Genomic DNA, 57,671 nt, shown 5'->3' with positions numbered 1-57,671 from the left:
TCTCGCGAACAAGCCGTATTACAATCTCGGCTGCTCGCAGCAACGCAATCTCGCCGCCATGGTCGCCAATCCTTCGGACCTGGTTCAGCCGCGCGCCGAGACCCCTGTCTATGCCGGCCGACGTACCGTCGTGCTGGACAAGTATCGCAAGGGTGAGAGCACCGCGACGACCTATCCCGAAGACAAGACCAAAATCAGCAATGTGGGCCAATGATTAGCTACGCGCAGAAAACCGCAGACGAGCAGCCCTCCGCCGCAACACCCGCGGCAGAGGAGCATATTGCGCCGGCACCGCGCGTGTCGGTGCAGGCGTTCTGCGAGACAGTGGAAACCGCTGCCGCTGTGCAGGCCGCTGCCGAAGACAGGCGTTTGGGCAAGGCTCACATCAAGATCCAGATGGGCGGCATGCCTGCGGCCATCGAGGCCTATCGATCGGCACCGACGCCGAACGTCATTGTTCTCGAGACCGAGCCGCGCGGCGACATTCTCGCTGGCCTTGATCAACTGGCGACGGTTTGCGATGCCGGTACCCGCGTTGTGGTGATCGGCAAGGTCAACGATGTCACGCTCTACCGCGAGCTCGTTCGTCGCGGCGTCAGCGACTACGTGATCGCGCCTGTTGCGACGATCGACGTCGTTCGTTCGATCTGCGGACTGTTCTCGGCGCCGGAAGCCAAGGCGGTCGGCCGCATCATTGCCGTGGTCGGTGCCAAGGGCGGCGTCGGCGCGTCCACCATCGCTCACAACGTCGCCTGGGCGATCGCGCGCGATCTGGCGCTGGACTCCGTTGTCGCCGATCTCGATCTCGCTTTTGGAACTGCCGGGCTGGACTACAACCAGGACCCACCGCAGGGCATCGCCGACGCAGTGTTCTCGCCGGATCGTGTCGACACCGCCTTCATCGACCGACTGCTGTCGAAATGCACAGATCATCTCAGCCTGCTGGCTGCCCCCGCCACGCTGGACCGCGTCTACGACTTTGGCAGCGAAGCCTTCGACTCGATCTTTGACACACTGCGCTCGACGATGCCCTGCATCGTGCTCGACGTTCCGCATCAATGGTCGGGCTGGACCAAGCGGGCACTGATCGGCGCGGATGACATCCTGATCGTCGCGGCGCCGGATCTCGCCAACCTGCGCAATACCAAGAACATGTACGATCTGATCAAGGCCTCGCGCCCCAATGATCGCGCACCCCTGTACTGCCTCAATCAGGTCGGCGTTCCAAAGCGGCCCGAAATCAGCGCCAGCGAATTCGCCAAGGCCATCGAGACACCGCCGATCGTTACGATCCCGTTCGATCCGCAGATGTTCGGCTCGGCGGCCAACAATGGTCAGATGATTGCCGAAATTGCCGCCGGCCATCGCACCACCGAACTCTTTCTGCAAATTGCGCAGCGGCTGACCGGCCGCGGCGAGGCCAAGAAGCCACGAGGATCCTTCCTGGGTCCGTTCCTGGAGAAATTGCGGTCGAAGTAATTCACCGCATGGAGTGTTGTCGTGTTTGGTAAGCGTAGCGGAACAGATACCGATGTCCGGGCCGTCAAGCCCGCCGGCGCGCCGGAGCCCTCTCCCGGCGCGCTGGCTGCGTCTGCGCCACCGGCTGTGTCATCGCCGCCGCTGTCACCCGCGCGCGCCGCACCTGCGGCCCCCGTCATCGCAGAGCGCCGCTCCGAAAATTACTATCAGGTCAAAGCGACGATTTTCGGCGCCCTGATCGAGGCGATCGACCTCGCGCAGTTGGCCAAGCTCGACGGCGAATCCGCGCGCGAGGAAATCCGCGACATCGTCAACGAGATCATAGCGATCAAGAACATCGTGATGTCCATTGCCGAGCAGGAAGAACTGCTCGACGACATCTGCAACGACGTGCTCGGTTACGGGCCGCTCGAGCCGCTTCTGGCGCGCGACGACATCGCCGACATCATGGTCAACGGCGCCGGCACGGTGTTCATCGAAGTCGCCGGCAAGATCCAGAAGACCGGCATCCGTTTCCGTGACAATCAGCAGCTGCTGAATATCTGCCAGCGCATCGTCAGCCAGGTCGGCCGCCGTGTCGACGAATCTTCACCGATCTGCGACGCTCGTCTTGCCGACGGTTCACGCGTCAACGCCATCGTACCACCGCTGGCCATCGATGGTCCCGCGCTGACGATTCGTAAGTTCAAGAAGGACAAGCTGACGCTCGAGCAGCTGGTCAAATTCGGCGCGATCTCCCCGGACGGCGCCCAGATCCTCCAGATCATCGGCCGCTGCCGCGCCAACGTGCTGATCTCCGGCGGTACCGGTTCGGGCAAGACCACCCTGCTGAACTGCCTCACCAACTATATCGACGACGACGAGCGCATCATCACCTGCGAAGACGCCGCTGAACTTCAGCTGCAGCAGCCCCACGTGGTGCGGCTCGAAACCCGACCGCCGAACATCGAGGGCGAAGGCCAGGTCACGATGCGCGAACTGGTGCGCAACTGTCTGCGCATGCGTCCGGAGCGGATCATCGTCGGCGAAGTCCGCGGACCCGAGGCATTCGACCTGTTACAGGCGATGAATACCGGCCATGACGGCTCGATGGGCACCCTCCACGCCAACAATCCGCGTGAAGCGCTGTCGCGCTGCGAATCCATGATCACCATGGGCGGCTTCTCGCTACCCTCGCGCACCATTCGCGAAATGATCTGCGCGTCGATCGACGTCATCGTTCAGGCCGCCCGTCTGCGCGACGGTTCGCGCCGCATCACGCACATCACCGAGGTGATGGGCATGGAAGGCGACACCATCATTACACAGGACCTGTTCGTCTACGACATGGTCGGCGAAGACGCCAACGGCAACATCATCGGACGGCACCGCTCGACCGGCATTGGCCGCCCGCGGTTCTGGGATCGTGCCCGCTATTACGGCGAGGAGAAGCGGCTCGCGGCGGCGCTCGATGCTGCTGAAGTCATAGCGCCGAACTGAGGAGCGAATGATGAACATGCAGGCGCTCGCATTGGCATTCATGGCCAGCATCGCTGTCGGCGGTCTGGCCTGGGTTTTTCTCTATCCGCTGTTGTCCGGCGAGAAGAAGGCCGAAACCCGCCGTGCATCGGTCGCGCGGACGGAGCCCGTGGCGCGCCAGGTCGACAGAAACCAGCGCTCCCGGCGCGAGCAGGTCGAAGGATCGCTCAAGGAAGTCGAAGCACGCCTTCAGAAGGAAAAGAAGGTTCCGCTCGGAATCCGAATCGCGCAGGCCGGCCTCGACTGGAGCGACCAGAAATTCATGGTGATCTCTGGCATTCTGGGAGGCGGAAGCTTCCTGATGACCATTATATTTGGCGGTGGTCTGCTCGCGGCCGCCGGTCTCGGATTCGCCGCCGGCTTCGGCCTGCCGCGCTGGATTCTCGGCTTTCTCAAGAAGCGGCGCGAGGCGGCCTTCCTCAAAGCACTTCCAGATGCCGTCGACGTCATCGTTCGCGGTATCAAGGCCGGCCTGCCACTGTTCGATTCGATCAAGGTTGTCGCCGCCGACGCGTCGGAACCCCTACGCAGCGAATTTCTTGCCATCATCGAAACTCAGACGATCGGTATGCCGCTCGGCGAGGCCTGTGCGCGGCTCTATGAGCGCATGCCGCTTCCGGAGGCTAACTTCTTCGGCATCGTCGTCGCGATTCAGCAGAAGTCGGGTGGCAACCTCTCGGAAGCTCTCGGCAATCTCTCCAAGGTGCTGCGCGACCGCAAGAAGATGGCCGAAAAAATCCAGGCGATGTCGATGGAGGCCAAAGCGTCCGCCGGCATCATCGGCTCGCTGCCGCCGATCGTGATGTTGCTCGTCTATCTCAGCACGCCTGAGTATATTTCGCTGCTGTGGACTCATCCGACGGGCCGCCTGATGCTGGCGGCCTGCGTGGTCTGGATGTCCTGTGGCATCTTCGTCATGAAGCGCATGATCAACTTCGACTTCTGATGGTGCTGACATGATCGATATCCTGATAGCAAAGCTCCACGACGTTCGTTTCATGACGATGATGCTGGCAGCGATAGCTGTTGCGGCGACGGCTTACAGCCTGCTCACGCCGTTGTTCGCCGGCGATGGCCTCGCCAAGCGCATGAAGGCGGTCGCCAGCGAGCGGGAGCGGTTGCGGCAACGCGAGCGGGACCGCATGGCGAAAGGCGAGAGAGTGTCGCTGCGCCAGACGCCGAAGCAACTCGTCTCCAAGGTCGTGACCGACTTCAACCTCGGCAAGTGGCTGGCGCAGGAAGCCGCGCTCGACAAGCTGGTCATGGCCGGCTATCGCGGCCAGGCGCCCTATATCACCTTCCTGTTCTTCCGCGCCGTGACACCGATCGTGTTCCTGGTCTTCGCGATCCTCTACGTGTTCGTGATCTCGCGGATGGAGCAATCGATGCCCATCAAGATCGGCATGTGCCTCGGTGCCGCCTATCTTGGCCTGCAGGCGCCGATGATCTTTCTCAAGAATGCGATCTCCAAGCGCCAGCTATCGATCCGCCGCGCATTTCCGGACGCTCTCGATCTGCTGCTGATCTGTATCGAATCCGGCATGTCCATCGAAGTCGCATTTCGCCGCGTGTCCATCGAGATCGGCTCACAGTCGGTGGCGCTGGCCGAGGAATTCACGCTGACCACGGCCGAACTGTCTTACCTGCAGGATCGCAAGGTCGCATATGAGAACCTCGCAAAGCGCACCGGACTTGAAGGTGTCAAATCGGTCTGTCTGGCGCTCATGCAATCTGAACGCTACGGCACCCCGCTCGGTCAGAGCCTTCGCGTGATGGCGCAGGAAAACCGCGACATGCGAATGAACGAGGCTGAGAAGAAGGCCGCCGCGCTGCCGCCCAAACTGACCGTGCCGATGATCCTGTTCTTCCTGCCAGTTCTGTTCGTCGTCATTCTCGGCCCGACGGGCATCAAGGTCGCAGCGATGCAGTGAGGCCGGTGAGCTTGGCCTTGCTCAACGTCATTGCGAAATTTGACCTGCGAGAAATTACGACCGACGCAGTGCGTCGTCGTCCCGGGCGCCCAAACGCGGCGTGCCCTTACTGCTCAGCATCTGCTTGAGATAGGCGACATTCGCCGCTGCTTCGTCTGGCGGCAGGTCAGCCCGCACGATGGATTCCGCTTCACCGAACCGGCCCTGCAGGCCAACCACGAGACCGAGATTCTGGCGGACGCGCGGATCGACATTGCCGCGGCCCTGCGCGCGGCGCAGCGTCGCCTCGGCCTGCGGCAGATCCTTCGAGAGCATATAGGACAGACCGAGATTGGAGAGCACGGACGGCTCCTCCGGCCTGATCTTCAGAGCGCTGTCGTAATAACGGCGGGCTTCGTCATGCCTCCCCATCTGGTCAAGGACGGCGCCTTGTGCCGAGAGGATGCGCCAGTCCGGATTGGCCGGGCTATGCGCGGTGGTCAGAACGTCGAAGGCGCGCTGGAAGCTGCCGGCGTCGGCCAGCGCGCGGCCGTAGCCTGCCAGCAGCGGCCTGTTGCCGGGATTCGTCAGGGTCGCTTGTTCGAACACGGACACAGCCTGGGCGCGTTGGCCATTGGCGCGCAGCGCCTGGCCGTAGCGCAAGGCTATGTCGGCGTCCTTCGGGTTCGCCCGGTAGCGTTCGCCATAGACTTCGACGGCACGGGCGGGATCGGCATCGGCTGATGCTTCCGCCCGAGCGCCAAGGGAACCGGTGATATCGGACATGCCCGCCGTCTTGCAGCCGGCAAGGCCTGCGGCCAGGATCGCGGTCACCGCCGCGGTCGTCAAAAGCCGGGCAAGACAAGGGGGCTGACGCATGACAGGTTGACTCAACAATGGAGCGAACGGGCGGGCCGGATGCCTTCAGCAATAGAGTGTTAACCCTAATGGCTGGTTAATCGGCGCAGACTGCGCCATATCCTCCCATACCGTCGCTTGACGCCCTTTGCGCTTCGGGTGTCATTGCCGTTCAATTTCATGAGATTCTGCATATGCATTCCGCCTTCGACATGACCGCCGCCGCATCGGCTATTCCGATCACCTTCGCGAGCAAGACGACCTGGCCCGAGATCAGCGCGGCACTGCCCGGACCGGCGAAAGCTTTCGCCGCGGCCAACGGTTTTGCAGCGAAGCCCGGCGCCTGGCTGGCGTTGCCGACGGAAGATGGCGCCATCGCCCAGGTCATCTTCGGGCTGGAAGACGACGGCGCGACCTTCCGCGACCTGTTCCGCCCGGGGCAATTGCCCGGCCTGCTGCCACCGGGCACCTACCGTTTCGCCAACGCGCCACATGACGTCCGCCTCGCCGTACTGGCTTTTGCACTCGGCAGCTATCGTTTCGGCCGCTATCGCAAGAATGATGAGCCCAAGGTGAAGCTGGTGCCGCCGGATGGCATCGATGTCGCCGATATCAGCCGCATGGCCGAGGCTGCAGCACTGGCGCGCGATCTCATCAATACGCCGTCGAACGATATGGGGCCGGAAGAGCTCGCCGCGGCCGCCAAGGAACTCGCCACGCGTTTTGGTGCAGACTTCAAATGCATCGTGGGCGATGACCTCATGCAGCAGAATTTTCCATTGATCCACGCCGTGGGCATGGCCTCGACGCGCGCGCCACGGCTGATCGATTTCTCCTGGGGTGCCCCGTCGCATCCGAAGGTGACGCTGGTCGGCAAAGGCGTCTGCTTCGACACCGGCGGCCTCGACCTCAAGCCCTCAAGCGGCATGCTGATCATGAAGAAGGATATGGGCGGCGCCGCCAATGTCCTGGCGCTGGCGCTGATGGTGATGGACGCCAAGCTGAAAGTGCGGTTGCGCGTGCTGATCCCTGCGGTGGAAAACGCCGTCGCCGGCAACGCATTCCGCCCTCTCGATATTTTCAAGTCGCGCAAGGGGCCGACGGTCGAAATCGGAAACACAGACGCCGAAGGCCGGTTGGTGCTGGCCGATGCGCTGGCCTATGCCGATGAGGAGAAGCCGGACCTGCTGGTCGATCTGGGCACGCTGACCGGCGCCGCACGCGTGGCGCTCGGCCCCGATCTACCGCCCTACTACACCAATGACGAGACGCTGGCGCTCGACGTCGCGCGCTGTGCGAAGGAGCAGAACGATCCGCTGTGGCGGCTGCCGCTCTGGGCTCCCTACGATGCCTGGCTCGACTCCAAGGTGGCCAATATCAACAATGCGCCCTCCGGCGGCTTTGCCGGCTCGATCACATGCGCGCTGTTTCTGCAGCGCTTTGTCGAAGCCGCCAGGAGCTGGCTCCATGTAGATATCTATGGTTGGACGCCATCGGCGAAGCCAGCACGCCCCGAAGGCGGCGAATGCCAGGCGGCACGAGCGATCTATCAGCTATTGAGCCAGCGCTATGGATAAACGAGATCCCCGGCTCACTCCTGCGCGCCCGGACGTGGCTGCGCGATATCTTGAAGGTCAGGTCGAGGCCGCACGTTTCGTCGACGGCGAAGAATTCGAGGTTGCCGATGGCGTCACCTCCATGCGGCTCCAACCATTCTCCGGCGCCGAAATGAATACGCAGGCCTTGAAGGGCGAGCGTTTCACCATCTACGACCGCAACGAAGAAGGCTGGGCCTGGGGCCAACTCAATGGCGACGGCTATGTCGGCTGGCTCTCGGATCTCGCACTCTATCCACGCGGGCCGACACCGACACACAAAGTGACCGCGCTCCGGACGTTCCTTTTTCCTGGGCCCTCCATCAAACTGCCGCCGACAGATACGCTGCCGCTAGGCGCGCGCCTGGCCATCGTCAAGATGACCGATGCATTTGTGATGACGAATGCCGGACATTGCGTACCGAGGCGGCATGTCGCGGAGATCGATGCGTTCGAAAACGATTTCGTTGCGGTCGCCGAGCGCTTCGTCGGCACGCCCTATCTATGGGGCGGCAAGAGCAGCCTCGGTATCGATTGCTCCGGGCTGGTGCAAATCGCACTGACCGCATCAGGCACCGGCTGCCCGCGCGACAGCGACATGCAGGAGAGCGGCCTCGGCCGCGCCTTGTCCGACGCCGAGATGCAGCATCTGAAGCGCGGCGACCTGATTTTCTGGAAGGGCCACGTTGCCATCGCCCGCGATGCCGACACGATCGTGCATGCCAATGCGCATCACATGGCAACGGCCATCGAGGACACGAAAGGCGCCATCGCGCGGATCAAGGCGGCCGGCAGCGATATCACCAGCATCAGACGGCTGGATTAGGCACCGCGCGCTCGTAGTAATCCTGCAGTCGGGCACGATGCAGCGCCAGCCACTGCAGAGCACTCACCATCAGGCCGTTGTGAATTGCGCCGCTATCCAGTGCCGCGATCGCCTCGTCGATGGAGACCACGAAGGGCCGCGTATCCTCGGTCTCTCCGACGAGACCACCCCGGGTGGGTACCTTGCTGCTGTCAACGAAGCCGAGAAAGAATGTGACATACTCGTCGGTGAAGCCCGGCGTCGGCAGCACGCTATAGAGCTCGAGCAAACGCTGCAGCGTTACACCGATTTCTTCCGCACATTCTCGCGCAGCGGCAACGAGCGGCGTTTCATCCTCATCAACGCGTCCGGCGACGATCTCGACCATCTCACCACGCCCCGTGGCGAGATGCGCCGGCAAACGAAACTGGTGAATCAGCACGACTTCGCCGCGCGCAAGATCGATCGGAAGAACTGCGGCCACTTTGCTGGCACGGAGTATGTCACGCTGCTGCCGCAGTGTCTCATCGCCCGCGCGAATGATCGCGATATCGTACCGTTCGTAGGTCATGAAGCCGCGTCCGACCACCGTCGGAGCCGAGACAGCGACATCGGCAGCACGGTCCGTAATGGTGGGACGGTGATCGTTGTCTTTCGTCATCGTATCCTACTGCGCAGCATCCCCGCCCGGCGCCGTTTCGATCCTGAACGCTGCGGCAAACAGCGCGCGGGTGTAGTCGCTCTTCGGATTCTTGAACAGCTCAGCCGCCGGGCCCTCTTCGACCACCTTGCCGTGCCGCATCACGATGAGGTGGCTGGCCAGTGACGCGACCACGCGCAGGTCGTGCGAGATGAACATATAAGTGAGATCGCGCTTGCGCTGCAGCTCGCGCAGGAGGTCCACCATCTGCGCCTGGAACAGCATGTCGAGCGCGCTGGTGGGCTCGTCCAGAACGACGAAACTCGGCTCCAGCACGGCTGCGCGCGCGATGCTGATGCGCTGGCGCTGGCCGCCGGAGAACTCATGCGGATAGCGGAACCGGGTCTTGGGATCGAGGCCGACATCCTGCAGTGCCTTGACGACGCGCGTCTCACGATCCTCCGGCGAAAGAGAAGGCTGATGCACGCTCAACCCTTCGGCGACGATATCGCCGACTGACATACGCGGCGACAGCGCCCCGAACGGATCCTGAAACACGATCTGCATGTCACGCCGGATCGGCCGCATGTCCTTGAACTGCAGACCCTGGATATCCTTGCTCAGGAACACGATCGGTCCCTGCGAGGAAATTAAGCGCAGTAGCGCAAGACCGAGCGTCGTCTTGCCGGAGCCGGATTCACCGACGACGCCGAGCGTCTCGCCTTGCCGCACCTTCAGGCTGACACCGTCCACTGCCTTTACGTGGCCCACCGTCTTGCGGAGTAATCCCCGCTTGATCGGAAACCAGACCTTGAGATCGTCCGCCGACATCACCACCGGCGCTTCGGGCCGTGGGGGTGCCGGATCCGGCTTCGGCTCAGCAGCAAGCAGATCGCGTGTGTAGGGATGCCGCGGCGACGTAAACACCTGCTCCACCGGACCCTGCTCGACGATCTTGCCATTGTTCATGACGCAGACGGTGTCTGCGATGCGGCGGACGATGCCGAGATCGTGGGTAATGAAGAGCAGGCTCATGCCGAGCCGCTGACGAATATCGGCCAGCAGAGCGAGTATCTGCGCCTGCACCGTGACGTCCAGCGCGGTGGTCGGCTCATCGGCGATCAGGAGATCAGGTGCATTGGCGAGCGCCATCGCAATCATCACGCGCTGGCGCTGACCACCCGACAATTGATGCGGATAGCTGGCGAGGCGTGTTTCCGGGTCTGGAATGCCGACTTGCGTCAGCAATTCCAGCGTTCGTTCGCGCGCCTTGCTGCCGCGGATGCCGTTATGGAGTTGCAGTATCTCGCCGATCTGCGCACCGATCGTGTGCAGCGGGTTCAGCGAGGTCATCGGCTCCTGGAAGATGATGGAGATATCGTTGCCGCGGATGCCGCGGATCTCGCGCTCCGACATGCTCAGGAGCTCATGGCCCTTGAAGCGGATATGGCCGGACGGGTGCGACGCCGTCGGATATGGCAAAAGCCGCAGGATCGACATTGCGCTGACGGATTTGCCCGAGCCGGACTCGCCGACAAGCGCAACGCATTCGCCGCGCTTGATCTCGAACGATACGCGATCGACCGCGACCGATGTATTACCGCCATGGTGGAACGCGACCGAGAGATCGCGCACATCGAGCAGCGGCTGGTTGATGGCATCCATGCTGCGGCCCTACCTGAATGTCTTGCGCGGATCGAAGGCATCGCGGACGCCCTCGCCGATGAAGATCAGCAGCGACAGCATGATCGCCACCGCGAAGAAGCCGGTGAAGCCGAGCCAGGGCGCCTGCACATTGGCCTTGCCTTGCGACAGAAGTTCGCCGAGCGATGGCGAGCCCGGCGGCAGGCCGAAGCCGAGGAAATCCAGCGCAGTCAGCGTCATCACCGAGGACGAGACGATGAACGGCAGGAAGGTCATGGTGGCCACCATGGCATTCGGCAGCAGATGTCGGATCATCATCTTGGCGTTGGACACACCGAGCGCCCGCGCCGCCATGATATATTCGAAGTTTCGGCCGCGCAGGAACTCGGCGCGCACGAGACCGACCAGCGACACCCATGAGAACAGCAGCAGGATCCCAAGCAGCACGAAGAAGCCGGGCACTAGCACCGAGGACAGAATCAGCAGCAGATAGAGTGACGGGATCGCACTCCAGATCTCGATGAAGCGCTGAAAGGCGAGATCGACCCAGCCACCGAAATAGCCCTGCACACCGCCTGCGGCGATGCCTATGATTGACGAAATGATCGTTAGTGCGAGACCGAACAGCACCGAGATGCGGAAGCCGTAGATCAGCCGCGCAACAACATCGCGGCCCTGATCGTCGGTGCCGAGCCAGTTATATTCAAGGTCGCGGCAGCTCTTGAGGCCCTTCTTCTCGACCACCGGCTTGCACTGTTCTTCAGTGAGCATCCAGGTCGGCTTCGAAGGCGCAGGCGTCGGCAGATCGAGATTGTGCGTATCGTAGGAATAACGGATCAGCGGCCAAAGGATCGTGCCGTTCTTCTCGGCGATCAGTTTCTGCAGGAACGGGTCGCGATAATCGGCGGCCGTCTCGAAATCACCGCCAAAAGTCGTCTCCGAATAGGTGACGAAAGCCGGGAAATACATCTTGCCGTCGAACTTGATGAAGAACGGCCGGTCATTGGCGATCACCTCGGCGAACAGCGAGATGAAGAACAGGAACATGAAAAGCCAGAACGACCAGTAGCCACGGCGATTGGACTTGAAGTTCTGCCAGCGACGCTGGTTGAGCGGCGAGATGCCAAGCGGGTGACGCGATGGCGGCACGGCTTCGCCGAGCGGCGACAGCGTGGTGGTTTCGACGGGCACGGGCGCTGTGATCGTCATCAGACTTCTCGCGCCTCAAAGTCGATCCGCGGATCGATCCACATATAGGCCAGATCGGACAGGAGGTTCACAACGAGACCGACCAGCGAGAAGATAAACAGCGTGCCGAATACCACGGGATAATCGCGGTTGAGCACGCTCTCGAAGCCGAGCAGACCGAGGCCATCAAGCGAGAAGATCGTCTCGATCAGCAACGAGCCTGAGAAGAAGGCATGGATGAATGCGCCAGGGAAACCGGCGATGACGATCAGCATGGCATTACGGAAGATGTGATTATAGAGCACCTGCCGCTCGTTGCAGCCCTTGGCGCGCGCGGTCATCACATATTGCTTGCGGATTTCATCGAGGAACGAGTTCTTGGTCAACAATGTCATGGTGGCGAAGGCGCCGAGCACCATCGAGATCAGCGGCAGCGTCATATGCCAGAAGTAGTCAATGATCTTCCAGTACCACGGGAACTGGCTCCAGCCGTCCGAGGTCAGGCCGCGCAGCGGGAAGATGCTCCAGAACGATCCGCCGGAAAACAGGATGATCAGCAGGATCGCGAACAGGAAGCCGGGAATGGCGAAACCGACAATGATGACCGCCGAGGTCCATGTGTCGAAGCGCGAGCCGTCCTGCACCGCCTTGCGAATGCCGAGCGGGATCGAAATCAGATAGGTGATCAGCATCATCCAGATTCCGAGCGACATCGAGACCGGCAGCTTCTCCTTGATGAGCTGCAGCACCGTCGTGTCGCGGAAATAGCTCTTGCCGAAATCGAAGCGCGCGAAGTTCCACAACATCAGCGCGAAGCGTTCCGGCGCAGGCTTGTCGAAGCCGAACTGCTTTTCCAGGCTCTTGACGAAATCCGGATCGAGGCCTTGCGCTCCGCGATACTTCGAATTCACCGCGTCGCCTGCAGCGCCGGGCTGTGCCCGATTACCGAAGTCCCCACCGGACGAACCGGAGACACGCGACGCGCCGGTATCGGCGCCGCTGAGCTGCGCGATCACGCGCTCCACCGGACCACCGGGCGCGAATTGCACCACGACGAAGGACACGAACAGGATTCCCAGCAGCGTGGGAAACATCAGCAGCACGCGCCGTGCGATATATGCGCCCATGCTATTTGGCCTGCTCGCTTGAAGGTTTTGCGGACGCCCACCACAGATCGGGGGCACCGACGCCGATATATTTCGGCAGATTGGCGGGATGGCCGAACACATCCCAATAGGCCACGCGATGCGACGCCGCATACCATTGCGGCACCCAGTAGCGGCCGGCGCGGATGACACGATCCAGCGCCCGCGCCGCGAAGACCAGCTTGGGGCGCGTATCGGCGGCGATGACTTCGTTCATCAGCGCATCGACGATAGGATCGGAAATGCCGGCGAGATTATTCGAGCCCTTGGTGACTGCCGACTGCATCGAGAAGAACGAACGCAGGGAATCGCCGGGAATGGTGGAAAAGCTGAAACGTTCGATGGCTGCGTCGAAGTCGAAATCGTCGCGGCGTGCGCGGAATTGCACGGGATCGACAAGGCGCACACTGGCCTCGATGCCGAGCGTGCCGAGATTCTTGATATAGGGCATGTGATGCGCCTGGAAAGCAGGCTCATCGAGCAAAAACTCGACCTTGAACGGCTCGCCCTGCGCCGTCATGCGCTTGCCATCCTTCATTGCGCAACCTGCGTCGTTCAGGAGCTGGATGGCCTTGCGCAGCAGCGCACGGTCCTGACCTGATCCATCCGATGTCGGTGGCAGATAGGGCGCTCCAAAAACCTCGGCCGGCACCTTGTCGCGGAACGGCTCCAGCAATGCTAGCTCTTCCAGCGACGGCGCACCAGTCGCCATCAGGTCAGAGTTCTGGAACGGCGACACCGTGCGCACATAGGCGCCATACATGATCGTCTTGTTGGTCCATTCGAAATCGAATGCGTTACCGAGCGCCTCGCGCACACGCGGATCCTTGAACTTGGCGCGGCGTGTGTTGAGGAACCAGCCCTGCGCACCGGAAGGTGTGTCGTCGGGCAACATCTCCTGCTTGACCCGGCCATCCTTTACCGCCGGGAAATCGTAACGCGTGTTCCAGATGCGCGAGGTGAACTCCTCGCGATACAGATAATTGCGGCCGGTGAAACCTTCGAAGGCCACGTCGCGGTCGCGATAAAAATCGAACCGTACCGTATCGAAATTATAGCTGCCGCGATTGACGGGAAGGTCCGCGGCCCACCAGTCCTTCACGCGGTCGAATTCGATGTAGCGCCCGACCTCGAAGCGGCCGACCTTGTAGGGACCGCTGCCGAGCGGCGTCTCCAGCGACGTCTCATCGAATGCGCGCTTATCGTAATAGGCCTGCGAGAAAATCGGCATGCCGGCGACAAACAGCGGCACATCGCGGCCGCGTTTCTCGGCGAATGTCACCACCAGCGTCAGGTCGTCTACGGCCTCGGCCTTCACCATGTCGCGCATCTGCTGCGTGATGATGGGATGGCCCTTGGTCTTGAGAGCCGTCAATGAGAATGCTGCATCACGTGCAGTGAGCTTGCTGCCGTCGTGGAAGCGCGCTTCCGGCCTCAGCGTAAAACGATAAGTCAGACCATCGGCAGAGATCTGCACGGACTTCGCGACCAGCCCATACATCGCGTCTGGCTCGTCGCCCGCGCGCACCATCAGCGGGGCGAAGGTCATGCCCATGCCCTGCGCGCCGTCGCCCTTCAGAACATAGGCATTCAGCGAATTGAAGGTCTGGAACGACTGGTTGAATGCACGGCTCGACGGCACCGTCGAGAAGGCGCCGCCCTTCGGTGCATTGACGTTGACGTAGTCGAAATTCGGAAAATCGGCCGGATATTTCAGATCGCCAAAGGCGGAGATGCCGTGGGCTTCTCTCGGCGCCTCTGCCAAAGCGGGGCTGAAGCGTGACGCCGCGATAGCGCCGATCCCGAGACCCAGCACGTGCCGACGATTGAGCTGCGCCATGCGCGATGTGCTCCTCAAGAGCGCTTGCCGATCTTGGCGGCCTTGTCGGCGTCGTACCACCAGATGGCGGGGAAACCCGACTGCCCGTATTTCGGCGGCTCAGGCGGACGACCGAAGCGATCCCAGCGCGCCGTGCGGACCTTGTTGTAAGTCCATTGCGGCACCACGAAGTTGTTCCACAGCAGCACACGATCCAGCGCCTTGGTCGCAGCGACGAGATCGTTGCGGTCCTTGGTGAAGATCACGCGATCGATCAGCTTGTCGATCGCAGGATTCTTGATGCCGACGATGTTGCGCGAGCCGGCCATATCGGCAGCCTGCGAACCCCAGAATTCACGCTGTTCGTTACCAGGCGACAGCGACTCCGGCCAGGACGACACGACGATGTCAAAATCCCAGGTCCGCAGCCGGTTCTCATATTGCGTGGCATCGATGGTGCGGACCGACACGCCGATGCCGAGACGTTCCAGCGACGGCTTGAAGAACAGCATCACGCGCTCGAAAGAGGGATCCTCGCCGAGCAATTCCAGCTCAAACGGCGCACCGGTCTTGGCATTGACCAGTTTGCGATCACGGACTTCATAGCCCGCTTCCTTGAACAGTTGCAGCGCTTCGCGAAGATTGCCACGCACGTTTTCAGCACTGCCGCCGACCGGATTCGTATACGGCTTGGTGAACACTTCCGGCGGCACCTCGGCGCGCACGGTCTCCAGAATCTCCAGCTCCTTGCCTTCCGGCAGACCGGACGATGCCAGTTCGGTACCATCGAAATAGCTGGAGATGCGCTTGTACTGGCCGAAGAAGATCTGCTTGTTCATCTCCTCGAAGTCGAATGCATAGTTCAGCGCGCGGCGAACACGCGCATCCTTGAACTTGTCGCGGCGGATGTTGAGCGCGAAGCCCTGCATGATGCCCGACGAGCGATTGAGAAATTCTTCGAGGATAACGCGCTTCTCGGCAACTGCAGGAAAGTCATAGGCCGTCGCCCAGTTCTTGGCGCTGTTCTCGGTGCGCCAATCGACCTGATCGCCCTTGAAGGCTTCGAGCGCGACGGTGCCGTCACGGAAATACTCGTAGCGCAGCTCATCGAAATTATTGCGACCGACATTCACGTTGAGGTCGCGCCCCCAATAGTCCTTCACACGCTCCACCGACACCGAACGGCCTGGCACGAACTCCTTGATGCGATAGGCGGCGCTGCCGAGCGGCATCTCCAGCGTGGTGCTGCCGATGTCACGCTTAGCGCCGGAAGCGTTCGTGCCCTCCCACCAGTGCTTGGGCAGCACGGTGAGCTGGCCGACGATCTGCGGCAATTCGCGGTTGCCGGGCGCATCGAAGGTGAACTTGATCTCGCGCTCGCCGACCTTCTCGGCCTTCACCACATGGCGGTAATAGGCAGAATATTGCGGGTGATATTTCTTGAAGGACTCCAGCGAGAAGATCACATCCTCCGGGGTCACCGGCTTGCCATCATGCCACTTGGCATTCGCCCGCAGCCGGTAGGACACCCAGGAGTAATCCTCGGGATGGCTGACGGCTTCCGCGAGCAGACCATATTCGGTCGAGACCTCGTCCAGCGATCCTGTCGTAAGGGACTCGTAGATCAGCCCGACGGCGCCGGCGATGTTGCCCTTCACGCCGGCCACCGCGATGTTGAAATTGTCGAAGGTGCCGATCGCGATCTGGCGGACGGTGCCGCCCTTAGGCGCTTCCGGATTGACGTAGTCGAAGCGCTTAAAGTCCGCCGGATACTTGATCTCCCCGAACAGGGACAGCGCATGGCGCCATTCTGCACCTTTTGCCGCAGACTGGGCACTTGCTGCATCGATGACGGAGAGGCTGCCCACACCACCGATGACAGGGGCAAGTGCGGCGAAGGCGCTGGTCTGGAGAAGGCGGCGTCGGGAAATCGTCAATGTGCTGAATCCTGTGAACCGAAGCAGTCTATTAGAACGGTCATATAAGGCGAGGGTTCGACCGATTATGCCGGCTTTTCCGCAGGATACCACCCGTCACGCTGGTTGCATCCTAACGCGTTGCGGCCAAACGTCCCGCTTAAGCTTTGGTAATGCAGATACGAAAACGGCCAGGCTGAGCCTGGCCGTTTAATCGATGATAAATTACCAAGGAACAGCGTTACGACACCGTCCTCATTTCGCTGCAGTGGGCAGCGGCACCGGCTTATCGGCGAGAGTTGCCAGATAGGCGATCACGTCGGCGCGCTCGCTATCCTTTTGAATGCCGGCGAAGCCCATGGCCGTGCCTGGTACGGTGCCCTTCGGATTGGCGATGAACTTGTTCAGCTCCTCGAAGGTCCAGGTGCCGCCCTTGGCCTTCATGCCCGCCGAGAAGTTGAACCCGGCCTTGCCTTCGCCCACCTTCTCATTGACGACGCCGAACAGGTTCGGGCCAACGCGGTTCGGGCCACCCTTTTCGAACGTATGGCAGGCGGCGCACTTCTTGGCTGCGGTTGAGCCCTTCTCGACCGAAGCGGTCTGCAGCAGCTTCTCGATCGGTTCGGACGGCGCGGCAGCGGCCTTGGCACCGCCGGCAGCCTCTTCCTTCACGGCGATATCAAAGCCGGGCTTTTCCATATGCTTCGGCGAAAACACGGCCTGGGCGGTGAAATTCGTCACCATCAGGACCAGGCAGGTGCCGAGAATGGCGCCCATAATCTTGTTGAGTTCGAAGGAGTCCATAGTCGAAAAGCCCCACGCCGTTTTAGGTCATTGGAAGGCCGCTCCAACGGCCTCGACACACTCAGGAATCACGTTCCTGCGGCCCTCGGGCCTGCCGTTTTGAGATAACGGTTTGCCCATCCTCTGGCAACCCGTATAAACGCCGCGCCCTTTGATGTGCATCATACTTTTCGGGGGGAAGATCACTGGAATCCAAGCCGATTTTGCCATGACAGACAGACGCACCCTGGTGCTCATTCCCGCCCGGATGGCGGCCACCCGCCTGCCCGGCAAGCCGCTGCTCGATATTGGCGGGCTGCCGATGATCGTGCATGTGGCGCGACGCGCCAAAGAGGCCGGTCTGGGCCGTGTGGCCATCGCCACCGATACGGCCGACATCGCCAGCGCCGTGGCAGCCCACGGTTTCGAGGCGGTCATGACCTCCCCGGACCATCCATCGGGCTCCGACCGGATCTTTGAGGCCCTGTGCAAGCTCGATCCGGCTGGACACATCCAGACCATCGTCAATGTCCAGGGCGACCTGCCCACTATTCCGCCCGGCGACATAAGCGCCGCAGTGCGGCTGCTCGACGACCCCGCGGTCGACATCGCGACCCTGGCGACCGAGATCCACAAGGATGACGAACATACCAATCCGAGCGTGGTGAAGCTGATCGGATCGCGGGCCGGTCCCGACCGGCTGCGCGCACTGTATTTCACCCGCGCCACGGCGCCCTATGGCGACGGGCCCCGCTACCATCATATCGGGCTCTACGCCTATCGGCGTGGCGCGCTCGAGGCCTTCGTCAAGCTCGCCCCCTCCACGCTGGAGGTCCGCGAAAAGCTCGAACAGCTGCGCGCACTCGAAGCCGGCATGCGGATCGACGCCGCCATTGTCGATAGCGTCCCGCTCGGCGTCGATACCCCCGCGGATCTCGAAACTGCCCGCCGCCTGCTGGCAAAAACCTGAGCGACTGATACAAGGCCCGCCATGACCATTCCCAAAAATCAGATCATGAAGATCGCATTCCAGGGCGAGCCCGGCGCCAATTCCCATATCGCCATCGTCGAGGCATTTCCGAATGCCGAGCCGCTGCCCTGCGCCACCTTCGAGGATGCGCTGGCCGCGATCACCTCGGGCGAGGCCGATCTAGGCATGATCCCGATCGAGAACTCGATCGCCGGCCGCGTCGCCGACATCCATCATTTGCTGCCGCAGTCAGGCCTGCATATCGTCGGTGAGTGGTTTCTGCCCATTCACCACCAGATGATGGCGCTGCCCGGCGCGAAGCTCACCGACATCAAGACGGTGGAAAGCCATGTCCACGCGCTCGGCCAGTGCCGCCGCATCATTCGCAAGCTCGGCATCAAGGCCATTGTCGCGGCTGACACTGCGGGCTCGGCCCGCGCGATTGCCGAACGCGGCGACAAGAGCTGCGCCTCGCTGGCCTCGCGGCTCGCGGCAGATATCTACGGGCTCGAAATTCTCGCGGAGGACGTCGAGGACGAGGATCACAACACCACGCGTTTCGTCATCCTCTCCAAAGACGCCAAATGGGCGCCGCAGGGCTCCGAACCGCTCGTCACGTCTTTTGTATTCCGCGTCCGCAACCTGCCCGCTGCGCTCTACAAGGCGCTTGGCGGTTTTGCCACCAACGGCGTCAACATGACCAAGCTGGAAAGCTACATGGTCGACGGTGAATTCTTCGCCACGCAGTTCTATGCCGATGTCGACGGTCATCCGGATGACCGCAGCCTCGCTTTCGCGCTTGAAGAATTGAAGTTCTTCTCACGCGAATTCAGGATCGTCGGCGTCTATCCGGCGCATCCGTTCCGCGCGACTTTCGGCGAGCCGACGTCGTAAGCAATTTCAGGGCGACGCCGGCCTGACATGATCGGTCAGCGCATGCGTCGCCGCCATCGGCGATCCCGGCAGGAATAACTGAACCGGCCGGATCTCATAGACCGCAGTCGGATTGACGCGGCGCAGATCGCGCGCGGTCGCGATTGCGTCCTCGCGGGTGGCGCGATCGACCACATAGAAGCCGAGCAACTGCTCCTTGGTCTCCGCAAAGGGCCCGTCGATGACGACGCCTGCACCGGGTCCGCGCAGGGTGAATGCACCCTTGGTGCCGCCGAGCCGCGCAGCCGGACCCATCTGGCCATCGGCTGTCAGTTTCTCGTGAATCTCGTGAAGACCAGCCATCACGGCAGTGTCCTGATCGGCCGTCCAGGACACGACAACGTCTTCGACGTGATAGGCCAGGATTGCATAGAGCATGGGTTATCCTCTGTTTCTTGGTGGCGCCGCCTCAAGGACGTTTCCGCAGTCCCGATTCCGACATTCCTCTCGAAACCTTACGACGCCTTGCAGATCGACGCATCCACCGCAACCAGCTCGACGATATTGCCGTCCGGATCCGTGACATAAATGGAGCGCCAGCCGATCCATCGGTGTTCGTAGGTGTTCGGCTTGAGACCCGCTTTCGTCAGGGCATCGAGAGCCGGCTGATAGTCCGATAACGCAATCTCCAGCGCAAAGTGATGCAGAGTGGGCGCCCGCAAATCGGGAGCGAGCCACTCCGTGTCATCACGATTGGACGGCTGATCAGCCCGGAAAAGACCAATGATGCGGTGATGGCCTTCAAAGCCACCCTCCACTTTGAGAAATACAATCCGATCGTCGAAGGCGCGCAGCAGACTAAGGCCTAGAACATCTCGATAGAAACTGATCGCGCGCGGCATATCGCTGACACGCAAAACGACTTCGCCAAGGCCACGCGGCGTCACCAGAGGTGCCATCATCCCCTCCTATTGTCGCGGCGCTCGCTGACCTCGCTGCGCCTAGGCTGCTGCTCTCTGCAATTGAAATACATCCGCCAACAGATCATAGGACCGCTTCCGCGCCTCATGATCATACATCGCGGTGATCACCATCAACTCATCGGCCTGGCATTCGCTGATCAGCGGCTGCAGCTTTTCCATGATTGTCGATGGACTGCCGACGAACAACCGTGAGCGATTGCGCGCGATCTTCATTTTTTCGCTGTCGCTATAAGGATAGGCCAGCGCCTCTTCGATACTCGGCAGCGGCGCATATTCGCCGCGGTCGCGGCGCAGGCGATTGAGATCGGCTGACGAGGCGAGACGCTCGGCCTCGGCATCCGTCTCCGCACAAATCACTGCGACGGCGAGAATCGCATGCGGCGCCTGCCGCCAGCCGGAGGACTTGAAGCGCGCACGATAATGCACCATCGCGTCGGCCGCATCATGGGATGCGAAATGATGCGCAAAAGCGAAGCCCATGCCGACCTGCGCCGCGAGATCCGAACTGTAGTCGCTGGAGCCGAGCAGCCAGAGCGGCGGCAGCGGCACGTCATTCGGCATCGCCACGACGTTGTTATAGGGATGACCTTCCGGGAATTGCCGCGTCTCCCAGAGCACCAGCTCGCTCAGCCGTTCCAGAAAGTCATCGCCTTCGCGTCCGGCGAGACGATTGCGCAGCGCATAGGCTGTCGCACCATCGGTGCCCGGCGCACGGCCGAGACCGAGATCGATCCGGCCGGGAAACAGCGCCTCCAGCATCTTGAAGCGCTCGGCCACCATCAGCGGCGCATGGTTCGGCAGCATCACGCCGCCGGAGCCGACGCGGATATGCTGCGTTACCGCGGCGATCTGCCCGATCATGATCTCCGGCGCGGGGCTCGCCACCGAAGCGAGGTTGTGGTGCTCGGCCAGCCAGTAGCGGACATAGCCGAGGCGATCGGCATGTTCGGCCAGATCGATGCTGTTACGGAGCGCACCCGCGGGCGGCGTGCCTGACGTGACGACCGAGAGGTCGAGAATGGACAATGGGATCATGGCGCCAAGCTAGTGCCTGCGCTGGAGAGGGCAAAGAGCGTTTTGGGCGACACACCCCTCCCCTCAAGCTAGCGGCAAAAGAGGGCGCAAACCGTGGGACATACTAAGCCATAATTTCATCCCGATACTACCTGCCCACATTTAGAAAACATCCTCTAAGCAACCATCTGGAGCTAAAATAAGCAAAATATGCACGTATTTGGACGAACACGACGGCGAGTCCCCTCTGCCCACACATCGAGAAAACTTTGAGATTATCTGGGTTTGAAAACCGATGTTGGGCCAATTCCCACCCCAAAACGGCTCAGGATGGGCTATCTGAATGCCGAACCTAAACTATCTTTGTGCAGTGCGGCCAAAGTCCCCGGGCTTGGCGCTAGAGACAACCGGTACCGCTAATCATGCGGTGGAGTTCGACGCGATGACCGAGATCAACCCGGCCACCCCCACCAAGCTTCCCAATATCTCCTTCGAGTTCTTCCCGCCGAAGACCGAGGAGATGGACCGCACCCTATGGGACACCATTGAGCGCCTGGCGCCGCTGAACCCGTCCTTCGTGTCGGTGACCTATGGCGCTGGTGGGTCGACGCGCGAGCGCACCCACGCCACCATCGTCCGTCTGCTCAAGGAGACCGCCCTCACCCCGGCGGCGCATCTGACCTGCGTCGGCGCGCCGAAAAGCGAAATCGACGATGTCGTGACCCGCTATCATGAGGCCGGCGTTCGCCACATCGTGGCCCTGCGCGGCGATCCGACCACGGGCATCGGCACGGAATATATACCGCACCCCGACGGTTACAAGACCTCCGCCGACCTGGTCGCCAGTATTCGTAACCGTTATCCCGATATCGACGTCACCGTCTCCGCCTATCCGGAGAAGCATCCGGAGAGCACCGACTTCGATGCGGACATCGATACGCTGCAGGCCAAAGTCGATGCCGGCGCGACCCGCGCCATCACCCAGGTGTTCTTCGATAACGATCTCTACTTCCGCTACCTCGACAAGGTCCGCTCCCGCGGCATCGATATCCCGGTGCTGCCCGGCATCATGCCGATGCATAATTTCAAGCAGGCGAGAGCCTTCGTCACCCGCGCCGGCACCACAGTGCCCGACTGGCTCGCCGCCAAATTCGACGGCCTCGATCACGATGCCGAGACCCGCAAGCTGGTGGCTACCACCGTCGCCGCTGGCCAGGTGCAGAAACTCGCCAAGCAGGGCGTCTCCGATTTCCATTTCTACACGATGAACCGCGCCGATCTCGTTTTCGCCATTAGTCACCTGTTGGGCTTCCGGCCGAACGGCGCGCAGAAAGCTGCCTGATCTCATGACCGTACCCGTTTCGCCGAAGCGTACCGAACTGCTTGCCGCCGCTGCCGAGCGCATTCTCGTGCTCGACGGTGCTATGGGCACCATGATCCAGGGTCTGCAATTCGACGAGGCCGCATTCCGCGGTGAGCGCTACAAGAATTTCCACCGCGACCTCCGCGGCAACAACGACCTGTTGATCCTGACGCAGGCCGACGCCATCGAGGACATCCACGCGCAATATCTGCGCGCCGGTGCCGACATCGTCGCCACCAACACCTTCTCCTCGACCTCGATCGCGCAGGCCGATTACGACCTGCAGGACATCGCCTATGAGATGAGCCGCGAAGGCGCGCGGCTCGCCAAGAACGCTGCCATTACCGTCGCTGCCGAGGACGGCAAGCCACGCTTCGTCGCCGGCGCCATCGGCCCGACCAACCGCACCGCCTCGATCTCGCCTGACGTCGCCAATCCCGGCTATCGCGCGGTGACCTTCGACGATCTGCGGATCGCCTATAGCGAGCAGATCAACGGTTTGCTCGACGGTGGCGCTGACCTTTTGCTGGTCGAGACCATCTTCGACACGCTGAACGCCAAGGCCGCGCTCTATGCCATCGCCGAAATCTGCGAAGCGCGCGGCATCGACGTGCCGGTGATGATCTCCGGCACCATCACTGACAAATCCGGACGCCTGCTGTCGGGCCAGATGCCCGAAGCGTTCTGGAACTCGGTGAAGCACGCCAGGCCCGCGACCATCGGCTTCAACTGCGCCCTCGGCGCCGAAGACCTGCGCGCGCATATCGCCGACATCGGCCGCGTCGCCGACACGCTGGTCTGCGCCTATCCGAATGCCGGCCTGCCCAACGAATTCGGCCAGTATGACGAAAGCCCTGAATTCATGGCCGGGCTGATCGGCGAGTTCGCCGCCAGCGGCCTCGTCAATGTGGTCGGCGGCTGCTGCGGCACCACGCCGGACCATATCGCGGCCATCGCCAAGGCCGTCGCGCCGCACAAGCCGCGCGTTGTACCGGAGATCGCACCGCTCCTGCGCCTGTCAGGTCTCGAGCCGTTCGAACTGACCTCGGCGATTCCCTTCGTGAATGTCGGCGAGCGCACCAACGTCACCGGCTCGGCTAAATTCCGCAAGCTGATCACCGCCGGCGACTACACCGCCGCGCTGCAAGTGGCGCGCGACCAGGTCGAGAACGGCGCACAGGTCATCGACGTCAATATGGACGAAGGCCTGCTGGATTCCGAAGCGGCGATGGTCGAATTCCTCCATCTCGTCGCGTCCGAGCCGGACATCGCCCGCGTGCCGGTGATGGTCGACTCGTCGAAATTCAATGTCATCGAAGCCGGCCTGAAATGCGTTCAGGGCAAGCCGATCGTCAATTCGATCTCGATGAAGGAAGGCGTGGAGAAATTCATCCACGAAGCCAAGATCGCGCAGCGCCATGGCGCCGCCGTGGTCGTCATGGCCTTCGACGAAGTCGGCCAGGCCGACACGTTCGCGCGCAAGACCGAGATCTGCAAACGCGCTTACGACATTCTGGTGGGTGAGCTGAACTTCCCGCCGGAAGACATCATCTTCGATCCGAACATTTTCGCCATCGCGACCGGCCTCGAAGAGCACAACAATTACGGCGTCGACTTCATCGAGGCGACACGCTGGATCCGCCAGAACCTGCCGCATGCGCATATTTCCGGCGGCGTCTCCAACTTGTCCTTCTCGTTCCGCGGCAACGAGCCGGTGCGCGAAGCGATGCATTCGGTGTTCCTGTATCACGCCATCAAGGCGGGCATGGACATGGGCATCGTCAATGCCGGCCAGATGATCGTCTATGACGACATCGATCCCGAGCTGCGCCAGGTCTGCGAAGACGTCATCCTCAACCGCGATCCCGGCGCCTCCGAACGGCTGCTCGAACTGGCCGAGAAATTCCGCGGCCAGACCAAGCAGGCGAAGGAACAGGATCTCACCTGGCGCGAATGGCCGGTGGAGAAGCGGTTGAGCCACGCGCTGGTGCACGGCATTACCCAATATATCGACGAAGACACCGAAGCCGCGCGCCTGACCGTCGCGCGCCCGCTGCATGTCATCGAAGGCCCGCTGATGGCCGGCATGAACATCGTCGGCGATCTCTTCGGCGACGGCAAGATGTTCCTGCCGCAGGTGGTGAAGTCGGCCCGCGTGATGAAGCAGGCGGTGGCTTACCTGATGCCGTTCATGGAGCAGGAGAAGGCCGACAATCTCGCCGCAGGGATCACCGGCGATGGCCGCAAGAATGCCGGCAAGATCGTGCTCGCGACGGTGAAGGGCGACGTCCATGACATCGGCAAGAACATTGTCGGCATTGTGCTCCAGTGCAACAATTTCGAGGTCATCGATCTCGGCGTCATGGTGCCTGCATCGAAGATCATCGACACCGCCAAGGCCGAAGGCGCCGACATCATCGGACTTTCGGGCCTGATCACGCCGTCATTGGACGAGATGACATTTTTGGCCGGCGAGATGGAACGGCAGGGTCTGAAGATGCCGCTGCTGATCGGCGGCGCGACGACCAGCCGTGTCCATACGGCGGTGAAGATCGATCCGAACTACCGCGCCGGCGCTGTGGTGCATGTCAACGATGCCAGCCGCGCCGTCGGTGTTGCTTCGTCACTGCTGTCGCCTGAGAAGAGCGTCGCCTATGCGGCCGAGGTGCGGGCCGATTACGCGAAGATCTCGGCGGCACATTTCCGCGCCCAGCAGGACAAGAAGCGCCTCTCGCTCATCGCAGCGCGCGCCAATGCGCATGTCGCGGACTTCAGCAAGACGGTGCGCAAGCCGACCTTCCTGGGCATCCGGACTTTCAGCGATTATTCGCTCGAAGAACTTGCGGCCTATATCGACTGGACGCCGTTCTTCCAGACCTGGGAACTGTCCGGCCGCTTCCCCGGCATCCTCACCGATAGCGTCGTTGGCGAAGTCGCGACGTCGCTCTATGCCGATGCGCAGAAAATGCTCAAGCAGATCGTTGAGGAGAAGTGGTTCACGGCGAAGGCAACCATCGGCTTCTGGCCGGCCAATGCCGTGGGCGACGACATCCGCCTCTATGCGGATGATACCCGCTCAACCGAGATCGCGACGCTCTACACGTTGCGCCAGCAGCTCGAGAAGCGCGAGGGCCGCTTCAACGCAGCGCTCTCCGACTTCATCGCACCGAAGTCGTCGAACGTGCCGGACTATATCGGCGCCTTCGTCGTCACAGCGGGGATCGGCGAGGACATCATCGCCGACCGCTTCAAGAATGCGAATGACGACTATTCGTCGATCCTGTGCAAAGCACTGGCCGACCGTCTCGCCGAAGCATTTGCCGAGCGCATGCATGAGCGCGTCCGCAAGGAATTCTGGGCCTATGCGCCGGACGAGGATATCTCGACCGACGATTTGATTCTGGAAAAATACCAGGGCATCCGCCCTGCTCCCGGCTATCCCGCGCAGCCCGATCACACCGAGAAGGCGACGATCTTCAAATTGCTCGATGCCGAGAACACCGCGGGCGTAACGCTCACCGAAAGCTACGCCATGTGGCCGGGCTCGTCGGTGTCCGGGCTCTATTTCAGTCATCCGGAAAGCTATTATTTCGGCGTTGGCAAGATCGAGCGCGATCAGGTCGAGGAATATGCCGCGCGCAAGAACATGAGCGTCACCGAGGTGGAACGCTGGCTGGCGCCGGTGCTGAACTACATTCCGGGTGCCGGTGCCGAGCCTGCGCTGGTCGCCGTACCCGCACCGGCCAATGACGAACTCGCGACCCATCCGCCAGGATGTAACTGCGCGGTGCATTTGATGTATCGCGGCAAGAAGGTCGGAGCGAAGTAGATAAGTCCTGATTGAGACGCGCCACTTGGTGATGATCTGCGCTCTCTCCACACGTCATGGCCGGATGGCGCGAAGCGAGCTTCGCGATGCTCTCAGGTCTACCACCACGTCATGGCCGGGCTTGTCCCGGCCATCCACGTCTTATGTCCCTTGCGGCCAAGGCGTGGATACCCGGCATTCGCCGGGCATGACGGCGGGGTGTGGGGTGACGACGGAGCGTCACGTTGCGTCCGATTCAACTGTCATACATCCACTCCCCTTCAGACATGCGTCATCACCCCTATTGTTTGCGGCGCGGGGGCGCCGTCGTCTCTTGCATTCCCGCCCCCTTGTGAGAGGGCGTGCGGAACGCCGGGTGCCCGTTGCACCCTTGGGCCTGATGCGATGCGGTCTTCCGCAAGGGGGTAATGCATCAGGACTTTCGGAGGCGCCGAGCGAGTGCCCAGCGTTCCGCCTGCGGTGTTTTTTCGGCTTGCTTGCACTTTGCCTTGGCGAACGATCCGATCACCAAAATGATGGTCCCAGGGCGGAGGGACAGGGAGCCTCAAGCGAGTAAGCCGGACGCGTTTTGACTTGGTCGTCCGTCACACTGTCCAGGGGTTTGTCCATCCCAAGGCCAAACATCTCCTTGCCAGTGGCAGTGCTGGCGCAGATCCGTCCTGCCCGAAGACAGACGTCACCCCCAAACCGCGTAACGCCGCATCTCCGGCGTCCACCGCATCCCACCCCGCGAACGTGACGATCGCGATCGCCCCTCTCGGTGGGGCAGGACAGAGAGGATAATAATCCATAAGGGAATATTGTCAATAAAGGGGAAGGAATATTTTGCACCCTTCGTATCTCGCCGTCATCGCCTCAACGCACCGCGGTCGCTGCTGACCACCCCGTCGTAACCGTTATTTCAACCGCCTGGCAATGGAACAAAGCGGATGACCATAGCTTGTTGCCTGCGCAATGTTTGCGTTTGGAGGGTTGAAATGAAACGTACCATGATCGCGGCAGCGGCGGCGGGGCTCCTGGGTCTCGGCTTGATGCTTCCAGCGAACGCCATGCCGGTCGGTGGGCTTGCGCCTGCGAGCACCGCCAGCGACATCATCCAGGTTCGTGGTGGCCATGGCGGCGGACATCACGGCATGCATCGCGGCGGGCGTGGACATCACTACGGCTGGGGCCGCGGACGCGGCCATCACTATGGGTGGTCGCGCGGACGACACCGCGGCTGGCGCTAACGAACAACATCAGGCGCGATCAACCTGACATAAACATCATGAAGAGCCGCCTGCACGGGCGGCTCTTTCTGTTTCGCGAGCAAATTTTCAATCTTTGCCCGGATCGCTCGCCAATACGCCCTTCACCGCCTGCGCCCAGCCCTTGAGCTTGCGGGATCGTGTAGCTTCACTCATCACCGGACGGAAGCGGTGTTCGAGCCGCCAGTTGTCAGCGAATTTGGCGGGTTCGGGAAATACGCCCGCCTTGAGACCGGCGAGATAGGCAGCACCCAGTGCGGTGGTTTCCTGGATCATGGGGCGATCGACGGGGGCATTCAGCAAATCGGCGAGACGCTGCATGGTCCAGTCCGACGCCGTCATGCCGCCATCGACGCGCAGAACAACAGTAGCGGCGGAGACGTCCGGCCAGTCGGCGCGCATCGCCGCGTAGAGATCACGCGTCTGATAACAGACGCTTTCCAGCGCGGCATGGGCGAGTTCGGCCGGGCCGGTGTTGCGCGTCAATCCGAACAGCGCGCCCCGCACATCGGGATTCCAGTAGGGCGCACCGAGGCCGACAAAGGCCGGCACCAGATAGACCGACTGCAATGAATCGTTCTTGTCGGCAAGCGGCCCGCTTTCGGCGGCACTCTTGATGATGCCGAGACCATCGCGCAGCCACTGCACGGCGGAGCCGGCGACAAAGATCGAGCCTTCCAGCGCATAGGTGCGCACGCCGTTGAGTTGATAGGCAACCGTGGTGAGCAACTTGTGCTTCGACGCTACTGGAGTGGTGCCGGTGTTGAGCAATGCGAAACAGCCGGTGCCGTAGGTGGACTTGATCATGCCCGGCGCAAAACATGCCTGCCCGATGGTGGCGGCTTGTTGATCCCCCGCGATGCCGCCGATCATGATGGAGCCGCCGAACAGGTCGGTGCTGCCGAAATCGGACGACGAGTCCTGTACCTTCGGCAACATCGCCTTGGGCACGCGCAGCAGCTTCAGCAGTTCGTCATCCCATTCGCCGGTGTGGATATTGAAGAGCTGCGTGCGCGAGGCATTGGTGGCGTCGGTGGCATGCACCTTCCCCGCCGTCAGCCGCCACAGCAGATAGCAATCGACGGTGCCGAACAGCAATTCGCCGCGCTCGGCGCGGGCGCGCGCACCGGGCACGTGATCGAGAATCCAGGCCACTTTGGTACCGGAGAAATACGGATCGACGATCAGGCCGGTCTTCTGCGTGATCAACGGCTCGTGGCCGTCGGCCTTCATCTGCGCGCAGATCTCGGCCGTGCGGCGGTCCTGCCAGACGATGGCGCGGTGCACGGCCTGGCCGGTGACGCGATCCCACACCACCACCGTCTCGCGCTGATTGGTGATACCGATGGCGGCAATATCCTTCGCGGTCACGCCAGCCTTCGTCATCGCCTCGCGGCAAACGGCCAGCGTCGAGGTCCAGATATCCTCGGGCTCATGCTCGACCCAGCCGGAGGCCGGGAAATGCTGCGGGAATTCCTGCTGCGCGGAGGCCGCGATCGAGATGTCGGCGCGGAAGATCATCGCGCGCGAGGATGTGGTGCCCTGATCGATGGCCATCACGAAAGACATAGGCGTTTCTTCCCGAAAGATTGTGGTCGCGTTGTGTTGGGAGGGGCAGGCAACCGGATTAGCGCAAGCGCGTCAAGCGGCGGCGGTCAGGTCGCCGAGTCGATCATCATGACCAGAGCGGACGCGACCATCGCCAGTTCGCGCGGCAGCGTCTCGCGGGCCCGCCGCACCATGCCCTCGCCGAGCCGGCCGAAGAAACGTGCCCAGCGCTGCGCGCGCCAATACAGCGAATTCTCGACAGTGACTGAGCGCAGCTTGAACGCCTTGCCGGTGGCCCAGGCGTCGCATTCCAGCTTCAGAGGATCGGCGTAATATTGCGCGATCTTGTCGGCGCCCATGCCATCGGTCGCGAGCCAGTTCGGGATGTGCACGCTGCAAAGCTGCGCGACATCCGTGAACACCTTGTCGGTGCCGCAGCCGCTGCCGGGGCATGGCGACGCAAACGCATCGCCCACCAGCACGACACCGGGCTGGACCACATTGTCGCTCTCATAGAGATCGATGGGGCGGATCCTGATATCGCCGGATATCTTGTAATCACCGATCAGCGCACGCAGCTTCGGCAGACAGGCGTCAAGCGCCGTCTCCGGCGTCCGGCGCATCTGGCGAATCCAGGGATCGTCAGTCTCGCGATAGACGAACAGGTTGCCGCGCATCGTGTCGCCGATCGGGAACAGCGTGACATAGGCGGTGCGATGAACCGTGGTTTCGGCAAAGTAGGTCAGCGCCGGAAAGGCGAAACGTTCACGGCCGACGGGCGCGATATCGAAGCCCACCGAGATCGAATGATTGGCCGAGATGACCGGGCGACCGATATTGAGCTGATTGCGCAGGCTGACGCTGGCGCCATTGGCGAGCACAACGAGACGCGCGGAAATCTCCTCGCCATTGGAGAGGCCGATGGTCTGGCGATCATCGGATGTGGCGATCGACGTCGCCTTGGCGTGAATGGTTCCGACAGATGACGGGATCTGGCCACGCACGGTGTTGACCAGCGTGTCGTAGAGAAAGCCGTGCTGCTGGCTGGGGCGCTTGTCGATCACACGGCCGAAGCGCGCGATCCAAATCTCGTCGTCATGGGTGGCGGCACCGAGCACGGCATCGACGAGACCCGTCTTGCGCAACCGCTCGAGCTGAACGCCGCCGCTGATCTTCTCGCAGCGGAGCTCAGGCGGATGGACCTGATGCGGCTCGATCAGGATCGCGGACACACCGGCGCGACCGAGCATCGCCGCAGCCGTCGACCCGGCGAGGCCGCCACCAATGATCGCGATATCCGTCTGCCGCACGGGAACTCTCCAGCTGCGGCTATCCGTGCGCCCGAAATGTTAAAAAACGGGAAAGGATTGAGGCAGGCGGCAAGTGGCTACCGCCGGAGGTTTGTTTCGGACGGTTTCAGGCTACCGGAAGTGGAAAAGCGGGAAATTACACCGATGCGGTCGTCACGCCGCCGTCGATGACGATGGTCTGGCCGGTCATGAAGGTGGAGGAATCCGAGCCGAGATAGGCGACGGCGCCGGCGATCTCATGGGGCTCGCCGATCCGGCGCAGCGGCGTGGTCGCGGTGCGGCGCTTGAGATTGGCCTCGTCTTCCCACAGCGCTTTCGCGAAGTCGGTCTTCACCAGTCCAGGCGCGATGCAATTGACGCGCACGCCCTTGGGGCCCCATTCGCCGGCGAGACTGCGGCACAGGGAGAAGTCGGCAGCCTTGGAGATGCCGTAGGCGCCGATCACCGTGGAGCCGCGCAGGCCGCCGATGGAGGAGATGATGACGACGGAGCCCTTGCCGCGCTCGGCCATCGCCGGGATCGCCTTGGCACAGAGCCAGATGTTGCTCTTGACGTTGGAGCCCATGATCTTGTCGAAGGCTTCGTCCGCGATATCGAGCAGCGGGCCGTAATAGGGATTCACCGCGGCATTGCAGACCAGAATATCGATCGGGCCGTAGTGTTTCACGGTGCCGTCGATCAAAGCTTCGACTTCATCGCGGCGCGAGATGTTGCAGGGAATGACATGGGCATCGCCGCCATTGGCCTTGATGCCATCGACCACGGCCTGACAGGCATCGGCCTTGCGGCTGGAGACGACAACCTTGGCACCGAGGCTGGCGAGCAATTCCGCGGAGGCCTTGCCGATGCCGCGGCTGGAACCGGTGATGACGGCGACCTTGCCGGTGAGATCGAAGGGATTTTTCACGGGCGGTCTCCTGTCTGTTGATTGAAGTGGCGGCGGCGCGCGGTGCCCTCGCCCCGCTTGCGGGGAGAGGGTGGCGTGGACGAAGCCCGCGACGGGTGAGGGGGACTCTCAGCGAGCTCGGAGCGTATGGAGAGCCCCCTCACCCGTCACTCACATGCTTCGCATGTAAGTGACGACCTCTCCCCGCAAGCGGGGAGAGGTTAGCAGGCAAGCCCTACTCCGTGATCCCGCCCGCCTGCGCGACGCGGCGCAGGTGATAATCGGCATCGCCGAACTGCTGCTCGATCATGGTCAGCCGCTTGAAGTAGTGGCCGATCTTGTACTCCATGGTCACGCCGACGCCGCCATGCAGCTGCACGCCGCCCTGGCCGACGAAGCGCGCGGAGCGGCCGATCTGCACCTTGGCAGCGGCGACCGTCTTGGTGCGTTCGTCGAGATCGGTGAAGCTCGACGCCATCGAGGCCAGGAACGACATGCTGCGCGCGGTCTCCAGCGCGGTGAACATGTCGGCCGCGCGGTGCTGCAGCGCCTGGAACGAGCCGATGGCGACGCCGAACTGCTTGCGCTCCTTGATGTACTCGACGGAGATCTTCAGTGCCTCTTCCATCGCGCCGACCGCTTCGGCACACAGTGCGATGCGGGCGTCATCGACGACCTGATTGACGATCGACAGGCCATCCTCGGCATTGCCGATCGCGGCGTCAGCGCCGACCTCGACATTGTTCAGCTTGATATCGGCGGCGCGGCTGCCATCCTGCGTCTCATAGCCCTTGATGTCGACGCCCTTGGCATTGGCGGGCACCAGGAATACGCCGACGCCCTTGGCATCGCGCTGGCCACCAGCGGTGCGCGCGGTGACGATCAGCGTATCGGCAGTATCGCCGTGACCGACGACGAACTTCTCGCCGGACAACGTGTAGCCCGAACCGCTCTTCTTGGCCGACGTCACGACGTCACCGAGATCGTAGCGCGAGTCGCGTTCGACCTGCGCGAAGGCCAGCGTCTTCGAACCGTCGATCACGCCTGGCAGATGCGCGGCGCGCTGTTCGGCCGAGCCACGGCGCAGGAAGCCGCCGCCGAGCACTACCGTGTCGAGATAGGGCTCGACGACGAGATTGCGACCCAGTGCTTCCATCACGATCATGGTCTCGATCGGACCGGCGCCGAAGCCGCCGTCGTCTTCCGAGAACGGCAGACCGAGCAGACCCTGTTCGGCGAACTTGCCCCAGACATCGCGGCTCCAGCCGCCCTTCTCAGCGCGGTACTTCTTGCGAGCCTCGAATTCGTAAGACGATTTCAGCAGGCCGTCGACGCTGTCCTTGAGGAGGCGTTGCTCCTCCGACAAATCAAAATCCATGGTCTTTCTCTTTCGGATCGCGCGTAACGCGCGTGTGAATGTGTTTGAGCTCCCTGACCTCTCCCCGCTTGCGGGGAGAGGTCGAAGGCGAGCGAAGCGGGGCCTTCGGGTGAGGGGGACTATCCGCGGGCACCGAGCCGGCGGAGGTTCCCCCTCATCCGGTCCGAATGCGCTACGCGCAATCGGACCACCTTCTCCCCGCAAGCGGGGAGAAGGAAGAAATCACAGCCCCAGCACCGCTTTCGCGATGATGTTGCGCTGGATCTCGTTGGAGCCGCCATAGATCGACACCTTGCGGTAGTTGAAATAGGTCGGCGCGATCGGCGAGGCCCAGTCGCCCTCTTCGTTCTGCCCCTCGCCTTCCGGCATGAAGGGCAGTGCGAACGGGCCGGTGACTTCGAGCAGCAGCTCGGTGAGCGTCTGCTGGATTTCCGAACCCTTGATCTTGAGGATCGAGGAGGCCGGATCCGGCTTGCCCTTGCCGTGCTTGCCTTCGGCCGCGACGACGCGCATCTGCGTCAGTTCGAGCGCCTTGAGCTCGATCTCGGTCGCAGCCAGCTTCTGGCGGAACTGTGGATCCTCGATCAGCGGCTTGTCACCGGACTTCACGCTGGAGGCCAGCTCCTTGATGCGGCGGATGCGTTCCTTCGACATGCCGACGCGCGCGATGTTGACGCGCTCGTTGCCGAGCAGGAATTTGGCGTAGTCCCAGCCCTTGTTCTCTTCACCGACGAGATTCTCGGCCGGCACCACGACTTCATCGAAGAACACTTCGTTGACTTCGACGCCGCCATCGATGGTCTGGATCGGGCGAACGGTGATGCCCTTCGACTTCATGTCGATGAGGATGAAGGAGATGCCCGACTGCTTCTTCGCATCGGGGTCGGTGCGGCAAAGGCAGAAGATCCAGTCGGCATGCTGCGCGAGCGTGGTCCAGGTCTTCTGGCCGTTGACGATATAGGTATCGCCCTTCTTCTTCGCCGTGGTCTTCAGCGAGGCGAGGTCCGAACCCGAGCCCGGCTCCGAGAAGCCCTGGCACCACCAGTCGTCCATATTGGCAATGCGCGGCAGGAAGTGCTTCTTCTGCTGCTCATTGCCGAAGGTGTAGATCACCGGGCCGACCATGTTGACGCCGAACGGCAGTGGCGGCGGCGCAGGGGTCTTCTGCAGCTCTTCCAGGAAGATGTACTGCTTGGCGGCGCTCCAGCCGGTGCCGCCATATTCCTGCGGCCAATGCGGGACGGCCCAGCCCTTCTTGTTGAGCGTGCGCTGCCAGTTCACCAGGTCGTCCTTGCTGGTGTGGTGACCTTCCTGCAGTTTCTTGCGCACCGCCGGGTCGAGGCTTTCGCGGAAAAAGGTGCGCACCTCGTCGCGGAATGCTGTTTCTTCTTTGCTGAAGCTCAGATCCATCGGATCCTCCTTGTGAGCAGATTTGTAATTAGTGAACGATTTCGAGCAGGCCAGCGGAGCCCATGCCGCCGCCGACGCACATGGTGACGACGGCATATTTCGCCTTGCGGCGGCGGCCTTCGATCAGCGCGTGACCGGCGAGACGTGCGCCCGACATACCATAGGGATGGCCGACCGAGATCGCGCCGCCATTGACGTTGAGCTTCTCCGGATCGATGCCGAGCTTGTCGCGGCAGTACAGAACCTGCACGGCGAAGGCTTCATTGAGCTCCCAGAGATCGATGTCCTCGATCTTGAGGCCATGACGCTTCAAGAGGCGCGGCACGGCGAACACCGGACCGATGCCCATTTCGTCCGGCTCGCAGCCGGCGGAAACGAAGCCGCGGAAGATGCCGAGCGGCTTGAGGCCCTTCTGCGCAGCAAGCTTGTCGCTCATGATCACGGTGGCACTGGCGCCGTCCGAGAGCTGCGACGCATTGCCGGCGGTGATGGTGAAGCCGTCGCCGCGCACAGCCTTCAGGCCGGCGAGACCTTCCGCGGTGGTTTCCGGACGCGGACCTTCATCCTTCGACAGCGTGATGTCCTTGAACGAGACTTCGCCGGTCGCCTTGTCGACGACGCCCATCTTGGTCGCGATCGGCGCCAGTTCGTCGTTGAACTTGCCGCCCTGCTGCGCGGCCGCGGTGCGGCGCTGGCTTTCCAGCGAATACTCGTCCTGGCGCTCGCGCGAGATGTTGTAGCGCTTGGCCACCGTCTCGGCGGTGTCGAGCATCGGCATATAGACGTCGCCCTTGATCTTCATCAGTTCGGGATCGACGGTGTGGAACTTGTTGGCGTGCTCGTTCTGCACCAGCGAGATCGACTCGCCGCCGCCACCAACCGCGATCTCGACGCCGTCGAAGATCACCGAACGCGCGGCCAGCGCAATCGCCTGCAGGCCCGACGCGCACTGGCGATCGATGGTGGTGCCGCCAGCCGTGACCGGCAGGCCGGCGCGGAGCAGCGCCTTGCGTGCGATGTTGCCGCCGGTCGCGCCCTGCTGCAGGGCTGCGCCCATCACGACGTCTTCAACTTCCTTCGGATCGATGCCGGCGCGCTTGACGGCATGCTCGATCGCATGGCCGAGCAGCGTTGCGCCTTCGGTGGCGTTCAATGCGCCGCGAAAGGCCTTGCCGATCGGGGTACGGGCGGTGGAAACGATAACGGCTTCGGTCATGGGCGAGATCCTCCGGAGGCGGTTTGTTGTTGACTGATGATGGGCGTGGGTTGCAGGCCACGCAAGGCGTGACGCGAGAGTTTTCCGACTGCGGTGCGCGGCAAATCGTCGACGAATTCGACCATCGCCGGCAGTTCATGCTTGCCGAGCTTGCCGGTGAGAAATGCGCGCAACTCTTCGATGGTAAACGGCGTTGCGCCATTGCGCAGCTTGATGAAGGCCTTGGCCGCTTCACCACGATATTGATCGACGACGCCGATCACGATCACTTCCTGTACGGAAGGATGTTCGTAAATCGCCTGCTCAATCATCTGCGGGTAGACGTTGAAGCCGCCGGAGATGATCATGTCCTTCTTGCGATCGACCAGATAGAAGAATCCGTCCTCATCCATGTAGCCGATATCGCCGGTGAGGAAGCGATCGCCGACAAAGGATTCGGCACTCTCCTGCGCGCGGTTCCAGTAGCCTTTGGTGACGTTCGGCCCCTTGATCCGGATTTCGCCGGTCTCGTTGACGCCGAGCACCCTGGTCGGGTCATCGAGTGACACCACGTCAATCTCGATCCCCGGTAGCATCAGGCCGATCGAGCCCGGCTTATCAAGGCCACCGGGCGGATGGCTGGTGCCGGGCGAGCAGGTCTCGGTCATGCCCCAGCCGCTCTTCAACGACAGGCCGGTCTTGCGTTCGAACAGACGTGCCACCTCGTCCGGCAGCGGCGCACCACCGGAGGCCGCCGAGGCCAGCGACGACAGATCACGCGTTTCCAGCGAAGGATCGGCCGCGATGGCGATCCACATGGTGGGCACGCCGGGAAATACGGTGGCTTTCTTCTTCTCGATATCGTCGAGCACGCGGCTGACGTCGAAGCGCTGATGCAGCGAGATGGTGTCGCCGAGGCTTATGCGGCTCAGCAGGATCACGGTCAATGCATAGATATGAAACAGCGGCAGCACGCAGATGACGCGCTCGATCCGATTGCGCTTGGCCCGCGCCGGCGCGCCCCACATATTATAGATCGAGACCGCCGAGGTGAGATTGCCGTGGCTGAGCATCGCGCCTTTCGGCAAGCCGGTGGTGCCGCCGGTATATTGCAGCAGCGCGACGTCATCCGGTGAAATCTCGGGCCACTGCGCAGGCAGTGTCACGCCCGTCGTGAAATTGCGGAAAGTGACAATCGCGGGATTTACCGGCAGCGGCAGCTGCGGATTGTTCACCGCACCCCAGTCGTCGTCTTCGCAGACGATCAGCCTGTCGAGCAGGCCCTTGTCGAGAAACTTCAGCGCCATCGGCAGCAACGCCGCAAGGTTGCTCGTCACGAGCACGCGTGCGCCGGAGTCTTTCAGCTTGTGCGACAGCGCGATCTCGCCATCGAGCGGCGACAGATGCACGAGACGCGCGCCGGCCCTGAGGCCACCGAAGAAGTGGACCGGATGATCCGGCGTATTGCCAAGGAAGATGCCGATGGAGGAGCCTTTGCCGTAGCCGGCGCGCATCAGCGCGGCGGCAATAACATCGACGCGCGCCTGCAGGTCGTTGAACGAGATTGGCTGATCACGAAATTCGATGGCGGTGCGGTCGCCATAGCGAGCGGCCGCGTTCGCCAGCAAGCCCGGCAGCGTGCCGCGTGCAATGGGTGCGTCCCAAGTGACACCGGGTGGGTAATGCTGCTCGCCGGGATGGGTCATTGAGTAGCCTGCTTACGTAGGGAAGGCACAATGCCAATGTCTCCTCCCCACAAGGGGGAGGAGAACAGGCAGCGTCCGTATCATCTCGATCAACCAGCCTTCGCCAGCGACGCGAAGGTCTTGCCTTCATCGGCGAGCTTCTTCAGCAGCGCGGCCGGCTCCAGCGACGGATCGTTGGTCTGCTTGGCGTAGAACTGCAGGCGTTCGACGATCTGCTTGAGACCGACCTGATCGGCATAGAACATCGGGCCGCCGCGATAGATCGGCCAGCCATAGCCATAGAGCCAGATCACGTCGATATCGCTCGGACGCGAGGCGACCTTCTCTTCGAGGATGCGGGCACCCTCGTTGATCATCGGATACATCATGCGTTCCAGGATTTCCTGATCGCTGACGGCGCGACGGGTCAGGCCCAGGCTCCGGCAGGTATCGTCGATGAGCTTCTCGACTTCCGGATCCGGCACCGGCGCGCGGGAGCCGGCTTCATACTTGTAATAGCCCTTGCCGGTCTTCTGGCCGAAGCGACCGGCTTCGCACAGCGCGTCGGCGATCGGCGAGGTGATGCCGCGATCCTTGCGCGAGCGCCAACCGATATCGAGGCCGGCGAGATCGCCCATGGCGAACGGACCCATCGGCATGCCGAACTTGGTGACGACGGCATCGACCTGCTGCGGCAGCGCGCCTTCAAACAACAGCTTCTCGGACTGCTTGGAGCGGGCCGCCAGCATGCGGTTGCCGACGAAGCCGTCGGAGACGCCGACCACGGCCGGCACCTTGGCGATCTTGCGGGCGACCGCAACGGCGGTCACGAGCGCATCCGGCGCGGTCTTGTCGGCGCGAACAATTTCGCACAGCTTCATGACATTGGCCGGCGAGAAAAAGTGCATGCCGAGCACGTCCTGCGGTCGCTTGGTGACAGCCGCGATCTCGTCGATGTTCAGATACGAGGTGTTGCTGGCGAGGATGGCGCCCGGCTTGGCATAGGCATCCAGCGCGGTGAACACTTCCTTCTTGATCGCCATGGTTTCGAACACGGCTTCGATCACCAGATCGACGTCCTTGACGTTTTCGAGGCCGACGACACCGTTGATCAGTGCCATGCGCTTGGCCGGCGCGTCGGCAGGAATGCCGCCACGCGCTGCAGTCGCCTCATAGTTCTTCTGCATGATACCGAGACCACGCTTGAGCTGCTCCTCGCCGGTCTCGATCAGCGTGACGGGAATACCGGCATTGGCGAAGGACATCGCAATGCCGCCGCCCATGGTGCCGGCGCCGATGATGGCGACGCGCTCGACCGGACGCGGCTTGACGCCTTCCGGCACGTTCTGAACCTTGGCAGCTTCTCGTTCTGAGAAGAACGCGTAACGCTGCGCCTTCGACTGATCGTCGGCGACCAGCTTGAGGAACATCTCGCGCTCCTTCTTGAGCGCCTCATCGAATGGCACATCGAGCGTCCAGCTCACAGCTTCGGCGCAGGCCAACGGCGCGTTCATGCCGCGGTTCTTCTTGTTGGCGGCTGCAGCCGCATTGGTGAAGATGGTGCGATCGGCGCGCGCGGCGGCGAGCTTGGAATCGTCATTGCGCAGCAGACGCAGCGGACGCTTCTCGGCAATCACCTTGCGCGCAAAAGCTTCTGCGCCCGAGGCCGGGCCTTCGACGATCTCTTCGATCAGACCGTTCTTCAGGGCTTCGGATGCGCTGATCGGATCGCCCGTGACGACCATCTTGACGCCGAGCTCCGGACCGACCGCGCGCGGCAAGCGCTGCGTGCCACCGGCGCCGGGCAGCAGGCCGAGCTTCACCTCGGGCAGGCCGAGCTTAGCGTCTTTTGTCGCCACACGGAAATGACAGCCGAGCGTGAGCTCAAGGCCGCCGCCGAGCGCGGTGCCATGGATCGCGGCGATCACCGGTTTGGAACAATTCTCGATTTCCGAAATGACTTCGCTCAATCCAGGCGACTGCGGCGGCTTGCCGAATTCAGTGATGTCGGCGCCAGCAACGAAGGTACGGCCTGCGCATGCGATGACGATCGCCTTCACGGCAGGATCGGCAGCGGCCGTTTTGACGTTCTCAAAAATGCCGCGGCGAACCGCCGCACTCAGCGCATTTACAGGGGGAGAGTTGATCGTGACGACGGCGACTTCATCATGACGTTCAAGCTTTACGACATCGCTCACGGCATTCTCCTTGGCTACGTTTACTGGTCTGATTTTCTTAGTTTCGCACTGCGAAATTTAATTCCACATCTTGACACGGAGGGTTATTTTGAAGAGCGTCCCTTGTCAACGAGGGCCGTGGTGCAATCGTATGAAACTGACAAAACCAAATTTTGGGAAGCATGAAACGTCCAGCGAAGAATGTGGCGACAGATCGCAATTTCGTCGTCGCATTGGCTCGCGGCCTGGATGTCTTGCGTGCATTTCGCCCCAATGACGGGCTTCTCGGCAATCAGGAGATTGCCGCCCGCACCAAATTGCCGAAGCCAACCATCTCGCGATTGACTTACACACTCACGAAGTTGGGCTACCTTACACCTGTGCCACGCTTCGAGAAGTATCAGCTCGCGCCAGCAGCTATGGCCCTGGGTTATGCTGCACTTGCGAACTTGGGCGTTAAGCATCTCTCGGAATCGTTTCGCGACGAATTGATGCGGCAGACTGGCGGTGCCTGCGCAGTAGGCGCGCGCGATCGGCTGAGCATGATTTATTTCGGGCAGAGTCGTTCCAGTCTCACCGTCGGCGTTCAACTCGACGTCGGCTCGCGCATTCCCATTGCAACCACGGCGATGGGCCGCGCCTATTTCTGGGCGCTGCCGCCGGAAGAGCGTGCCCAATTATTGCGCGAATTCCGCGAGCACTACGGACATCGCTGGTCGAAGATGCGCGACGGCCTCGAACGCGCTGGCGAAATGGTCGCACGCCATGGCTTCGTCATCTCGGCTGGCGAGTGGCAGGACGATGTGCACGCGGCCGGTGTCGCGATGACATTAAATGACGGCACCGGTCCATATGCCTTTAATTGCGGCGCGCCCGCGTTTCGTTTCACGGAAGAGCGCTTGCTCAACGATATTGGACCTCGGCTGTTGACGATGGTAAGGAACATCGAAGCGGCGCTCGGGGGAGCAGCTGCGCCACAATCAAAAAAACTCGACAGCAAAAAAATCAAATCAGGAGGGAAAGTTGCACGTATTGTTGAAGGGCTCTGACAGCCTTCATCGTCGTGACCTGCGGAAAACTTCGCCGCAGCAGACGATCGAGGGTCGCCGCACATGACGCAGGCACAACTCGCAGAGCGCGCGCCCGTCGCATCGACGGCGCCGCTGCTTTCGGTTCGCGACGTCAGCGTCGTGTTCGGCGGCATCATTGCGTTGAACGGCGTCTCGTTCGACATGCAGAAGGGTCATATCCTCGGCCTCATCGGACCGAACGGCGCAGGTAAAACCACGCTGTTCAATTGCCTTAGCCGGCTCTACCAGCCGAGCAAGGGCGATATCCTGATGGACGGCCAGACGATCCTGAATCGTCCGGCCCACAAGATTTCCGAGATCGGCATCGGCCGTACTTTCCAGAACGTCGCGCTATTTCCGAACCTGACCGTGCGTGACAATGTCCGCGTCGGCAAACATGCGCGCACCAACAGCGATATCATCAGCGACTCGCTGAAGCTGCCATGGGTTCGATCAGGCGAAGCTGCGATCAACAAGGACGTCAACGACATCCTTGATTATCTCGATCTGCATGGCGTTGCCGATACGATCGTCAGCGGACTGCCGTTCGGCACCCAGAAACGCGTCGAACTCGCGCGCGCGCTCGCCGCTGAGCCGAAGATCCTGCTGCTCGACGAACCCGCAGGCGGTCTCAACCACGAGGAAGTCTACATCCTTGGCGACCTGATCCGCCGCATCCGCGACGATCGCGGCGTGACGGTTCTGCTGGTCGAGCATCACATGGGTCTCGTGATGTCGATCGCCGACCATGTGGTCGCGCTGAATTTCGGCAAGAAGCTCGCTGAAGGCACACCCGCTACCGTCCAGAAAGACCCTGCTGTGATCAAGGCCTATCTGGGAGACAAAGACTCATGACCGCGATGCTTCACGTAAAAGACCTGCGTGCGTATTACGGCCAGGTCCAGGCGCTGCACGGCCTCGAATTCGAACTGCAGGAAGGCAGCCTGACCACCCTGCTCGGCGCCAACGGTGCCGGCAAGACCACCACGCTGCGGTCGATCTGCAACATGATCCGCTCCACGGGCTCGATCGAGTTCGAGGGCAAGAAGCTCGACAACAAGTCGACCGAAAGCATCGTGCGGCTGGGCATCGCCCATGTTCCGCAGGGCCGCGGCACCTTCACCACCATGACGGTGGAGGAGAACCTGCAGCTCGGCGCGATCAGCCGCAAGGACACCAGGGCGATCGGTGACGACATCGAGCGCATGTATGCCCACTTCCCGGTGCTCAAGCAGCGCCATACCCAGCAGGCCGGCACGCTCTCCGGCGGTGAACAGCAGATGCTCGCGGTCGCCCGCGCACTGATGCTGCGTCCCCGCCTGATGCTGCTGGACGAGCCGTCCTTCGGCCTTGCGCCCTTGATCGTGCGGGATCTGTTCAAGATCCTCGGCAAGATCAACCGCGAGGACAAGGTCAGCATCCTCGTCGTCGAACAGAACGCACAGCTCGCGCTCGAACTCGCCGACAAGGCCTATGTCATCGAAACAGGACGCATTGTGATGTCCGGCACCGCCGACGAGATCGCGAACAATGAAGACGTCCGTAAATCGTATCTGGGATATTGAGGGGGCGGCCGCCTCTTAGGGGAAACGATATGGAACTCTTTACCAACCAAGTCCTGGCTGGCATCGCCACCGGCGCGATCTACGCCTGTATGGCGCTCGCTGTCGTGATGATCTACCAGGCGATCGACCACCTGAACTTCGCCCAAGGCGAAATGGCGATGTTCTCGACCTTCATTGCCTGGCAGCTGATGCAGTGGGGCATTCCCTATTGGGGCGCCTTCGCGCTGACGCTGATCTTTTCCTTTGTCGGCGGCATCGTCATCGAGCGGGCTTTGTTCAAGCCACTCGCCAAGGCACCGGTGCTGACCCACGTCGCCGGTTTCATTGCGCTGTTCGCCATCATCAACAGCGTTGCGGGCTTGACCTGGGACTTCACCATCAAACAGTTCCCGTCCCCGTTCGGCTCGTCGCCGTTCCTCGGCAGCCAGCTGATCTCAACGCATCAGGCCGGCATGATCGGCGTGACGCTGATCCTGTTGGTCCTGCTGTTCATCTTCTTCCGCTACACCCGCGTCGGTCTCGCCATGCGTGCCGCCGCCACCTTGCCTGAATCGGCACGGCTGGTCGGTATCAACACGTCATGGATGATCGCACTCGGCTGGGGCATGGCAGCCGCGATCGGTTCGATCGCCGGCATGCTGATCGCTCCGGTGGTGTTCCTTGAGCCCAACATGATGGGCGGCGTCCTGATCTACGGATTTGCCGCGGCCGTCGTCGGCGGTCTGACGAGCCCGCTCGGCGCCGTCATTGGCGGGTTCCTTGTCGGCGTCTTCGAGAACCTCGTTGGCACCTATATCCCGGGTGTCGGTAACGAGCTGAAGCTGCCCATCGCGCTGGCGTTGATCATCACCGTGCTGGTCGTCAAGCCCAATGGCCTGTTCGGCCGTACCATCGTGAAGCGAGTTTGATCATGAGCACCGTTCAAGACGTCTCCACTGCTCCTGTGGTCACCGCCGTTCCCAAAAAGGCAATGGCGCTCGGTCCACTGGCATCGCTGATCATCCTGGCGTTGCTCATCGTCACGCCGCTGTTCGTGAAGAACTTCATCATCTTCCAGATGACCATGTGGCTGATCTACGCCATCGCAGTTCTCGCACTGAACATCCTGACCGGCGCCAGCGGCCAGTTCTCGCTCGGCCAGAGCGCGTTCTACGCCCTCGGCGCCTATACATCGGCAATCCTCATGGAACATGTCGGCGTCAACTACGCGCTGACGCTTCCTGTGGCTGGCTTGGTCTGCTTCATCGCCGGCTTCCTGTTCGGCCTGCCAGCACTGCGGCTGTCCGGCATCTACCTCGCGCTGGCGACCTTCGCCCTCGCGGTGGCGATGCCGCAGCTCTTGAAGCTCGGCGTGTTCGAACACTGGACCGGCGGCGTGCAGGGCCTTGTCGTCACCAAGCCTGATGCACCGGAAATCCTGGCCTCGCTGGGTCTGAAAGTGTCGCAGGACATGTGGCTGTACTTCTTCACCCTCGCGGTCACGATCCTGATCTACATCCTCTCGGTCAACCTGCTGAAGTCGCGCTCCGGCCGGGCCATGATGGCGATCCGTGACAACGAAATCGCCGCTTCGGCGATGGGCGTGGATGTCTCGCTCTACAAGACACTGGCCTTCGGCGTCAGCGCCGGCATCACCGGCGTTGCCGGCGGTCTCGGCGCCATCGCCGTGCAGTTCGTGGCGCCGGATGGTTACACTATCCAGCTCGCCATCGCGCTGTTTCTCGGCATGGTGGTCGGCGGCGTTGGCTGGCTGCCGGGCTCGCTGGCCGGTGCGGCCTTCATCGTCTTCGTTCCGAATATTGCGGAACACGTTTCGAAGGGTCTGTCTGGCGCCGTGTTCGGCGTCATCCTGATCATCATCATCTTCCTGCTCCCGAACGGGGCCAGGCAACTCGCCTATTTGGCACAGGGCTTGATAGGCAAACTACGTAAACACTGAGGACCTATGAACTGCAGAAACTTTCTGCGCACCGCCGCGCTCTCGAGCGCGGCGTTTGCGTTTCTCGCCTTCTCAACTTCCGCGAATGCCCAGAAGAAATACGACACCGGGGCGAGCGATACCGAGATCAAGATCGGCAACATCATTCCCTACAGCGGACCTGCATCCGCCTACGGCATCATCGGGAAGATGGAAGAAGCCTACTTCAAGATGATCAACGATCAGGGCGGCATCAACGGCCGCAAGATCAACTTCGTCAGCTATGACGATGCCTACAGCCCGGCCAAGGCTGTGGAGCAGACCCGCAAGCTGGTCGAATCCGACGAAGTTCTGTTCGTGTTCGGTCCGCTCGGCACGCCGTCGAACACGGCGATCCTGAAGTACCTGAACGCCAAGAAGGTGCCGCAGCTGTTCGTCGCCACCGGCGCGACCAAGTTCGGCGAGTACAAGACCGCGCCATGGACGATGGGCTGGCAGCCGGCCTATCAGAGCGAAGGCCGCATCTTCGCGCAGTATGCGATAAGCGAGAAGCCGAACGGCAAGATCGCCGTGTTCTATCAGAACGACGACCTCGGCAAGGACATGCTGAAGGGCTTCAAGGATGGCCTCGGCGACAAGGCCTCGATGATCGTGGCCGAAGACAGCTATGAAGTGTCGGAGCCGACCATCGACTCGCACATCGTCAAGCTGAAGGCCTCGGGCGCAGACATCTTCATCTCGATTTCAACGCCGAAGTTTGCCGCACAGGCGATCAAGAAGGTGGCCGAGATTGGCTGGAAGCCGATGTTCTTCCAGAGCAATGTCGGCTCCTCCGTCGGCGCTGTGATGCGTCCCGCCGGGATCGAGAACTCCCAGGGCGTGTTGTCGCTGGCTTACGCCAAGGACGCGCTCGACCCGCAGTGGGACAATGACGAAGGCATGAAGAAGTATCTGGACTTCCTGGCTAAATACGCTCCCTTCGCCAATAAGGCCGAAAGCTCGGCACTCTATGGCTATGGTCAGGCGCAGACCGTGGTGCAGGTTCTCAAGCAGGCCGGCGACGACCTGACCCGCGCCAACATCATGAAACAGGCCGCCAGCCTGAAGGACTTCACGACCGACACACTGCTGCCGGGCGTCAAGATCAACACCTCGGCGACCGATTTCTATCCGATCGAGCAGCTGCGCATGATGCGCTTCACCGGCGAAAAGTGGGACGTGTTCGGCCCGCCGATCGACAGCAAGCTCGGCGGGTAAACTCAACATCGTCATTCCGGGATGCCCGTAGGACGACGAAGTCGACCGAAGGGCAGACCCGGAATCTCGACATGGTTGATGAACACTACAAGGTTCCCCGCCACTCCAATTGGAGCGGCTGAGGTTCGCACGCGCGAAGGTGCGCGTACGCCCCGGAACGACAGCGATAATGCCCAATAAAACAGCCCCTTACGACGAAAGTCGTGAGGGGCTTTTTCTTGCTAGTTGCAGCGGAAAAGTATTCAATCCGACGCGCCGCAGCATTCAATAAAAACAAGAATACGCGCGGTTTTATTCAGATGATCAGGGAGATCAGAAATGCCTTCGTTCAGCTCGCGTGCAATGACGTTCACGGTTGCCGCAGCCCTCAGTGCGGCCCTTGGCAGCACTGCCTTCGCCCAGAAAAAATACGACACCGGCGCCAGCGATACCGAGATCAAGATCGGCAACATCATGCCCTATAGCGGGCCCGCTTCCGCCTACGGCGTGATCGGCAAGATGGAAGAAGCCTATTTCAAGATGATCAACGATCAGGGCGGCATCAACGGCCGCAAGATCAATTACATCACCTATGACGATGGCTACTCGCCGCCGAAGGCCGTGGAGCAGGCACGCAAGCTCGTCGAATCCGACGAAGTGCTGTTCATCGCCAGCTCGCTCGGCACGCCATCGAATTCCGCGATTCAAAAATATATGAATGCGAAGAAGGTGCCGCAGCTGTTCGTGGCCACCGGCGCGACCAAGTTCGGCGACTACAAGGACTTCCCCTGGACCATGGGCTGGCAGCCGGCCTATCAGAGCGAGTCCAGGATCTATGCGGCCTATCTGCTGCGGGAAAAGCCCGACGCCAAGATCGCGGTCATGTACCAGAACGACGATTTCGGCAAAGACATGCTGAAGGGTCTGAAGGATGGTCTCGGCGCCAAGGCGGCATCGATGATCGTCGCCGAGGAAAGCTATGAAGTGTCGGAGCCGACCATCGAGTCCCACATCGTCAAGCTGAAGTCGACCAATGCCGACACCTTTGTCAGCTTCACCACGCCAAAATTCGCTGCGCAGGCGATCAAGAAAGTGGCGGAGCTCAGCTGGAAACCAACCTTCATCCAGAGCAATGTCGGCTCTTCGGTCGGCGGCGTGATGAAGCCGGCGGGTTACGAGATCGCCCAGGGCATCCTGTCGGCGAACTACGCCAAGGACGGCGCCGATTCCAGCTGGGACAATGACGAGGGCATGAAGAAATTCTACGCTTTCCTCGCCAAATATGCGCCCACCATGGACAGGAGCGACGGTTCGGTCGTCTATGGCTATGGTCAGGCGCAGACCATCGTTCAGGTGCTCAAGCAGGCCGGTGATAACCTGACCCGCGCGAACATCATGAAGGAAGCAGCCAACCTCAAGGAATTCGCGCCCGACACGTTGCTGCCCGGCGTGACCATCTCGACCTCGGCCACCGACTTCTACCCGATCGAGCAGCTGCAGATGCAGCGCTTCAAGGGCGAGAAGTGGGAGCTGTTCGGCCCGATCATCGCGGGCAAGATCGACGGCTGATTTTCTGATCTCTCCCCGCCGGTCGAAGCAAAGCTTCACCACGCGGGGAGAGATCGCGATCAGTAATAATCCCGAAACGCATCCGCGAGACTGTCCGGCTGCCAGTCGATCTGGTCCGACGCGATCGGATCGTCCGATAGCAGCGCACTCGCCTGCGTCTTGTAGTCCGGCGCCACGTAATCCGCCTGCGGCAGGCCACGGCGCACGATATCCTGATAGTTGAGATAATTGTCGCGATTGCCGACGAAGGTGCACATGCATTTGGCGGGATCGGCATAGAGATAGCGCGGGCCCTTCGGCGTGTTGTGCACGACGAAGCGATAGGCCGGCAATTTGCTTAAGGCCACCTTCCCTGCCGCATCGTTGGCGAAGCGCGCCTTGAAGCCGGCGGACTCCATGTCGAAGCCGACCTTCTGCAACACCGGCACGCTCGGCAATTCGCGCGCCACCAGCAGCGTGACATCGAGCAGCGCCAGCACCGCGATGACAGCAAGCGCCGTGCTGCGCGGGCGCAAAGGAGAAAGCGTCGTGATCGTCAGTGCGCGCATGTCGCGAAACCCCGGCTGCGAGCGCGCATCGCCGCGCTCTGTTGCCGGCGACAATACCGGCCCGCACGCGCGGTGTCACGGTAACGCTGCCGCAGGAAGCAAGGCCGGTTAACAAATCCATCACGCCGCCTCGCTGGCGACGAGCGCCTCCAAGATACGCCAATACATCTCGTCCAGCATCGCTTGCTGCTGCTCTGCATTCAAAACGCGCCGTCGTTGAAACAGCAGACAGATCGGCCGGCTGCCTGTGCAATGGTGTGCACGACGACAGGCCTTGATGACGCAAGTGCGATGGGTACGAAGGATGTTCGCATTGCCGCGCTCGATCTCCTCGATGCAGGCGGCGACGATCATATCCGACAGCCGCTTGGCCGCCAGGTCGCTCTTGTCCCTGGCGCGCTGCGCGAGATGCCAGGCGTCGTGTTGCGAGATGATCATGTGAACTCCCGTTGTGACGATGATGACTGGATATGAGTGACTTGGATGACGGCCACGCGCCGTCCTTGCCCGCGCCTGTACGCGTGAGTGGCAGTCCCGGTGGCCTCCCTCAAGAATGAGGGAGATGAAGCGCCGAAAGGCGCGACTTGGTAACAGTGCCGCAGCGTAGTGTCCGGATCGCCGGACAGCAGAGGCCGCGGAAACGCCTTTCGACGCTCCATCGTGGCGATTTCTGTCCCCGGGACCGTTCTTCCGGGCAATGGCGCAGACCTCCGCAGTCCGCTTATCCCGACGGTTTCCCGCCGTTCACCAATGCCACGTCCAGCCAGCATGAGTGGCAGACCCCCGTAGTGGGGCCGGACGGTGACCCAAGGCCTCCCGAGTGCGAAAAGGAACGTCTCCCTCCCGCCCGCAGGCGCCACATCCCGCCCCGCGCCAGTCGGCGTCCGGTAACGCTCCCTCAAGTGGAGCGGGATGGATGGGAATATATACTGAGGTGAAACGACGTCAAGGATTATTTTCAAAATACTCGCGGGGCGCTAGTGCCGACGGATCACGCGTCATGCGCCCAGCGATACACTCCAGGGATTGCGCTACCCCGCTCCACGTGATCGATGGCGAATGACACGGCGCTATTCCATCCTGCGAGCTGGAACTCTTGACCGCGGTACGACTTCTCTTTCCATCAGCATCCGCTGCCTCGGGAGAAGACTTCCAATGAACATGTCCGGCGAAAGTCTTCTTGTCATCCTGATCGTTGGCATCGTCGCGGGTTGGCTCGCAGGCCAGATCGTTCGTGGCGCAGGCTTTGGCCTGATCGGCGACCTGATCATCGGCATTCTCGGCGCATTTATCGGAAGCTGGCTTTTACCCAAGCTCGGTATTCATCTGGGGGCGGGAATCGTCCGCGCAATCATCAACGCAACACTCGGCGCGATCGTCCTGCTTCTCATCATCCGGCTCGTGCGTGGCGGTGGGTTCGCGCGTCGCTACTAGCGATGAAGCGCCCCGATCGGTTCCGCAAGGCGCAGCACGCCTGAGGGATGATCCCTAGCCTAACGTTACCGCGCTTCCGGCTTCAGATATTTCGGAGGATCGTAGCGATCCTTCTCTCTTTTCAGATTGTGCCTCAACAGCATAACCCGGCTGTTGCAATGTGCATCCGGGCTACACATTCGGCATTGAACGTTCAGCCGCGCTTCGCTGACACACCACCATGTCTCCGACGTCTGATATCCCCACCCCTCCCATGTCCCGCGTCTCGCGATGCCTGATCGACATCGGGCGCATGATCGTCGGCCTGATCGCGGCGATTATCATCGCGCCCTTGGCCATGGGAATTCTGCTGCAGCTCAGCCTTCGACCCACCGGCGGACTCGCCGCGCATCTCGGCGCGGTCGCCACCGCGGCTCTCCTGACTCTCGTTTTCGGCGTGGCGGGTTCATTCAAAGCCGCCGTGCTGATCGCCGTGCCCGGAATCCTCTTTGCGCGATGGGCCGGCATCATGTCGCCGGTAATGTGCATGATCGGCGGCGCCATCACCGGCGGCGGATTCTTCGGCATCAGCGCCTTTGTTGGCTCCTCACTGCCGACCGAATGGGGGCTGATCGGCGCAGCGGCGTGCGGCGGAAGCGTTGCGGCGCTCGCTTACTGGTGGCTGGCGGAGCGTCCGCTGCGGACAAAAGAAGCTCTGGCGCCGCAGCGATGACCCGTTACCGTATCTGACGATCGGCACGTCAGCCGTGACTACTGGCGCAAACGACCGCCCACGCCTCGCCGGACTTGAGCCACGCGTGACTGATATCAAGCCAATCCGCCAGTGGCAGCAACCGTAGCCCGAATGTCGCTTCGCGCGCCCGATTGAAAACTCCGCGTATTACGCGACGTTTTATGCTCGAGAGGTTTTGCAGCGGCTCCTTTTCGTATCTGCAGCGGTCCTGTCGACAGGTGACATCAATCCGGAGCGAAGCAGCCCCTAGAAGCCGCATTTCCCGCGGCATCCGGGTCGCTCCACACCGTTGGTCTGAGAGATCAGGCGCGTACTTCGAAGATCATATTGAAAGGCGTCTCGGTCGCGCGGCGGAAGCGCTTGAATCCTGCTTCAGTCGCGACCTGACGCAATTTGCCTTCACCTGCCTGGGCACCGAGCCCCAAGCCCACCTCCTGAGAGAGCGACGCAGGTGTACAAATGAATGTCGAGGCGTGATAGAAAATGGAGCCGATCGGGTTGAGATTATCCTTGAGATTGTCATGAGCAAATGGCTCGACGATCATCCACGACCCGTCTTTGGCCAGTGTTTCCTTGACATGCTTGCCCGCACCAACGGGGTCGCCCATGTCATGCAGGCAATCGAAGAAAGCGACCAGATCGTAGTCTTTTGCCGGAAAATCCTTGGCACTGGCCTGCGCGAATTCAATTCGGTCTCCGACCCCCGCTTCCTGGGCCAGGACCTTCGCGCGATCGATTGAAGGTTTGTGGTAATCAAACCCGAAGAACCTGGATTTGGGGTACGCCTGCGCCATCACGATGGTCGAGGCGCCGTGGCCGCATCCGACATCGGCCACCCTGGCGCCAGCTTTCAGTTTGGCTTCGACGCCTTCGAGCGTCGGAATCCAGTTCGAAACCAGATTGGCGTTATAGCCCGGCCTGAAGAAGCGTTCGGTGCCCGAGAAAAGGCACTTCGAATGCTCATGCCAGCCAACGCCCTTCCCTGTTCGAAATGCTTCGGCGACCTTGGGTTCGTCGAGATAGGTGGACTGTACGACATCGAACGCACCGGCGAAGAAAGCTGGCGACCCCTCCTCCGCGAACGCCATCGCTTGTTCGGCCGAGAGCGAGAACCCATTTTTTTCAGGGTGGTAGTCGATGTAACCAGAGGCGGCCTGGCCGGAGAGCCACTCGCGGACATAACGCTCGTGCAGGCCGGTTTTCTTGGCAAGCTGCGAAGGCGTGAAGATATCTCCATCCGCCATTGCCTTGTAGAGGCCGAGACGATCGCCGAGCAGTATACTGGCACCGCCAAGTGAAATACCGAGATCGCTGACCAGCTTTCCTACGAGTGCGTTCAGCTTTTCAGGATTTGGTTCACGCATTGCAGCATCCTCCACTCCGTGAAGAACAGCCCCCGTTCTAGTTAAGCACGACTGGCGAATTACAAGTGGGCGCCGAGCGCCACGCGATGTCAGATTCAGGATTATGCGGAATTGTCCGCTGCTGGCGCAACACCTGCGTTCCCTCTAGATTTACTTCTGCGAGTTTTGACATTGCCGCTCAATTTTCACCAATGTTCGGGGGAGATCATCCTTGGCCGAAAGTGAGATTGCGAATATTCGCGCACTACTGTTGTCAAAGCCCCGCCCGGTCGGGTGGGAGCAGCGCCGGCAGCGACTTGATGAAGTCGGGTCGATCTGGCCGGTGGCCGACGATGTCGAGTTGCGGACTGTCGATTGCGGCAATGTCGCGGGGGAATGGTCCTTCTCACCGGGGGCAGATACGACGCGCGTGCTTCTGTATTTTCATGGCGGCGGGTTTTGTTCGGGATCAATCCTCAGTCATCGACGCCTCGTGACAGAGGCGGGGCGGGCTGCTGGCATAAGCACCCTGGCGATTGACTATCGGCTCGCGCCGGAAAATCCGTTTCCTGCCGCTCATGACGACGCGATGAGCGCCTGGCGATATCTGCGCCAACAGGGCATAGACGCCGGCAATATAGTAGTTGGCGGTGACAGCGCTGGCGGCAATCTCACAATTACCCTGATAAATGCCTTGCGCAGCGCCAATGAAGAGTCGCCGGCATGCGCTTGGCTTATTTCGCCCTGGACTGATCTTTCAATGTCCGGGACGACGCTACAAAGCAAGGATCAGATCGATCCGATCATCCACCGTGGCTACCTCAAGGAACTGGCTGACGCCTTTGCTCCGGCATCGCTCGACCGCAGGAGCCCGTTTCTGTCTCCGCTGTTCTCGAACCTCATCGGATTTCCACCAACACTCATTCAGGTCGGGTCAGCCGAAACTTTGCTCGCAGACTCGACACGTTTCGCGGAGGCTGCCGCGATAGCCGACGTCGCGACGACGTTGGAGGTATGGCCCGACATGATCCATGCATGGCCTTTGTGGAATGGCGGTCTTACAGACGCAAGGTTGGCGCTCAGGTCAGCTGGACAATTCATCAAGCATCAATTGTCTGATCTGGTTCCGTAGGGACTGCGCAAGGATTGCGCGCCAGTCGTCTGCGTTCGCAAATATCGGGGTACGATAACGATCGGCAGCAAAGCCGTCCGCCTCTGGTGCAAAGCGGTCGATGGATCATATTGACACCGTGTTGCGAACGAGATCGCGTCCCGCTGAATTCGTCTGAAATGACCCGAAGCTGACATTGTCGCTATCGAGAGGAGGCGTTACGGGCGTCCGGTGGCAGCAATTGCAGCGCCAAGGCGGTCGAGGATCGCAGCTACTATCTGCGCCGCCGGGCGCTAACACTGATGGATCACCCTTTGGGGGCAGCCCACCCCTGGACACTAACATCCGCCAGAGCCTTGAATATCGCCGGCGTGCGTTCCAGGCGAGCGATCGTTCGCGCGCCTTCGACGGCGGCTACCAATGCCGCTGCGGTAGAGGATGCGCGCGCGGACGTGAAACCGCACCCCCTAAAATGCTCCGCAACTATCTCGGTCGAATCAACAAATCCACGCGCTACCCGTTTTGTCAGATCAGCGTCGAGTGCGGGAAGCTCATTCGCCAGATTTTGCATGAGGCATCCGTACTGGAAATCGGAGGCGACCATTTCGGCGGCGAACGCGCCGAAAATCTGATGAACAAAATTCTGAGCATCGCCCGCCGTATTCGCCGAGATCTTCCGCAATACGGCGATTCTGCTCGCAACGTAATGATCGATTGCTTCTTCGGCGAGCTGTGCCTTGCCGCGCGGAAAGTGAAAGTAGAACGATCCTTTAGGCGAGCCGCTCTCTTGAATGATCTGGTTCAATCCGGTCGCAGTGTAGCCTTGGATGCGAAACAGTCGCTCGGCAGTGGCAATCGCGCGATCGCGGGCGTCGGTCTTACGGGGCATCCGTCAGCATACCATGCCTCGCTTGACACATCTATGGTGATCGCCATACTATGGCGATCACCATAGTAAATATGTCCCGCCGTATCACCGTTATCAAATCGCAATCCAGAAGTTGCACGCGGGCACATGCAGCTCTCCCAGATTGCCGCGCAGGAAATACTCAAATGAGTTCGAGGAACTTCGATTTCGGCAACTGTTCTAGCGAACGGGATCACTGAGATGGCCTCCAGAACCTGCTCACTGATGCTTTTAGGAGCCGCCATGTTCACTGCGATGTTCACTCAGGTTGCTTCCGGGGGGACTTCAGACGAGGCCGTCTGGCACAATAAAATCCCGGCCGCTTTGAGCGAGCCTGCCGTTGATATCGATAAGGATCCGAACCTTCTGCACAAGTATGCAGACAATGCGGGAACGAAAATCCACTACGTCACAATGGGATCCAATCAAAAACCGCTGATGGTGTTCGTGCACGGATTTCCGGACTTTTGGTATTCTTGGCGAAATCAGATCCAGGCATTTTCAGCAAGTTATCAGGTGGTCGCTCTTGATCTGCGCGGGTACGATTTGAGCGATCGGCCGCAAGGCGTCGAGAACTACAAGTTTTCGGTTCTCCTCGATGACATCCGCGCCGTGATCAACGCAGAGAGAAACGGCCGTAAGGTCATCCTGATCGGGCACGACTGGGGCGCCGCCTTGTCATGGCTATTCACCGGGCAACATCCAGATCTGGTCGAAAGACTTGTCGTCCTCAGCGTTCCTCATCCTGGCGCCATCACCAAGGAACTGCTCCCCTGGAATCATCCTGTTGCGCAGACGAGGGCCAGCGCTTACGCCACACGGTTCTTCGCTCGAGGCAAGGGCGACAATCTGACTGCGGAAGATTTGGCATACTGGGTTGTAAATCCAGAGGTTAAGCGTCGTTATATTGAGGCTTTCGCAAAATCGTCCGTCTTGTCCATAATGGCTTATTACAAAGCCAACTACAGTCTCTCTCAGTTTGCGCTCAACCTCTTCGATCCGACCATGAAGAAAATCTACGGTGCCGTTATCAAATGCCCAGTCTTGCATGTGCACGGAATCGAGGAGAGCCATGCTTTGTTGAGCACTCTTGATCTTGAAAAGTCATGGATGGAAAATCCCGATAATCTCACGGTCAAAATCGTGCCTGGAGTTGGCCACTTCATTCAGCATGAAGTGCCTGACTATCTTAACGAGACGATTTCCTCCTGGTTAAAAGATTCAGGACATTAAGCCCGGTATCGCGGTGGTGGATGGTCGATGGCCGCTCCCGGCGCAAAGCGGACACTCAATCTCCAGGATGTTTGCCACAAATATCCGAAGGCTGGCTCCCGACCTGAGCTCCTCGGCGAGATGTCGCTTAACAGGTGCCTGGGGCCCTAGCCCTTCGCAGCGGGTGTCGGAGGCACCGGCAGAATGATTTCAGAAGCGACCTTCCAATCCTTTCCGACGCGAAGCCAATTGATGATCATCAGAAACGGCTTGGCTGTTCCATCCTGTCCCGCATATGAGACCGTGATGTTCATCGGCACGTAGGACTCTGCTACGTCGCGCGTTAGGCCGACAATCTTGAGCTTCGCATAATCTGGCTCAAGCACGACCGGACCGGAGCTACCGATGTCATGCAGCTTTTGATCAATTGCTTCGTTGCCCCAAAAGCCGGCCCAGTTCCCCTCGGAGGGGATCGCGCTCTTCGCCACCAACAGGGTCGAGGGCGATTGCCAAAACATCTCATGCAAAGCCTTGAAATCGTGTTGGTTGGCCAATTCCATCAGTCTGCCGAACTGCGATTTGATAGTGTTAAGGGTCGCGGCATCCAGCGGCTCAGCACTGGCGGCGGGAGCAGCCGTGATAGCCATTGTCGAAAGAGCTATCGTGATGAGGAGGGCAAAACGTTTCTTGTACATGTCGGAATTCTCTTCCAGGTTTAATGGCCATTCGTCTCGCTCGCGTCACGAAGCTGCGTTCTCGCGTTGCGCGATTGCCGCTTTGAGACGCTCACTTCCACCGACCGAAACGTCATCGGGAAGTTTTAGCTTGCACATTCGCGCAGCAAGGTCGTGATTTTCGCATCGAGGTTGCGGGCGACGGCGAGTGCTTCCGTGCTGCCATACGGCAGCAGATAGCTCTCCATCCTGTCATAGGAGAGATGCACGCCATCGGAACGTTCATCAATGAGGATTGTCACTGGAGCGTAAGATCCAGCATCGGGTACGTGTTTGACCATTTCTTTCATGATGAGTGGATTGCCCACCACAAAACGCATACTGCTAGGCGTCTTTGAACTAGATTCGAGACGCAGAACGGCGCCCAAGTCGAATTCCGCAAAGAGCATAAAACCCGTACGGCCGAGCGCGCCCTGCACAACGCGCTCCAATTCCGGGAAGGAATCTGCCGCCCTCGACGCCTTGAAGAATTCGACTATATCAGGCTGCCCGATCGCCGACTTGAATGCGGCCACAACGGCATCGAATGGCTTTGCGCTCGTAAGGCTTAAACGTTCGACTTCGACTTTCTCTATTTTCATTTTATCCTCCGAAATAACTCTCATGGATAGAGTGCGTATGATCGCGTCGACCTCTCGCCGGGGATCATGCGGCTGCCGGTTACGCGTTCAGGAAAGTCCGGACGTGACTGACGAAGATCTCGTGGTGCTGAAACAGGGCGCCGTGGCCTGAATCGGGATAGAGGACCAGCTGCGCGTTGCTGAGTTCTTTGAACATTGCGTAGGCATTGTTTGCTGGAAGCATGGTGTCGTGGCTACCGCTGACCACAAGAGTGGGCTGGCGGATGGCGCGCAGCATGGCGTGCTCGGGATCAGGTGTGGCGCACCAAGTGATCAACGCCTTGGCCTGCGGATCGGTGACCGCGCTGCCGTTGTCGGTGTCCCTATCGTCCTTACGCACCTGCGTCCGCTTCAGGAACGCCAGGCCGGCCGATTGGCTGGCGGACGACGTCGTGAAGAACAGCGGCAGGCGAGGATCCGGTGCATCGGTTTGGGAAAACGCCTCCTGGAGAACCGCTAACAGATGCTCCTCCCCGCCTTTGGGCGCGGTGCCGACGAGGATGAGCTTGCGGACCAGACGTCCGTGCTCGGCAGCGATCTGCTGGGCGACGCATCCGCCGAGAGAAAAGCCCAGCAGGTCGACTTCGGAGATGCCAAGCGCGTTGATGAAGGCGACCGCGTCGCGTGCCATCGCCGCGACATTGTCGGGCGTCTGACCGGTCGAGCGACCGACTCCGGCGTTGTCGAAGGCGATCACAGGGCGATCGGCGGCCAGGACGTTGACGACGGCGGAATCCCACGCATCGATGTTGCCCGAGAAATGCTGCAGAAGCACCAGCGGCGTTCCGGTCGGGGGGCCGAGGCGGCGATAGGCGAAGCGGATTCCGCGGCCTTCCACGTAGCGGGTGGGTGCCGTTTCCAGCGTGGCGTCCCCGCTCGTGATGTCGAGTGCAGTCATGTCATCCTCCGGATGCTTGGCATGAAGTAATCAAGTGGAGACCAGTGCAGCGCTCCCGGCACGCATGCGCCGGGAGCGGTCTTGTCACTTCACCAGCGCGGCCTTTTCAATCACCGCCGCGACTTCCTTCGCATGAACAACAAGCGAAGCATGGCTGCCGGCGACTTCCGTCGTCTGAGCCTTCATCTTGCCGGCGAAAAAATTCTGAGCCTCGGGTGCGATCACCTTGTCCTTCGTGCTGATGACATAGAATGTCGGCTTGTCGCCCCAGGCTGCAATGTCGACGGGCGCCTCGAATGCAACGTGATTCAACGGAAGCTGCGAGTTAGCCAGGTGCGCGGCGATCTCCGGAGGAAGGTCGGCCGCAACGGCCGACGGAAATACCTTGGGATCGATGTAGAGGTTGCCCTTGTCGTCCGGATGAATCGCCGCACCACCTTCGGTCGCGGGACCGCTCTTGGCGAGGTCCGCCAGAGATTGTCCCACGTCGGGCGCGAAAGCGGAGACGTAGACGAGCGCCGAGATCTTGGGGTCGTTGCCGGCTTCCGTGATGACCACGCCGCCCCAGGAATGGCCGACGAGAACGGTCTTGCCGTTCTGCTTCGCCAGGGCCTGTTTGGTGGCATCGACGTCAGCGGCAAGGGAGGTGAGCGGATTTTCGACGAGCGTGACGTTGTAGCCCTTCTTGGTGAGGATGTCGGCAACGGGCTGCCAACTCGTCTGGTCGACGAAAGCGCCATGGACGAGCACGATGTTGTGAGCGGCCCCCTTGGGCAGTTCGGCCGACTGGGCAGAGGCGGCAAATGCCGCTCCGGCCAGAAGGACGGCGGCGGTTGAAAGCAGAAGATTTCGCATGAATGGCTCCTGTTGGATGACGAACGACGCGAGGTCGGGGATGGCAGGCGATCCAGAAAAGTCGCGGATCATCCATCTGCCTTTTCGGGAGATGGATGACTGCACGATGCGTCCGCGCGCTTCGGCAGGACCTAATATGAAGATGTTTTCGGACGGTAGAGCCCAATCGTCCAAGTATTGCGTCGGATCGTCCGCGAGATTAGCATCGCTGCCATGGACATCCTCGCCGAAGTACTCGACCGCGTGCGCCTCGGGGGGACTTTGCTGTTCCACTTCGAGCTCGGCCATCCCTGGAATCTGGCGTTGCCACAACGCCCGTACGCCATGTTTCATTATATCAGTCGTGGCTCAGCGACCCTCGCGCTCGAACAGGGATCAGAACTCCGCATGAACGCGGGCGACTGTGTTGTCATCGCGCGGGGCGAGCCCCATGTGATTTATTCGGATCGCCGAACGACGCCATTTTCGGTTCTCGACTTCGATCGATCGGCCGCGGATCGTGGCGTCGTTCGTCACGGCGGCAACGCGCAGCCGCATGCGACGATGATCTGCGGCAAGTTCACCGTGGCGCGGCCCTCACGCGGCAGCGTGCTGGACTTGCTCCCGCCGGTGCTTCTCCTGAAGCCCACGGAGGACGGCGCGTGGCTCGAGGCGATTCTGCGACGCATGGTGAGCGAGTCGGCGTGTGAGCGTCCCGGCCAGGGCGTCGCGTTGTCACGACTAACAGAAGTGCTCTTCGTCGAGGTTTTG

51 protein-coding genes (2 of these 51 running past the window's edge) are annotated in these 57,671 nt (G+C 61.2%); 24 read left to right on the top strand and 27 right to left on the bottom strand.

Going from position 1 to position 57,671, the window contains the following annotated elements:
- The 5 genes in view from RSO67_RS24625 to RSO67_RS24605 are tightly spaced (at most 21 nt apart) and all read left to right on the top strand, a layout consistent with a single transcriptional unit that may run on beyond the window.
- Positions 1 to 214, top strand: the end of a protein-coding gene (locus tag RSO67_RS24625) for a CpaD family pilus assembly protein (protein WP_315840971.1). Its footprint begins 521 nt before the window's first position; the window shows 214 of its 735 coding nt (coding positions 522-735); its start codon lies beyond the left edge, outside the window; it ends in the stop codon at positions 212 to 214.
- Positions 211 to 1,479: a CpaE family protein gene (locus RSO67_RS24620; RefSeq protein ID WP_315840970.1), complete on the top strand. Its 1,269-nt coding sequence runs from the start codon at positions 211 to 213 to the stop codon at positions 1,477 to 1,479. Before RSO67_RS24625 ends, RSO67_RS24620 begins: the two co-directional genes overlap by 4 nt.
- Positions 1,480 to 1,500: 21 nt before the next feature.
- Complete coding sequence (locus RSO67_RS24615) at positions 1,501 to 2,958, top strand: CpaF family protein (protein WP_315840969.1); 1,458 nt, start codon at positions 1,501 to 1,503, stop codon at positions 2,956 to 2,958.
- A gap of 10 nt (positions 2,959 to 2,968) precedes the next feature.
- Positions 2,969 to 3,943 (top strand): type II secretion system F family protein, encoded by a 975-nt coding sequence (locus RSO67_RS24610; protein WP_315840968.1) that lies wholly within the window; start codon positions 2,969 to 2,971, stop codon positions 3,941 to 3,943.
- 10 nt (positions 3,944 to 3,953) lie between these two features.
- On the top strand, positions 3,954 to 4,928 hold the full coding sequence (locus RSO67_RS24605; RefSeq protein WP_315840967.1) for a type II secretion system F family protein: 975 nt from the start codon (positions 3,954 to 3,956) through the stop codon (positions 4,926 to 4,928).
- 54 nt (positions 4,929 to 4,982) lie between these two features.
- Here RSO67_RS24605 and RSO67_RS24600 read toward each other — a convergent pair whose 3' ends face one another.
- The gene (locus RSO67_RS24600) at positions 4,983 to 5,786 is read right to left on the bottom strand and encodes a tetratricopeptide repeat protein (RefSeq protein WP_315840966.1); all 804 of its coding nucleotides are present in this window, start codon (positions 5,784 to 5,786) and stop codon (positions 4,983 to 4,985) included.
- Between the two features lie 173 nt (positions 5,787 to 5,959).
- On the opposite strand from RSO67_RS24600, the gene RSO67_RS24595 reads away from it, so the two are divergent.
- Both RSO67_RS24595 and RSO67_RS24590 read left to right on the top strand, forming a co-directional pair.
- Positions 5,960 to 7,342, top strand: a complete 1,383-nt coding sequence (locus RSO67_RS24595) for a leucyl aminopeptidase family protein (RefSeq protein ID WP_315840965.1) — start codon at positions 5,960 to 5,962, stop codon at positions 7,340 to 7,342.
- Positions 7,335 to 8,186: an NlpC/P60 family protein gene (locus RSO67_RS24590; protein ID WP_315840964.1), complete on the top strand. Its 852-nt coding sequence runs from the start codon at positions 7,335 to 7,337 to the stop codon at positions 8,184 to 8,186. The genes RSO67_RS24595 and RSO67_RS24590 overlap by 8 nt, the downstream gene beginning before the upstream one ends.
- Here RSO67_RS24590 and RSO67_RS24585 read toward each other — a convergent pair.
- From RSO67_RS24585 to RSO67_RS24555, 7 genes are all read right to left on the bottom strand, one after another.
- On the bottom strand, positions 8,170 to 8,826 hold the full coding sequence (locus tag RSO67_RS24585; RefSeq protein ID WP_315840963.1) for an NUDIX hydrolase: 657 nt from the start codon (positions 8,824 to 8,826) through the stop codon (positions 8,170 to 8,172). The two genes, RSO67_RS24590 and RSO67_RS24585, sit on opposite strands and share 17 nt — an antisense overlap.
- A 6-nt stretch (positions 8,827 to 8,832) precedes the next feature.
- Positions 8,833 to 10,470, bottom strand: coding sequence for an ABC transporter ATP-binding protein (locus RSO67_RS24580; RefSeq protein ID WP_315840962.1), 1,638 nt, complete (start codon positions 10,468 to 10,470; stop codon positions 8,833 to 8,835).
- A 9-nt stretch (positions 10,471 to 10,479) separates the two neighbouring features.
- Positions 10,480 to 11,658, bottom strand: a complete 1,179-nt coding sequence (locus RSO67_RS24575) for an ABC transporter permease (RefSeq protein ID WP_315840961.1) — start codon at positions 11,656 to 11,658, stop codon at positions 10,480 to 10,482.
- On the bottom strand, positions 11,658 to 12,764 hold the full coding sequence (locus RSO67_RS24570) for a microcin C ABC transporter permease YejB (RefSeq protein ID WP_068736211.1): 1,107 nt from the start codon (positions 12,762 to 12,764) through the stop codon (positions 11,658 to 11,660). Before RSO67_RS24570 ends, RSO67_RS24575 begins: the two co-directional genes overlap by 1 nt.
- A 1-nt stretch (position 12,765) precedes the next feature.
- The gene (locus tag RSO67_RS24565) at positions 12,766 to 14,622 is read right to left on the bottom strand and encodes an extracellular solute-binding protein (protein ID WP_315840960.1); all 1,857 of its coding nucleotides are present in this window, start codon (positions 14,620 to 14,622) and stop codon (positions 12,766 to 12,768) included.
- A 14-nt stretch (positions 14,623 to 14,636) separates the two neighbouring features.
- Positions 14,637 to 16,538: an extracellular solute-binding protein gene (locus tag RSO67_RS24560; RefSeq protein WP_315840959.1), complete on the bottom strand. Its 1,902-nt coding sequence runs from the start codon at positions 16,536 to 16,538 to the stop codon at positions 14,637 to 14,639.
- A gap of 234 nt (positions 16,539 to 16,772) precedes the next feature.
- On the bottom strand, positions 16,773 to 17,321 hold the full coding sequence (locus tag RSO67_RS24555) for a c-type cytochrome (protein WP_068736206.1): 549 nt from the start codon (positions 17,319 to 17,321) through the stop codon (positions 16,773 to 16,775).
- A gap of 208 nt (positions 17,322 to 17,529) precedes the next feature.
- Between RSO67_RS24555 and RSO67_RS24550 the strand changes: the two genes are divergently transcribed.
- Both RSO67_RS24550 and RSO67_RS24545 read left to right on the top strand, forming a co-directional pair.
- Positions 17,530 to 18,270, top strand: coding sequence for a 3-deoxy-manno-octulosonate cytidylyltransferase (locus RSO67_RS24550; protein ID WP_315840958.1), 741 nt, complete (start codon positions 17,530 to 17,532; stop codon positions 18,268 to 18,270).
- 45 nt (positions 18,271 to 18,315) lie between these two features.
- A complete protein-coding gene (locus RSO67_RS24545; RefSeq protein ID WP_315844351.1) occupies positions 18,316 to 19,164 on the top strand; it encodes a prephenate dehydratase in 849 nt (282 codons plus the stop codon).
- 6 nt (positions 19,165 to 19,170) lie between these two features.
- On the opposite strand, the gene RSO67_RS24540 is transcribed toward RSO67_RS24545, so the two are convergent.
- The 3 genes from RSO67_RS24540 to RSO67_RS24530 form a co-directional block, all read right to left on the bottom strand.
- Positions 19,171 to 19,581 carry a YciI family protein gene (locus tag RSO67_RS24540; protein ID WP_315840957.1) on the bottom strand — a complete coding sequence of 137 codons (411 nt, stop codon included), beginning with the start codon at positions 19,579 to 19,581 and terminating at the stop codon, positions 19,171 to 19,173.
- Between the two features lie 77 nt (positions 19,582 to 19,658).
- Positions 19,659 to 20,102 (bottom strand): VOC family protein, encoded by a 444-nt coding sequence (locus RSO67_RS24535; RefSeq protein WP_315840956.1) that lies wholly within the window; start codon positions 20,100 to 20,102, stop codon positions 19,659 to 19,661.
- Between the two features lie 42 nt (positions 20,103 to 20,144).
- The gene (locus RSO67_RS24530) at positions 20,145 to 21,161 is read right to left on the bottom strand and encodes an LLM class flavin-dependent oxidoreductase (protein WP_315840955.1); all 1,017 of its coding nucleotides are present in this window, start codon (positions 21,159 to 21,161) and stop codon (positions 20,145 to 20,147) included.
- 421 nt (positions 21,162 to 21,582) lie between these two features.
- On the opposite strand from RSO67_RS24530, the gene metF reads away from it, so the two are divergent.
- From metF to RSO67_RS24515, 3 genes are all read left to right on the top strand, one after another.
- The gene (metF, locus tag RSO67_RS24525; RefSeq protein WP_315840954.1) at positions 21,583 to 22,482 is read left to right on the top strand and encodes a methylenetetrahydrofolate reductase [NAD(P)H]; all 900 of its coding nucleotides are present in this window, start codon (positions 21,583 to 21,585) and stop codon (positions 22,480 to 22,482) included.
- Between the two features lie 4 nt (positions 22,483 to 22,486).
- On the top strand, positions 22,487 to 26,332 hold the full coding sequence (metH, locus tag RSO67_RS24520; protein WP_315840953.1) for a methionine synthase: 3,846 nt from the start codon (positions 22,487 to 22,489) through the stop codon (positions 26,330 to 26,332).
- A gap of 977 nt (positions 26,333 to 27,309) precedes the next feature.
- Positions 27,310 to 27,561: a hypothetical protein gene (locus RSO67_RS24515; RefSeq protein ID WP_315840952.1), complete on the top strand. Its 252-nt coding sequence runs from the start codon at positions 27,310 to 27,312 to the stop codon at positions 27,559 to 27,561.
- Positions 27,562 to 27,648: 87 nt separating this feature from the next.
- On the opposite strand, the gene glpK is transcribed toward RSO67_RS24515, so the two are convergent.
- The 8 genes from glpK to RSO67_RS24475 form a co-directional block, all read right to left on the bottom strand.
- A complete protein-coding gene (glpK, locus tag RSO67_RS24510; RefSeq protein ID WP_315840951.1) occupies positions 27,649 to 29,148 on the bottom strand; it encodes a glycerol kinase GlpK in 1,500 nt (499 codons plus the stop codon).
- Between the two features lie 86 nt (positions 29,149 to 29,234).
- A complete protein-coding gene (locus RSO67_RS24505; protein WP_315840950.1) occupies positions 29,235 to 30,437 on the bottom strand; it encodes an NAD(P)/FAD-dependent oxidoreductase in 1,203 nt (400 codons plus the stop codon).
- 136 nt (positions 30,438 to 30,573) lie between these two features.
- Positions 30,574 to 31,344 carry an SDR family NAD(P)-dependent oxidoreductase gene (locus RSO67_RS24500; RefSeq protein ID WP_089261580.1) on the bottom strand — a complete coding sequence of 257 codons (771 nt, stop codon included), beginning with the start codon at positions 31,342 to 31,344 and terminating at the stop codon, positions 30,574 to 30,576.
- 214 nt (positions 31,345 to 31,558) lie between these two features.
- Complete coding sequence (gene pimD, locus RSO67_RS24495) at positions 31,559 to 32,701, bottom strand: pimeloyl-CoA dehydrogenase small subunit (protein WP_315840949.1); 1,143 nt, start codon at positions 32,699 to 32,701, stop codon at positions 31,559 to 31,561.
- Positions 32,702 to 32,923: 222 nt separating this feature from the next.
- Positions 32,924 to 34,111, bottom strand: coding sequence for a pimeloyl-CoA dehydrogenase large subunit (gene pimC, locus RSO67_RS24490; RefSeq protein WP_315840948.1), 1,188 nt, complete (start codon positions 34,109 to 34,111; stop codon positions 32,924 to 32,926).
- Positions 34,112 to 34,139: 28 nt separating this feature from the next.
- Positions 34,140 to 35,327: an acetyl-CoA C-acyltransferase gene (locus RSO67_RS24485; protein ID WP_315840947.1), complete on the bottom strand. Its 1,188-nt coding sequence runs from the start codon at positions 35,325 to 35,327 to the stop codon at positions 34,140 to 34,142.
- Complete coding sequence (pimA, locus tag RSO67_RS24480; protein WP_315840946.1) at positions 35,324 to 37,012, bottom strand: dicarboxylate--CoA ligase PimA; 1,689 nt, start codon at positions 37,010 to 37,012, stop codon at positions 35,324 to 35,326. The genes RSO67_RS24485 and pimA overlap by 4 nt, the downstream gene beginning before the upstream one ends.
- Positions 37,013 to 37,101: 89 nt before the next feature.
- Positions 37,102 to 39,189, bottom strand: coding sequence for a 3-hydroxyacyl-CoA dehydrogenase NAD-binding domain-containing protein (locus RSO67_RS24475; protein ID WP_315840945.1), 2,088 nt, complete (start codon positions 39,187 to 39,189; stop codon positions 37,102 to 37,104).
- Between the two features lie 161 nt (positions 39,190 to 39,350).
- Between RSO67_RS24475 and RSO67_RS24470 the strand changes: the two genes are divergently transcribed.
- The 7 genes from RSO67_RS24470 (at position 39,351) to RSO67_RS24440 (ending at position 46,526) form a co-directional block, all read left to right on the top strand.
- The gene (locus RSO67_RS24470; protein WP_315840944.1) at positions 39,351 to 40,217 is read left to right on the top strand and encodes an IclR family transcriptional regulator; all 867 of its coding nucleotides are present in this window, start codon (positions 39,351 to 39,353) and stop codon (positions 40,215 to 40,217) included.
- Between the two features lie 63 nt (positions 40,218 to 40,280).
- Positions 40,281 to 41,093 (top strand): ABC transporter ATP-binding protein, encoded by an 813-nt coding sequence (locus RSO67_RS24465; RefSeq protein WP_315840943.1) that lies wholly within the window; start codon positions 40,281 to 40,283, stop codon positions 41,091 to 41,093.
- Positions 41,090 to 41,803, top strand: a complete 714-nt coding sequence (locus tag RSO67_RS24460; protein WP_315840942.1) for an ABC transporter ATP-binding protein — start codon at positions 41,090 to 41,092, stop codon at positions 41,801 to 41,803. Before RSO67_RS24465 ends, RSO67_RS24460 begins: the two co-directional genes overlap by 4 nt.
- 29 nt (positions 41,804 to 41,832) lie before the next feature.
- Positions 41,833 to 42,711 carry a branched-chain amino acid ABC transporter permease gene (locus RSO67_RS24455; RefSeq protein ID WP_068731337.1) on the top strand — a complete coding sequence of 293 codons (879 nt, stop codon included), beginning with the start codon at positions 41,833 to 41,835 and terminating at the stop codon, positions 42,709 to 42,711.
- 2 nt (positions 42,712 to 42,713) lie between these two features.
- Positions 42,714 to 43,742 (top strand): branched-chain amino acid ABC transporter permease, encoded by a 1,029-nt coding sequence (locus RSO67_RS24450; RefSeq protein ID WP_315840941.1) that lies wholly within the window; start codon positions 42,714 to 42,716, stop codon positions 43,740 to 43,742.
- A gap of 6 nt (positions 43,743 to 43,748) precedes the next feature.
- Complete coding sequence (locus tag RSO67_RS24445) at positions 43,749 to 44,978, top strand: ABC transporter substrate-binding protein (protein WP_315840940.1); 1,230 nt, start codon at positions 43,749 to 43,751, stop codon at positions 44,976 to 44,978.
- Positions 44,979 to 45,320: 342 nt separating this feature from the next.
- Positions 45,321 to 46,526: an ABC transporter substrate-binding protein gene (locus RSO67_RS24440; protein WP_315844350.1), complete on the top strand. Its 1,206-nt coding sequence runs from the start codon at positions 45,321 to 45,323 to the stop codon at positions 46,524 to 46,526.
- 59 nt (positions 46,527 to 46,585) lie between these two features.
- On the opposite strand, the gene RSO67_RS24435 is transcribed toward RSO67_RS24440, so the two are convergent.
- Complete coding sequence (locus RSO67_RS24435; protein WP_315840939.1) at positions 46,586 to 47,074, bottom strand: hypothetical protein; 489 nt, start codon at positions 47,072 to 47,074, stop codon at positions 46,586 to 46,588.
- Between the two features lie 120 nt (positions 47,075 to 47,194).
- Positions 47,195 to 47,512, bottom strand: coding sequence for a hypothetical protein (locus RSO67_RS24430; RefSeq protein ID WP_315840938.1), 318 nt, complete (start codon positions 47,510 to 47,512; stop codon positions 47,195 to 47,197).
- A gap of 717 nt (positions 47,513 to 48,229) precedes the next feature.
- On the opposite strand from RSO67_RS24430, the gene RSO67_RS24425 reads away from it, so the two are divergent.
- Both RSO67_RS24425 and RSO67_RS24420 read left to right on the top strand, forming a co-directional pair.
- Positions 48,230 to 48,508, top strand: a complete 279-nt coding sequence (locus RSO67_RS24425; RefSeq protein WP_093759251.1) for a GlsB/YeaQ/YmgE family stress response membrane protein — start codon at positions 48,230 to 48,232, stop codon at positions 48,506 to 48,508.
- Between the two features lie 220 nt (positions 48,509 to 48,728).
- Entirely contained in the window at positions 48,729 to 49,220 is a 492-nt protein-coding gene (locus tag RSO67_RS24420; protein WP_315840937.1) for a hypothetical protein, read from the top strand.
- Between the two features lie 323 nt (positions 49,221 to 49,543).
- Here the strand turns inward: RSO67_RS24420 and RSO67_RS24415 are convergent, their stop codons facing one another.
- A complete protein-coding gene (locus RSO67_RS24415; protein ID WP_315840936.1) occupies positions 49,544 to 50,605 on the bottom strand; it encodes a class I SAM-dependent methyltransferase in 1,062 nt (353 codons plus the stop codon).
- A 211-nt stretch (positions 50,606 to 50,816) separates the two neighbouring features.
- Here RSO67_RS24415 and RSO67_RS24410 point away from each other — a divergent pair, with 211 nt between their 5' ends.
- On the top strand, positions 50,817 to 51,716 hold the full coding sequence (locus tag RSO67_RS24410; protein WP_315840935.1) for an alpha/beta hydrolase: 900 nt from the start codon (positions 50,817 to 50,819) through the stop codon (positions 51,714 to 51,716).
- A gap of 286 nt (positions 51,717 to 52,002) precedes the next feature.
- Here RSO67_RS24410 and RSO67_RS24405 read toward each other — a convergent pair whose 3' ends face one another.
- A complete protein-coding gene (locus tag RSO67_RS24405; protein WP_315840934.1) occupies positions 52,003 to 52,584 on the bottom strand; it encodes a TetR/AcrR family transcriptional regulator in 582 nt (193 codons plus the stop codon).
- 261 nt (positions 52,585 to 52,845) lie between these two features.
- On the opposite strand from RSO67_RS24405, the gene RSO67_RS24400 reads away from it, so the two are divergent.
- Positions 52,846 to 53,835, top strand: coding sequence for an alpha/beta hydrolase (locus tag RSO67_RS24400; protein WP_315840933.1), 990 nt, complete (start codon positions 52,846 to 52,848; stop codon positions 53,833 to 53,835).
- 146 nt (positions 53,836 to 53,981) lie between these two features.
- Here the strand turns inward: RSO67_RS24400 and RSO67_RS24395 are convergent, their stop codons facing one another.
- From RSO67_RS24395 to RSO67_RS24380, 4 genes are all read right to left on the bottom strand, one after another.
- Positions 53,982 to 54,509, bottom strand: a complete 528-nt coding sequence (locus RSO67_RS24395; RefSeq protein ID WP_315840932.1) for a hypothetical protein — start codon at positions 54,507 to 54,509, stop codon at positions 53,982 to 53,984.
- A 125-nt stretch (positions 54,510 to 54,634) separates the two neighbouring features.
- A complete protein-coding gene (locus tag RSO67_RS24390; protein ID WP_315840931.1) occupies positions 54,635 to 55,129 on the bottom strand; it encodes a DUF302 domain-containing protein in 495 nt (164 codons plus the stop codon).
- 79 nt (positions 55,130 to 55,208) lie between these two features.
- Positions 55,209 to 56,066: an alpha/beta hydrolase gene (locus tag RSO67_RS24385; protein ID WP_315840930.1), complete on the bottom strand. Its 858-nt coding sequence runs from the start codon at positions 56,064 to 56,066 to the stop codon at positions 55,209 to 55,211.
- Positions 56,067 to 56,150: 84 nt separating this feature from the next.
- Entirely contained in the window at positions 56,151 to 56,921 is a 771-nt protein-coding gene (locus RSO67_RS24380; RefSeq protein WP_315844349.1) for an alpha/beta hydrolase, read from the bottom strand.
- Positions 56,922 to 57,134: 213 nt separating this feature from the next.
- On the opposite strand from RSO67_RS24380, the gene RSO67_RS24375 reads away from it, so the two are divergent.
- Positions 57,135 to 57,671, top strand: partial view of an AraC family transcriptional regulator gene (locus RSO67_RS24375; RefSeq protein WP_315840929.1) — the 5' portion only. It continues 429 nt past the right edge of the window; only the first 537 of its 966 coding nucleotides appear in the window; its start codon is at positions 57,135 to 57,137; the stop codon falls past the right edge of the window.

The sequence above is a fragment of the Tardiphaga sp. 709 genome, assembly GCF_032401055.1.
Classification (GTDB): Bacteria; Pseudomonadota; Alphaproteobacteria; order Rhizobiales; family Xanthobacteraceae; genus Tardiphaga.
The sequence above is the reverse complement of the archived record's forward strand: the minus strand, read 5'-3'. Positions and strand labels throughout refer to the sequence as shown.

Coding starts and splice junctions, on each gene's coding strand:
- RSO67_RS24440 (WP_315844350.1), top strand. CDS start 45,321: ATGACGTTCACGGTTGCCGCAGCCCTCAGTGCGGCCCTTGGCAGCACT.
- RSO67_RS24555 (WP_068736206.1), bottom strand. CDS start 17,321: ATGGACTCCTTCGAACTCAACAAGATTATGGGCGCCATTCTCGGCACC.
- RSO67_RS24610 (WP_315840968.1), top strand. CDS start 2,969: ATGAACATGCAGGCGCTCGCATTGGCATTCATGGCCAGCATCGCTGTC.
- RSO67_RS24470 (WP_315840944.1), top strand. CDS start 39,351: ATGAAACGTCCAGCGAAGAATGTGGCGACAGATCGCAATTTCGTCGTC.
- RSO67_RS24385 (WP_315840930.1), bottom strand. CDS start 56,066: ATGACTGCACTCGACATCACGAGCGGGGACGCCACGCTGGAAACGGCA.
- metH (WP_315840953.1), top strand. CDS start 22,487: ATGACCGTACCCGTTTCGCCGAAGCGTACCGAACTGCTTGCCGCCGCT.
- pimC (WP_315840948.1), bottom strand. CDS start 34,111: ATGGATCTGAGCTTCAGCAAAGAAGAAACAGCATTCCGCGACGAGGTG.
- RSO67_RS24380 (WP_315844349.1), bottom strand. CDS start 56,921: ATGCGAAATCTTCTGCTTTCAACCGCCGCCGTCCTTCTGGCCGGAGCG.
- RSO67_RS24465 (WP_315840943.1), top strand. CDS start 40,281: ATGACGCAGGCACAACTCGCAGAGCGCGCGCCCGTCGCATCGACGGCG.
- RSO67_RS24535 (WP_315840956.1), bottom strand. CDS start 20,102: ATGGCACCTCTGGTGACGCCGCGTGGCCTTGGCGAAGTCGTTTTGCGT.
- RSO67_RS24515 (WP_315840952.1), top strand. CDS start 27,310: ATGAAACGTACCATGATCGCGGCAGCGGCGGCGGGGCTCCTGGGTCTC.
- RSO67_RS24540 (WP_315840957.1), bottom strand. CDS start 19,581: ATGCTCTATGCAATCCTGGCCTATCACGTCGAAGACGTTGTCGTGTCC.
- RSO67_RS24420 (WP_315840937.1), top strand. CDS start 48,729: ATGTCTCCGACGTCTGATATCCCCACCCCTCCCATGTCCCGCGTCTCG.
- RSO67_RS24595 (WP_315840965.1), top strand. CDS start 5,960: ATGCATTCCGCCTTCGACATGACCGCCGCCGCATCGGCTATTCCGATC.
- RSO67_RS24435 (WP_315840939.1), bottom strand. CDS start 47,074: ATGCGCGCACTGACGATCACGACGCTTTCTCCTTTGCGCCCGCGCAGC.
- RSO67_RS24570 (WP_068736211.1), bottom strand. CDS start 12,764: ATGGGCGCATATATCGCACGGCGCGTGCTGCTGATGTTTCCCACGCTG.
- RSO67_RS24590 (WP_315840964.1), top strand. CDS start 7,335: ATGGATAAACGAGATCCCCGGCTCACTCCTGCGCGCCCGGACGTGGCT.
- RSO67_RS24450 (WP_315840941.1), top strand. CDS start 42,714: ATGAGCACCGTTCAAGACGTCTCCACTGCTCCTGTGGTCACCGCCGTT.
- RSO67_RS24575 (WP_315840961.1), bottom strand. CDS start 11,658: ATGACGATCACAGCGCCCGTGCCCGTCGAAACCACCACGCTGTCGCCG.
- RSO67_RS24585 (WP_315840963.1), bottom strand. CDS start 8,826: ATGACGAAAGACAACGATCACCGTCCCACCATTACGGACCGTGCTGCC.
- RSO67_RS24580 (WP_315840962.1), bottom strand. CDS start 10,470: ATGGATGCCATCAACCAGCCGCTGCTCGATGTGCGCGATCTCTCGGTC.
- RSO67_RS24430 (WP_315840938.1), bottom strand. CDS start 47,512: ATGATCATCTCGCAACACGACGCCTGGCATCTCGCGCAGCGCGCCAGG.
- RSO67_RS24395 (WP_315840932.1), bottom strand. CDS start 54,509: ATGTACAAGAAACGTTTTGCCCTCCTCATCACGATAGCTCTTTCGACA.
- RSO67_RS24600 (WP_315840966.1), bottom strand. CDS start 5,786: ATGCGTCAGCCCCCTTGTCTTGCCCGGCTTTTGACGACCGCGGCGGTG.
- RSO67_RS24425 (WP_093759251.1), top strand. CDS start 48,230: ATGAACATGTCCGGCGAAAGTCTTCTTGTCATCCTGATCGTTGGCATC.
- RSO67_RS24405 (WP_315840934.1), bottom strand. CDS start 52,584: ATGCCCCGTAAGACCGACGCCCGCGATCGCGCGATTGCCACTGCCGAG.
- RSO67_RS24620 (WP_315840970.1), top strand. CDS start 211: ATGATTAGCTACGCGCAGAAAACCGCAGACGAGCAGCCCTCCGCCGCA.
- RSO67_RS24455 (WP_068731337.1), top strand. CDS start 41,833: ATGGAACTCTTTACCAACCAAGTCCTGGCTGGCATCGCCACCGGCGCG.
- metF (WP_315840954.1), top strand. CDS start 21,583: ATGACCGAGATCAACCCGGCCACCCCCACCAAGCTTCCCAATATCTCC.
- RSO67_RS24545 (WP_315844351.1), top strand. CDS start 18,316: ATGAAGATCGCATTCCAGGGCGAGCCCGGCGCCAATTCCCATATCGCC.
- RSO67_RS24565 (WP_315840960.1), bottom strand. CDS start 14,622: ATGGCGCAGCTCAATCGTCGGCACGTGCTGGGTCTCGGGATCGGCGCT.
- RSO67_RS24460 (WP_315840942.1), top strand. CDS start 41,090: ATGACCGCGATGCTTCACGTAAAAGACCTGCGTGCGTATTACGGCCAG.
- RSO67_RS24415 (WP_315840936.1), bottom strand. CDS start 50,605: ATGCGTGAACCAAATCCTGAAAAGCTGAACGCACTCGTAGGAAAGCTG.
- RSO67_RS24550 (WP_315840958.1), top strand. CDS start 17,530: ATGACAGACAGACGCACCCTGGTGCTCATTCCCGCCCGGATGGCGGCC.
- RSO67_RS24530 (WP_315840955.1), bottom strand. CDS start 21,161: ATGATCCCATTGTCCATTCTCGACCTCTCGGTCGTCACGTCAGGCACG.
- RSO67_RS24445 (WP_315840940.1), top strand. CDS start 43,749: ATGAACTGCAGAAACTTTCTGCGCACCGCCGCGCTCTCGAGCGCGGCG.
- pimA (WP_315840946.1), bottom strand. CDS start 37,012: ATGACCCATCCCGGCGAGCAGCATTACCCACCCGGTGTCACTTGGGAC.
- RSO67_RS24400 (WP_315840933.1), top strand. CDS start 52,846: ATGTTCACTGCGATGTTCACTCAGGTTGCTTCCGGGGGGACTTCAGAC.
- glpK (WP_315840951.1), bottom strand. CDS start 29,148: ATGTCTTTCGTGATGGCCATCGATCAGGGCACCACATCCTCGCGCGCG.
- RSO67_RS24485 (WP_315840947.1), bottom strand. CDS start 35,327: ATGACCGAAGCCGTTATCGTTTCCACCGCCCGTACCCCGATCGGCAAG.
- pimD (WP_315840949.1), bottom strand. CDS start 32,701: ATGGATTTTGATTTGTCGGAGGAGCAACGCCTCCTCAAGGACAGCGTC.
- RSO67_RS24390 (WP_315840931.1), bottom strand. CDS start 55,129: ATGAAAATAGAGAAAGTCGAAGTCGAACGTTTAAGCCTTACGAGCGCA.
- RSO67_RS24605 (WP_315840967.1), top strand. CDS start 3,954: ATGATCGATATCCTGATAGCAAAGCTCCACGACGTTCGTTTCATGACG.